56 protein-coding genes and 2 riboswitches (1 of these 58 cut by a window edge) are annotated in these 56,038 nt (G+C 71.5%); of the genes, 31 read left to right on the forward strand and 25 right to left on the reverse strand.

Annotated elements, in window-relative coordinates:
• Positions 1-32: 32 nt before the first annotated feature.
• From M8C13_RS16650 to M8C13_RS16665, 4 genes are all read right to left on the reverse strand, one after another.
• On the reverse strand, positions 33-4,316 hold the full coding sequence (locus tag M8C13_RS16650; protein WP_252481728.1) for a GH92 family glycosyl hydrolase: 4,284 nt from the start codon (positions 4,314-4,316) through the stop codon (positions 33-35).
• 198 nt (positions 4,317-4,514) lie between these two features.
• Positions 4,515-5,252: a class I SAM-dependent methyltransferase gene (locus M8C13_RS16655; RefSeq protein WP_252481517.1), complete on the reverse strand. Its 738-nt coding sequence runs from the start codon at positions 5,250-5,252 to the stop codon at positions 4,515-4,517.
• Positions 5,252-5,686 (reverse strand): PPOX class F420-dependent oxidoreductase, encoded by a 435-nt coding sequence (locus M8C13_RS16660; RefSeq protein ID WP_252481729.1) that lies wholly within the window; start codon positions 5,684-5,686, stop codon positions 5,252-5,254. Before M8C13_RS16660 ends, M8C13_RS16655 begins: the two co-directional genes overlap by 1 nt.
• 2 nt (positions 5,687-5,688) lie before the next feature.
• On the reverse strand, positions 5,689-6,795 hold the full coding sequence (locus M8C13_RS16665; protein WP_252481518.1) for a M12 family metallopeptidase: 1,107 nt from the start codon (positions 6,793-6,795) through the stop codon (positions 5,689-5,691).
• Between the two features lie 136 nt (positions 6,796-6,931).
• On the opposite strand from M8C13_RS16665, the gene M8C13_RS16670 reads away from it, so the two are divergent.
• Together M8C13_RS16670 and M8C13_RS16675 are read left to right on the forward strand one after the other, a co-directional pair.
• A complete protein-coding gene (locus tag M8C13_RS16670; RefSeq protein WP_252481519.1) occupies positions 6,932-7,582 on the forward strand; it encodes a TetR/AcrR family transcriptional regulator in 651 nt (216 codons plus the stop codon).
• Positions 7,583-7,723: 141 nt separating this feature from the next.
• Positions 7,724-7,957 carry a hypothetical protein gene (locus M8C13_RS16675; RefSeq protein ID WP_252481520.1) on the forward strand — a complete coding sequence of 78 codons (234 nt, stop codon included), beginning with the start codon at positions 7,724-7,726 and terminating at the stop codon, positions 7,955-7,957.
• On the opposite strand, the gene M8C13_RS16680 is transcribed toward M8C13_RS16675, so the two are convergent.
• From M8C13_RS16680 to M8C13_RS16690, 3 genes are all read right to left on the reverse strand, one after another.
• On the reverse strand, positions 7,942-9,567 hold the full coding sequence (locus M8C13_RS16680; protein WP_252481521.1) for a long-chain fatty acid--CoA ligase: 1,626 nt from the start codon (positions 9,565-9,567) through the stop codon (positions 7,942-7,944). The two genes, M8C13_RS16675 and M8C13_RS16680, sit on opposite strands and share 16 nt — an antisense overlap.
• A 12-nt stretch (positions 9,568-9,579) precedes the next feature.
• The gene (locus M8C13_RS16685; RefSeq protein WP_252481522.1) at positions 9,580-10,803 is read right to left on the reverse strand and encodes a lipase family protein; all 1,224 of its coding nucleotides are present in this window, start codon (positions 10,801-10,803) and stop codon (positions 9,580-9,582) included.
• Positions 10,804-11,146: 343 nt separating this feature from the next.
• Positions 11,147-11,743, reverse strand: coding sequence for a TetR/AcrR family transcriptional regulator (locus M8C13_RS16690; protein ID WP_252481523.1), 597 nt, complete (start codon positions 11,741-11,743; stop codon positions 11,147-11,149).
• 258 nt (positions 11,744-12,001) lie between these two features.
• Here M8C13_RS16690 and M8C13_RS16695 point away from each other — a divergent pair, with 258 nt between their 5' ends.
• The 5 genes from M8C13_RS16695 (at position 12,002) to M8C13_RS16715 (ending at position 15,759) form a co-directional block, all read left to right on the forward strand.
• Entirely contained in the window at positions 12,002-13,489 is a 1,488-nt protein-coding gene (locus tag M8C13_RS16695) for a family 43 glycosylhydrolase (RefSeq protein WP_252481524.1), read from the forward strand.
• Positions 13,486-14,085, forward strand: coding sequence for a hypothetical protein (locus tag M8C13_RS16700; protein WP_252481525.1), 600 nt, complete (start codon positions 13,486-13,488; stop codon positions 14,083-14,085). Before M8C13_RS16695 ends, M8C13_RS16700 begins: the two co-directional genes overlap by 4 nt.
• On the forward strand, positions 14,082-14,528 hold the full coding sequence (locus M8C13_RS16705) for a hypothetical protein (protein ID WP_252481526.1): 447 nt from the start codon (positions 14,082-14,084) through the stop codon (positions 14,526-14,528). Before M8C13_RS16700 ends, M8C13_RS16705 begins: the two co-directional genes overlap by 4 nt.
• A gap of 97 nt (positions 14,529-14,625) precedes the next feature.
• Positions 14,626-14,928, forward strand: coding sequence for a hypothetical protein (locus M8C13_RS16710; RefSeq protein ID WP_252481527.1), 303 nt, complete (start codon positions 14,626-14,628; stop codon positions 14,926-14,928).
• A gap of 42 nt (positions 14,929-14,970) precedes the next feature.
• A complete protein-coding gene (locus M8C13_RS16715) occupies positions 14,971-15,759 on the forward strand; it encodes an EI24 domain-containing protein (protein ID WP_252481528.1) in 789 nt (262 codons plus the stop codon).
• Here the strand turns inward: M8C13_RS16715 and M8C13_RS16720 are convergent.
• Genes M8C13_RS16720 through M8C13_RS16745 form a run of 4 tightly spaced genes read right to left on the reverse strand, consistent with a single transcriptional unit; the run spans position 15,756 to position 23,330 of the window.
• Positions 15,756-17,282 (reverse strand): methylmalonyl-CoA mutase family protein, encoded by a 1,527-nt coding sequence (locus tag M8C13_RS16720; protein ID WP_252481529.1) that lies wholly within the window; start codon positions 17,280-17,282, stop codon positions 15,756-15,758. The genes M8C13_RS16715 and M8C13_RS16720 overlap by 4 nt on opposite strands.
• Before the next feature lie 3 nt (positions 17,283-17,285).
• Positions 17,286-18,827 carry a class I adenylate-forming enzyme family protein gene (locus tag M8C13_RS16725; protein WP_252481530.1) on the reverse strand — a complete coding sequence of 514 codons (1,542 nt, stop codon included), beginning with the start codon at positions 18,825-18,827 and terminating at the stop codon, positions 17,286-17,288.
• 1 nt (position 18,828) lies between these two features.
• The gene (locus tag M8C13_RS45070) at positions 18,829-20,979 is read right to left on the reverse strand and encodes an acetate--CoA ligase family protein (protein ID WP_305883964.1); all 2,151 of its coding nucleotides are present in this window, start codon (positions 20,977-20,979) and stop codon (positions 18,829-18,831) included.
• Positions 20,979-23,330, reverse strand: coding sequence for a bifunctional salicylyl-CoA 5-hydroxylase/oxidoreductase (locus M8C13_RS16745; RefSeq protein ID WP_252481531.1), 2,352 nt, complete (start codon positions 23,328-23,330; stop codon positions 20,979-20,981). The genes M8C13_RS45070 and M8C13_RS16745 overlap by 1 nt, the downstream gene beginning before the upstream one ends.
• A gap of 56 nt (positions 23,331-23,386) precedes the next feature.
• Between M8C13_RS16745 and M8C13_RS16750 the strand changes: the two genes are divergently transcribed.
• The gene (locus M8C13_RS16750) at positions 23,387-24,148 is read left to right on the forward strand and encodes an SDR family NAD(P)-dependent oxidoreductase (protein ID WP_252481532.1); all 762 of its coding nucleotides are present in this window, start codon (positions 23,387-23,389) and stop codon (positions 24,146-24,148) included.
• Here the strand turns inward: M8C13_RS16750 and M8C13_RS16755 are convergent.
• Positions 24,135-24,518, reverse strand: coding sequence for a DUF952 domain-containing protein (locus M8C13_RS16755; RefSeq protein ID WP_252481533.1), 384 nt, complete (start codon positions 24,516-24,518; stop codon positions 24,135-24,137). The genes M8C13_RS16750 and M8C13_RS16755 overlap by 14 nt on opposite strands.
• A complete protein-coding gene (locus M8C13_RS16760; RefSeq protein WP_252481534.1) occupies positions 24,515-26,146 on the reverse strand; it encodes an AMP-binding protein in 1,632 nt (543 codons plus the stop codon). The genes M8C13_RS16755 and M8C13_RS16760 overlap by 4 nt, the downstream gene beginning before the upstream one ends.
• Positions 26,147-26,251: 105 nt before the next feature.
• Here M8C13_RS16760 and M8C13_RS16765 point away from each other — a divergent pair, with 105 nt between their 5' ends.
• A complete protein-coding gene (locus M8C13_RS16765) occupies positions 26,252-27,112 on the forward strand; it encodes a PaaX family transcriptional regulator C-terminal domain-containing protein (protein WP_252481535.1) in 861 nt (286 codons plus the stop codon).
• A 19-nt stretch (positions 27,113-27,131) separates the two neighbouring features.
• On the opposite strand, the gene M8C13_RS16770 is transcribed toward M8C13_RS16765, so the two are convergent.
• The 3 genes from M8C13_RS16770 to M8C13_RS16780 all read right to left on the reverse strand — a co-directional run bounded on the left by M8C13_RS16770 (position 27,132) and on the right by M8C13_RS16780 (position 29,318).
• Positions 27,132-27,674, reverse strand: a complete 543-nt coding sequence (locus tag M8C13_RS16770) for a DinB family protein (protein WP_252481536.1) — start codon at positions 27,672-27,674, stop codon at positions 27,132-27,134.
• A 493-nt stretch (positions 27,675-28,167) separates the two neighbouring features.
• Positions 28,168-28,566 (reverse strand): RidA family protein, encoded by a 399-nt coding sequence (locus tag M8C13_RS16775; protein WP_252481537.1) that lies wholly within the window; start codon positions 28,564-28,566, stop codon positions 28,168-28,170.
• Positions 28,563-29,318, reverse strand: coding sequence for an SDR family NAD(P)-dependent oxidoreductase (locus M8C13_RS16780; RefSeq protein WP_252481731.1), 756 nt, complete (start codon positions 29,316-29,318; stop codon positions 28,563-28,565). The genes M8C13_RS16775 and M8C13_RS16780 overlap by 4 nt, the downstream gene beginning before the upstream one ends.
• Before the next feature lie 47 nt (positions 29,319-29,365).
• On the opposite strand from M8C13_RS16780, the gene M8C13_RS16785 reads away from it, so the two are divergent.
• Together M8C13_RS16785 and M8C13_RS16790 are read left to right on the forward strand one after the other, a co-directional pair.
• A complete protein-coding gene (locus M8C13_RS16785) occupies positions 29,366-30,544 on the forward strand; it encodes a thiolase family protein (RefSeq protein ID WP_252481538.1) in 1,179 nt (392 codons plus the stop codon).
• Positions 30,545-30,555: 11 nt separating this feature from the next.
• Positions 30,556-31,353, forward strand: coding sequence for an enoyl-CoA hydratase-related protein (locus M8C13_RS16790; RefSeq protein ID WP_252481539.1), 798 nt, complete (start codon positions 30,556-30,558; stop codon positions 31,351-31,353).
• Here the strand turns inward: M8C13_RS16790 and M8C13_RS16795 are convergent.
• Entirely contained in the window at positions 31,337-31,900 is a 564-nt protein-coding gene (locus M8C13_RS16795) for a TetR/AcrR family transcriptional regulator C-terminal domain-containing protein (protein WP_308202812.1), read from the reverse strand. The two genes, M8C13_RS16790 and M8C13_RS16795, sit on opposite strands and share 17 nt — an antisense overlap.
• A gap of 53 nt (positions 31,901-31,953) precedes the next feature.
• Here M8C13_RS16795 and M8C13_RS16800 point away from each other — a divergent pair, with 53 nt between their 5' ends.
• On the forward strand, positions 31,954-32,349 hold the full coding sequence (locus M8C13_RS16800; protein ID WP_252481541.1) for a hypothetical protein: 396 nt from the start codon (positions 31,954-31,956) through the stop codon (positions 32,347-32,349).
• On the opposite strand, the gene M8C13_RS16805 is transcribed toward M8C13_RS16800, so the two are convergent.
• A complete protein-coding gene (locus M8C13_RS16805; protein WP_252481542.1) occupies positions 32,274-32,729 on the reverse strand; it encodes an Lrp/AsnC family transcriptional regulator in 456 nt (151 codons plus the stop codon). The two genes, M8C13_RS16800 and M8C13_RS16805, sit on opposite strands and share 76 nt — an antisense overlap.
• Positions 32,730-32,855: 126 nt before the next feature.
• Here M8C13_RS16805 and M8C13_RS16810 point away from each other — a divergent pair, with 126 nt between their 5' ends.
• The 3 genes from M8C13_RS16810 (at position 32,856) to M8C13_RS16820 (ending at position 35,556) form a co-directional block, all read left to right on the forward strand.
• Entirely contained in the window at positions 32,856-33,695 is an 840-nt protein-coding gene (locus M8C13_RS16810; RefSeq protein WP_252481543.1) for a tryptophan 2,3-dioxygenase, read from the forward strand.
• Positions 33,696-33,708: 13 nt separating this feature from the next.
• A complete protein-coding gene (gene kynU, locus M8C13_RS16815) occupies positions 33,709-34,878 on the forward strand; it encodes a kynureninase (RefSeq protein WP_252481544.1) in 1,170 nt (389 codons plus the stop codon).
• A gap of 63 nt (positions 34,879-34,941) precedes the next feature.
• Positions 34,942-35,556, forward strand: a complete 615-nt coding sequence (locus M8C13_RS16820) for a bifunctional 2-polyprenyl-6-hydroxyphenol methylase/3-demethylubiquinol 3-O-methyltransferase UbiG (protein ID WP_252481545.1) — start codon at positions 34,942-34,944, stop codon at positions 35,554-35,556.
• On the opposite strand, the gene M8C13_RS16825 is transcribed toward M8C13_RS16820, so the two are convergent.
• A complete protein-coding gene (locus tag M8C13_RS16825; RefSeq protein ID WP_252481546.1) occupies positions 35,546-36,355 on the reverse strand; it encodes a S9 family peptidase in 810 nt (269 codons plus the stop codon). The genes M8C13_RS16820 and M8C13_RS16825 overlap by 11 nt on opposite strands.
• A gap of 122 nt (positions 36,356-36,477) precedes the next feature.
• Here M8C13_RS16825 and M8C13_RS16830 point away from each other — a divergent pair, with 122 nt between their 5' ends.
• Entirely contained in the window at positions 36,478-36,744 is a 267-nt protein-coding gene (locus tag M8C13_RS16830; RefSeq protein WP_252481547.1) for a hypothetical protein, read from the forward strand.
• Positions 36,745-36,757: 13 nt separating this feature from the next.
• Positions 36,758-38,575 (forward strand): glutamine--fructose-6-phosphate transaminase (isomerizing), encoded by a 1,818-nt coding sequence (gene glmS, locus M8C13_RS16835; RefSeq protein ID WP_252481548.1) that lies wholly within the window; start codon positions 36,758-36,760, stop codon positions 38,573-38,575.
• A 4-nt stretch (positions 38,576-38,579) separates the two neighbouring features.
• On the opposite strand, the gene M8C13_RS16840 is transcribed toward glmS, so the two are convergent.
• Genes M8C13_RS16840 through M8C13_RS16850 form a run of 3 tightly spaced genes read right to left on the reverse strand, consistent with a single transcriptional unit; the run spans position 38,580 to position 42,228 of the window.
• Complete coding sequence (locus M8C13_RS16840; RefSeq protein ID WP_252481549.1) at positions 38,580-40,430, reverse strand: CheR family methyltransferase; 1,851 nt, start codon at positions 40,428-40,430, stop codon at positions 38,580-38,582.
• A 33-nt stretch (positions 40,431-40,463) separates the two neighbouring features.
• Entirely contained in the window at positions 40,464-41,219 is a 756-nt protein-coding gene (locus M8C13_RS16845; protein WP_252481550.1) for an STAS domain-containing protein, read from the reverse strand.
• Positions 41,220-41,223: 4 nt separating this feature from the next.
• The gene (locus tag M8C13_RS16850; RefSeq protein ID WP_252481551.1) at positions 41,224-42,228 is read right to left on the reverse strand and encodes a chemotaxis protein CheB; all 1,005 of its coding nucleotides are present in this window, start codon (positions 42,226-42,228) and stop codon (positions 41,224-41,226) included.
• Positions 42,229-42,290: 62 nt separating this feature from the next.
• Here M8C13_RS16850 and M8C13_RS16855 point away from each other — a divergent pair, with 62 nt between their 5' ends.
• Positions 42,291-42,635 (forward strand): STAS domain-containing protein, encoded by a 345-nt coding sequence (locus tag M8C13_RS16855; protein WP_252481552.1) that lies wholly within the window; start codon positions 42,291-42,293, stop codon positions 42,633-42,635.
• Here M8C13_RS16855 and M8C13_RS16860 read toward each other — a convergent pair.
• On the reverse strand, positions 42,632-43,039 hold the full coding sequence (locus M8C13_RS16860; RefSeq protein ID WP_252481553.1) for a hypothetical protein: 408 nt from the start codon (positions 43,037-43,039) through the stop codon (positions 42,632-42,634). The two genes, M8C13_RS16855 and M8C13_RS16860, sit on opposite strands and share 4 nt — an antisense overlap.
• A gap of 138 nt (positions 43,040-43,177) precedes the next feature.
• On the opposite strand from M8C13_RS16860, the gene M8C13_RS16865 reads away from it, so the two are divergent.
• The 13 genes from M8C13_RS16865 (at position 43,178) to gcvP (ending at position 54,231) form a co-directional block, all read left to right on the forward strand.
• Complete coding sequence (locus tag M8C13_RS16865; RefSeq protein WP_252481732.1) at positions 43,178-43,891, forward strand: DUF6319 family protein; 714 nt, start codon at positions 43,178-43,180, stop codon at positions 43,889-43,891.
• 276 nt (positions 43,892-44,167) lie between these two features.
• Positions 44,168-44,398, forward strand: coding sequence for a hypothetical protein (locus tag M8C13_RS16870; protein WP_252481554.1), 231 nt, complete (start codon positions 44,168-44,170; stop codon positions 44,396-44,398).
• A gap of 110 nt (positions 44,399-44,508) precedes the next feature.
• Positions 44,509-45,135, forward strand: coding sequence for a CDP-alcohol phosphatidyltransferase family protein (locus M8C13_RS16875; RefSeq protein WP_252481555.1), 627 nt, complete (start codon positions 44,509-44,511; stop codon positions 45,133-45,135).
• A complete protein-coding gene (locus M8C13_RS16880; protein WP_252481556.1) occupies positions 45,125-46,012 on the forward strand; it encodes a DUF881 domain-containing protein in 888 nt (295 codons plus the stop codon). The genes M8C13_RS16875 and M8C13_RS16880 overlap by 11 nt, the downstream gene beginning before the upstream one ends.
• Positions 46,009-46,341, forward strand: a complete 333-nt coding sequence (locus M8C13_RS16885) for a small basic family protein (protein ID WP_252481557.1) — start codon at positions 46,009-46,011, stop codon at positions 46,339-46,341. The genes M8C13_RS16880 and M8C13_RS16885 overlap by 4 nt, the downstream gene beginning before the upstream one ends.
• A gap of 1 nt (position 46,342) precedes the next feature.
• Positions 46,343-47,080, forward strand: coding sequence for a DUF881 domain-containing protein (locus tag M8C13_RS16890; protein ID WP_252481558.1), 738 nt, complete (start codon positions 46,343-46,345; stop codon positions 47,078-47,080).
• Between the two features lie 48 nt (positions 47,081-47,128).
• Complete coding sequence (gcvH, locus tag M8C13_RS16895) at positions 47,129-47,515, forward strand: glycine cleavage system protein GcvH (protein WP_252481559.1); 387 nt, start codon at positions 47,129-47,131, stop codon at positions 47,513-47,515.
• A gap of 116 nt (positions 47,516-47,631) precedes the next feature.
• Positions 47,632-48,087 (forward strand): glycogen accumulation regulator GarA, encoded by a 456-nt coding sequence (garA, locus tag M8C13_RS16900; protein WP_252481560.1) that lies wholly within the window; start codon positions 47,632-47,634, stop codon positions 48,085-48,087.
• A complete protein-coding gene (locus tag M8C13_RS16905) occupies positions 48,084-48,812 on the forward strand; it encodes a MerR family transcriptional regulator (protein WP_252481561.1) in 729 nt (242 codons plus the stop codon). The genes garA and M8C13_RS16905 overlap by 4 nt, the downstream gene beginning before the upstream one ends.
• A 162-nt stretch (positions 48,813-48,974) precedes the next feature.
• Positions 48,975-49,448 carry a bifunctional nuclease family protein gene (locus M8C13_RS16910; protein WP_252481562.1) on the forward strand — a complete coding sequence of 158 codons (474 nt, stop codon included), beginning with the start codon at positions 48,975-48,977 and terminating at the stop codon, positions 49,446-49,448.
• 408 nt (positions 49,449-49,856) lie between these two features.
• On the forward strand, positions 49,857-50,423 hold the full coding sequence (locus M8C13_RS16915; RefSeq protein WP_283664702.1) for a MerR family transcriptional regulator: 567 nt from the start codon (positions 49,857-49,859) through the stop codon (positions 50,421-50,423).
• A 118-nt stretch (positions 50,424-50,541) separates the two neighbouring features.
• Entirely contained in the window at positions 50,542-50,937 is a 396-nt protein-coding gene (locus M8C13_RS16920; protein WP_252481564.1) for a hypothetical protein, read from the forward strand.
• Positions 50,938-51,093: 156 nt separating this feature from the next.
• Positions 51,094-51,193: riboswitch (glycine riboswitch) on the forward strand.
• Positions 51,194-51,305: riboswitch (glycine riboswitch) on the forward strand.
• Between the two features lie 43 nt (positions 51,306-51,348).
• Entirely contained in the window at positions 51,349-54,231 is a 2,883-nt protein-coding gene (gcvP, locus tag M8C13_RS16925; RefSeq protein WP_252481565.1) for an aminomethyl-transferring glycine dehydrogenase, read from the forward strand.
• 182 nt (positions 54,232-54,413) lie between these two features.
• Here gcvP and M8C13_RS16930 read toward each other — a convergent pair whose 3' ends face one another.
• Positions 54,414-54,602, reverse strand: a complete 189-nt coding sequence (locus M8C13_RS16930) for a DUF397 domain-containing protein (RefSeq protein ID WP_252481566.1) — start codon at positions 54,600-54,602, stop codon at positions 54,414-54,416.
• Between the two features lie 73 nt (positions 54,603-54,675).
• On the reverse strand, positions 54,676-56,038 hold the 3' portion of the coding sequence (locus M8C13_RS16935; RefSeq protein ID WP_252481567.1) for a substrate-binding domain-containing protein. The gene runs 383 nt beyond the window's last position; the window shows 1,363 of its 1,746 coding nt (coding positions 384-1,746); the start codon falls outside the window, past its right edge — the gene reads right to left on this strand; its stop codon occupies positions 54,676-54,678.

Below are 56,038 nucleotides of genomic sequence, written 5' to 3' on the forward strand. Positions count from 1 at the left end.
GCCGTGGGAGGGGCCTTCCGGTGTTCAGCGCCTCACAGCTCCGAGCACTGGCCGGTCCGCGGACCCTCGCCGGTGTTGTCGAAGCCGTTGTCCACCGGCGCGGGGTTGTTGCTCGCACAGGTGATCGGCCCCTGGACCCCGCTGGCCGAGAGCACCGGAGCCTGCTCGGCGGTGTTGCCGACCAGGGTCACCGGGCCCTCGATCCGGGTGGTCTCGATGCTCAGCTCGCCGGTGGTGCCGGTGACGCTGAGCGGGCCGGAGACCTTGCTGCCGAACAGGATCACCGCACCCGCGCCGGTGGCGGTGAGCGGGCCGCTGATCGTGCTGCCGTAGGCGCGCAGGGTGGCGCCGGGGGCCACCGTCACCGGGCCGGTGACCTCGGCGTCCCGCAGTTCCGTGACGCCCCCGGTGACCGTCAGCGGCCCCTCGTGCTTACCGGTGATCTCCTTGTCCGCCTTGGCCGCGGGCTTGCCGAGGAACTCGACCTCGGCCACCGAGAAGCCCGCGGTCCCGGTCAGCTCCAGGCGGTACTGGCTGTACCGGCCGGGCTTGGCCACCTTGAACGCCTTGGTGTGCTGCCGCCACGCGAACTTCTCGTTCTTGCGCTCGTCCACCACGGCCCAGTTCTTGCCGTCGTAGGAGCCCTTGAGCACCCAGCCAGCCGGGTCACCGGCGGCCTTGCCGGAGGTGAGGGTGTAGAAGCTGACCGGCTCGGTCGGCGTCTTCGGCTGGAACTGCACCCAGCCACTGCCGTTGAACGCGGTCTCGGTCGCCGAACTGTTGTCCACCAACGCGTCCAGACCGGTCGAAGCGGTGCGAGTGCCCTCGGCGTCGCGCAGCGGGGCCGGGGGCGCGCTGCCCTCGGTGATCGACGGCGGGGCGGCGTCCTTTCCGGTGCCCCACTTCGAGGGCTTGTCGCCCAGGTCGAACTCCAGGGTGCCACCGCTGGCGATCAGCTCGTGCGGCAGGTGGGTCTTGCCGTAGTCGCGGCCGTTGACCTTCAGGCCCTGCACGTAGACGTTGCGCAGGCTGTTCTTCGGCGCCTTCACCACCAGCTTCCTGCCGTTCTCCAGGTTCACCGTGGCCTTGGTGAACAGCGGGGAACCGATGGCGTAGCTGGGGTTGCCCATCTGCAGCGGGTAGAAGCCGAGCGCGCTGAACAGCCACCAGGCGGACAGCTCGCCGTTGTCCTCGTCACCGCCGTAGCCCTGGCCGATGGTGGAGCCGGTGTACTGCCGGGACAGCACCTCGCGCACCTTCTCCTGCGTCTTCCACGGCTGGCCGACGTAGTCGTACATGTAGGTGATGTGGTGCGAGGGCTGGTTGCTGTGCCCGTACTGGCCCATCCGCACATCGCGGGCCTCGATCATCTCGTGGATGATGCCGCCGTAGGAGCCGGGGAACTCCGCGGTCTCCGGGGTGCTGAAGAACTCATCCAGCTTGGCCGCCAGCTTGTCCCGGCCGCCGTAGAGGTTGGCCAGGCCCTGACCGTCCTGCGGGGCGTGGAAGGCCATGTTCCAGCCGTTGGTCTCGGTGTAGTCGTGGCCCCACTCGCGCGGCTCGTACTTCGCCGGCTCGACCCGCCAGCTGCCGTCGGGCTTGCGGCCCTGGAAGAAGCCGACCCGGGAGTCGAACATGTTGACGTAGTTCTGCGCCCGGTTCAGGAAGTACTCGTGGTTCTCCTTGAACTCCTTGCGGCGCGGGTCGTTCGGCTTGGCCTCGTCGTAGAGCGTCTTGGCCAGCACCGCGATGCCGTAGTCGTTGATGTAGCCGTCCAGTGCCCAGGACATGCCCTCACCGGTGGCGGTGGAGGTGTAGCCCAGGAACACCGAGGTGTCCAGGCCCTTGCGGCCCACGCCGGGGTTCGGCGGGGCGACGGTGGCGTTCTTCACCGCGGCGTCGTAGGCGGCGCGCACGTCGAAGTTGGTCACGCCCTTGCGGTAGGCGTCGGCGAAGGCCACGTCCGAGCTGGTGCCCACCATCAGGTTCGCGTAGCCGGGGGAGGACCAGCGGGAGACCCAGCCGCCCTCCTTGTACTGCTGCACGAAGCCCTCGGCCAGCTCGCCGGCCTTCTTCGGCGTGAACAGCGAGTAGGCGGGCCAGGTGGTGCGGTAGGTGTCCCAGAACCCGTTGTTGACGTAGATCTTGCCGTCCACGATCTTCGCGCCGGTCTGGGTCGGCGTGTCCTGACCGGTGGGCGCGGCCACCGGCGAGGCGTGCTTGTACACCGGCTTGGTCGCGGTGCCGACGTTCTCGTGCCCGGAGTTCGGGTACAGGAACAGCCGGTAGAGGTTGGAGTACAGGGTGTGCAGCTGGTCCTGGGTGGCGCCCTCGACCTCGATCACCCGCAGCTGCCTGTCCCACTCGGCCTGCGCGCGTTCCTTCACCGAGTCGAAGGTGTCCGAAGTAGACACTTCAAGGGCCAGGTTCTTCTTGGCCTGCTCCACGCTCAGCAGCGAGGTGGCGATCCGCATGGTCACGGTCCGTTGGTCGGCCGGGGTGTCGAAGCGCAGGAACCCGGTGACGTTGTCCCGCCCGGCCCCGGTCAGCTTGCCGCCGGCGACCGCGGGACGGTCAAAGGTGGCGTGCACGAACAGGCGGGTGGCGCCGGTGGACAGGCCGCTCTTGATGTCGGAGAAGCCGGAGACCGTGCCGGTGGCCGGGTCCAGGGTGAGGCCGCCGTTGTTGTTGACGTTGTCGAAGAGCAGGCTGGAGGTGTCACCGGTGAAGGTGAACCGGAACAGCGCCGCGTGGTCGGTCGGTGCGATCTCGGTCTTCATCCCGTTCTCGAAGGTCACGCCGTAGTAGTGCGCCCGCGCGGTCTCGTTGACGTGCTTGAACGGCAGCGCCCGCGCGGCCCGGTCCAGCTTCGGCGTGCCCTCGGCCGAGGGCATCACCTGGAAGGTCTGCCGGTCGCCCATCCACGGGCTCGGCTGGTGGCTGGCGGTGAAGGCCTGCACCGTGGGCAGGTTCTGTGGGTTGTTGGCCTTGGCGTACTCGTAGAGCCAGCTGGTGGTGCCCGCGTTGGTCATCGGGGACCAGAAGTTGAAGCCGTGCGGCACCGCGGTGGCCGGGAAGTTGTTGCCCCGGGAGAACGAGCTGCTGGAGTTGGTGCCCCTGGTGGTGATCACGTGGTCCGACGGCCGGGAGGCGTTGATCTTCGGCGCGGCGCCGATCCGGATGTCGTCCACCCAGCCGGAGAAGCTGGCCGGACCGTTCGGGTTGTCGTAGGCGAGCAGGATCCGCTTGATCGTCTTGCCCGCGGCCACCTTGCCGATCACCGACTGCTGCAGGTTCCACTGGTTGGTGTAGAGCACCTTCGAGGCGCCCTGCCCGCGCGGGGACAGCTCGAACCCGTGCTGGTCGGTGGCCTTGAGGTCGCTGAGGTAGGTGCCGTCGGCGAAGGCCAGGTCGATCGCGGCGTGCGTGCTCGGGTAGTTCAGGTCGCCCGAGACGAACTCCGGGAAGATCAGGTATGACAGCTCGGTGTCCCGGCCGACCTGGATGTCGACGTCGAAGACCTTGTTGTAGGAGTAGCCGCGGCCCTTGGCCTCGTGCGTGCCCAGGTAGCGGAAGGCGCGTACGCCGGTGAACCCGCTGTTGTTGCGCACGTTGTAGCCACCGGCCGGACCCTTGCCCGGCACGGTGCGCATGTGCGGCGGGAACTCGCCGGTGCTCGGCCCGGCCAGTTGCAGCTCGGCCAGCTGGATGATCGGCGCGCCGTTGTTGGCGGTGATGTCCAGCCGGTAGTGCCGGTAGGCCGTGGTGTTGTCCAGGGTGAAGGTCTTGGTCTCGTGCCGCTTGGCGAAGGCCTGCCCGGTCCGACTGTCCACAGTGGTCCAGTTGGCGCCGTCGTCAGAGCCCTTGAGGGTCCAGTCCCGCGGGTCCCGCTCGGCCGCGTCGTTGGCCGAGGAGATCGCGTACTTATTGACCGGGATCGGCTCGGACAGGGTCAGCGAGACCCAGCCGGTGCGCTCGAAGGCCAGCCACTTCGAGGACAGGCTGCCGTCGAACAGGTTGTCCCTGACCTCGCCGCCTGCGGTGTTCTCCGCGCTGGCCGCGGTCGCGGTGATCTTGTCGTTGACGCTGCCCGGGATGCTCACCGAGTCCGCGCCGGTCACCCCGGCGGCCTTGGGCTTGCCGTCCGGCCCGGTCTCCGGCGTGTCGGTCCACGTCGGCTGGATGTCGCCCGCCTCGAACGAGGTGGCGAACGAGGTGCCCTCCACTGGCTGCCCCTGGTCTGTCTCCGGTGGCGCCGCCAGTGCGACCGGGGAACCGGCCAGGCTCAGCGCCACGATGCTCGCGCAGACCAGCATCATCGGTGATCGTGCCGCTCGCACTTTGGTTCTCACGCTTCGAGTCCTCCGCCTGGATGTCGGGGGGTGCGGACGGCTGTGCTGGACTCGACCCGGCACAACCGGACGAAAGCGAAACTTGGTTGTGACATCGATGTCAAGAAACTCGTCCGGTCTTGTCACCTCTCCGCCGGGTGAAGAGGCCGGACGGCTCAACCCTCAGCGGCTGTCCGCGACCACGATCAGCCGCCGCGACTCCGCGGTCAGCGGCTCGCCCGCCGGCCCGAACCCGGCGACCTGGGCAAAGCCGGCGGCGCGCAGCCAGTCGGCCAGCTCCGGGTAGGCGAAGAGCCGGATGAAGTAGCTGACCACCCGGTCCTGGCCGTTCCTGGACACGGTCCGCCGCCCCACCGACCGGGCGGCCAGGGCGTCCAGCCGGTGCTCGTCCAGCACCACGGTCCCGTCCGGCAGCTCCCGGCGCACCGACTCGCGGAAGTCGCGCAGCAGCCAGACCAGGTGCATGGTCTCCAGCGCGAACCGCCCGCCCGGCCGCAGCACCCGGCGCACCTCGGCGAGCACCCGCCGGTTGTCCGCGTCGGCGAAGTAGCCGAAGGAGCTGAACCAGTTGACCACCCGGTCGAACTCACCCGTCCAGGGCAGCTCACGCATGTCGCCGAGCACGTAGTCGACCTGGAGTCCGCTTCCGGCCGCCGCCGCCCTGGCCCGGTCCAGGAACACCGGGGTGATGTCCAGCCCGGTGACCCGGCAGCCGCGCCTGGCCAGCCGGTTGCTCAGGCGGCCGTGCCCGCAGGCCAGGTCCAGCACGGTCATGCCGGGGCGCAGGTCGAGCAGCCGCCAGAGCAGGTCGGCCTCGGCGTCGGCGCGGGCGTCCAGGTCCGCGCCGTAGAGGTCCAGGTAGTCCTGGTCGAACAGGCCGGTGGCGTCGAACTCGGGCATCAGGGACGCTCCAGCACTCCCGGCCGGAACGGTTCCACGCCGACCGTGCGGCGGACCTTGACCGGCTCGATCACCAGGATCACCCGCCGCTCACCCGGGATGCGCCACTCGAAGCGCTCGGTGCCCACGTACTTGCGCGCCAGCCGGTCCATCCCCGCCTCCGCGGTCTCGCCGGTCACGAACGCCACCACGGTGCCACGGATCTCCACCCGGTCGTACGGGTTTTCCGGCGAGGTCGCCGACAGCGAGACCCGGGGATCGCGCCGCAGGTTCTCCTCCTTGACCCGGCCCAGCGCGGTGTTCACCAGCACCCTGTCCCCGTCCGCCTCCGCCCACATCGGCGTGACCTGCGGCGATCCGTCCGCGTTCAGGGTGGCCAGGTGCCAGAACAGCGGCCTGGCCAGCCACTCCCGCACTTGCGGGCTCAGCTCCATGCTCACCAGTACATCAGCCCGACGCCGCCGAAGCTCCACGAGTAGTACAGCCGCAGCCGCACCAGATAACGCCTGCCCTGCAACAGCTTCGCCTCGATCAGCGCGTTCAGGTCGGTGCCGCTGTCGTCGTCACCGGCCAGGTACACCGGCTGCCCGTCGACCTCCTCGAAGAGCACCAGCACCGAGTCGCTGCCGCCGAAGGTGCCGATCTGGTACTTCGCGGTGGCCGGCGGGGTGATCACGAAGTCGGCCTGCTGGCCCGCGGTCAGCTCCAGCTGCACCGTCTTGAGGTGCTCCAGCGCGGCAGGCTCGCCGGTGGGCGCGGGGTACCACTTGCGCACGAACTCCTTGTCAACCGGGGAAAGCACGCCCGGTGGCCGGATGCCGCCCGCGTACTGGGCGGGCTGGCGGATCAGGCCGGGGCCGAAGCCGTAGTGCATGATCGAGTCCGGGTCCCAGGCCGAGCCGGTGACCTCGTCGGTGGCCAGCTTGCGCAGGATGTTGTGGAAGATGGTCTGCCGGTCCCAGAAGTTCGGCGGGCCGGACAGCGACTGGTAGACCTTCGCCTCGTCCCACTCGATGCCGGCGAACGGGTTCTGGTGCTCGTGCGGCATACCGATGGTGTGGCCGATCTCGTGCAGCGCGGTGGTCATGCCGTAGTCGTCGGCGGTGAGGTCCCAGCCGAAGTTCATCGTCCGGTCGTTCACCCCGGCGTGCAGCACCACGTCCCGGCCCACGTAGGACCAGGAGCCGTCGCCGTCCATGAACCCGATCCGCAGCTCCGACTGGGCGCGGTCGGGCACCTCCTCGAACCGCAGCCCGATGCCCAGCTCCTGCCAGGTGGCGAAGGCCCGCCGCACCACCTCGCGCTGCTCCTGCGCGCCCACCCAGGAGACGAACCTGGTGCTGCCGTCGCTGAGGCGCACCTGCTCGCCGTCGGTGTCCCGGTCGAAGAAGTAGTAGTGCAGCACGGTTCCGTTGGCCCACTTGGACCTGGTCCGCACGATCGCGCGCACCCGCTCCAGGTTCAGCCCCTCCGGCATCGAGGGCTCGGGCTGGGGACGCAGGCCGCAGTAGCGGAACTCGATGGCGTTGTCCTCTTCGGGCATGTCAGCGCCCTCCCTCGCGATCGCGGCCGTACCTCCATGGTCAGCGCGCGACCCGCGATCCGGTGCCCGCCATCGGAGTGAGCGGCGCGGAGCTTGGTCGGTACAGTGACCGGGCAGCCTCAGCCGGAGGAGGGTCATGGGCGCGGGACCGCTCGCCCGACGGGACTACGCCGGACGTTCGGCGGCCGACCGCCGCGCCGAGCGCAGGGAGCGCATGCTCGCCGCCGGGCTGGAACTCTTCGGCACCGAGGGCTACGCCGCCGCCTCCATCGAGCGGCTGTGCGCGCGGGCCGCGGTGTCCACCCGGAACTTCTACGAGGAGTTCGGCAGCCGGGAGGCCCTGCTGATGGCCTTGCACGACCGGGTCAACACGACCGCGATCGGCGCCGTGCGGGAAGCGTTTGCCGCGTTGCCCGAGGCCGGGCTGGTGGAGCGGGTCCGGCTGGCCGTGCGCACCTACCTCGACGTCACCGCGCAGGACCCCAGGCTGGCCAGGGTCGCCTACGTGGAGGTGGTCGGGGTCAGCGCCGAGGTGGAGCGGTACCGGGCCGGCTGGCGGGAGCGCTGGATCGAGCTGCTGGTGGCCGAGGCCGAGCGCGCGGTGGCCCGCGGCGAGGCCACCCGCCGGGACTTCCGGCTGACCGCGATCGCCTTGATGGGCGCGGTGAACGAGCTGGTGCACCACTGGTCGGTGCTCGGCGGCATTACTCCAATCGAGGACATCACTAGGGAAATCGCGCGTATTGCCACCGCATCCGTGGCGGACGGACTCTCCACTTCCGGATGAATTGCATGGCAAATTGCCGCGATGTTGTTGTGTGCGTTCGCAGATCCTGAATGCTCGTGCGTATGAAGCTGTGTCCTGAATGCCACGGATCCGGCACCATCCCCGATGCCGACTACTCGGCCTGTAGGAGGTGTGGCGGAGTTGGCGACATTCCCGGCCACCAGTGAGGGCCAGTGCAACCTCTGCCGGGGCACCGGCTACTTCGAGTGGACCCAGCCCGAACCGGGGCCGGGCGGATCGCTGGTGCTGCGGCAGTTGCGGCATCCGTGCGTGCACGGCTGCTCGGGCTGGTGGCGGCAGCCCGCGGCCGAGCGTGACCGGGTGGTCGAGGGCACGCTCGGCGCGGCCCTGCCAGGAGGTCAGGTCTCCCGGTAGAGCGCGTCCAGCTCGGCCGCGTACCGGTCCGCCACCACCGCGCGGCGCAGCTTCAGCGTCGGCGTCAGCTCGCCGGTCTCCACGCTGAAGTCGTTGCCCAGCAAGGCGAACCGGCGGATCCGCTCCGGCGGCGCATAGTTGGCGTTGGCCTGCTCGACCACCTGCTCGATCACCGCGCGCACCTTGGGGTGGGCCGCCAGCTCGGCGGGCTCGCCGGTGAGGTCCAGCTCGCGGGCCAGGTGCGGTAGCTCCTCCGGGTCCAGGGTGATCAGCGCGACCGGGTAGGGGCGGCGGTCGCCGTGCATGACCGCCTGGGAGATCCAGCGGCAGCCGCGCAGGTCGTTCTCCAGGTTCGCCGGCGTGAGGTTCTTGCCGCCCGCGGTGATGATGATGTCCTTCTTGCGCCCGGTGATCCGCAGGAACCCGTCCTCGTCCAGCGCGCCGAGGTCGCCGGTGTGCAGCCAGCCGTCGACCACGGTCTCCGCGGTGGCGGCCGGGTTGTTGTGGTAGCCGGGGAAGACGTTCTCGCCGCGGGCCAGCACCTCGCCGTCCTCGGCGATGCGCACCTCGATGCCGGGGAACGGCCGGCCCACGGTGCCGAACTTCCACGCCCCGGGGTGGTTGCCGCTGATCAGCGCGGTGGACTCGGTCATCCCGTACGCCTCGTACACCGGGATCCCGCAGTCGGCGAAGAACTCCAGCACCGCGGGCGCGATCGGCGCGGCCCCGGAGAGCCCCTCGCGCAGCCGCCCGCCGAGGGCCGCGCGCACCATCTCCGGCACCTGCTCCGGCGGCAGGCCGAGACCTTGCACGGTGCTGTGCACCTTCTCGAACAGCCTGGGCACCGAAGGCAGGATGGTCGGACGCAGCGCGGCCAGGTCGGGCAGCAGCTGCCGGATGTCGCCGCGGAAGAAGCCCAGTGTCGCGCCATGGCTCAGGGTCAGGAACTGCACGATGCGGGCGAACAGGTGCGCCTGCGGCAGGTACAGGAACATCACGTCCCCGGGCCCGACCCGCACCAGGGGGCCGATCGCGGTCAGCGAGGCCCGCCAGTTCCGCTCGGTGAGTAGGCAGCCCTTGGGCGGGCCGGTGGTGCCGGAGGTGTAGATGATCGTGTTCAGCTCGGGCTCGGCCGGGGCCGCGCGCACCCCTCGCGCGCGCAGCTCCGCCAGCGACACCGCGCCCGGCGTCTCGGTGAAGGCGACGATGTGCTGGAGCAGCGGGAGTTCCGGGCGGAGCGCGGCCACCCGGTCCACCTGCTCCGCGCTGCCGCAGAGCACCAGCTTCGCGCCGGAGTCGCCCAGCACCCAGGCGCATTCCGGCGCGGAGTTGGTCGGGTACACCGGCACCAGCACCGCGCCGACGCTGGCGATGGCCAGGTCGGCCACTGTCCATTCAGGACATGTCTCGGCCAGCACCGCGACCCGGTCGCCGGGCCCGATGCCGATACTGGTCAAGCCGTCCGCCGTGGCGCGGACCGCTCCCGCGAGCTCCGCGTAGGACATCTCCTGCCAGTCACCGTCCCGGTGGAACCGCAGGGCGGGCGCGTCGCCGTAGGTCGCGCCGGCCCAGACGGCCAGCTCGGCGATCGCGGGATAGGTCCGCGTCACGTCGGTCTCCCTTCAGCAGTTGCTCGGCGCGGGCCGGTTGGCGAACCGGTCGGCCAGCCAGGACACCGCGCCGGGCGCACCGGTCACGGCCAGGCTGATGTGCTCGCTGAGCAGGCTTTCCCGCAGCTGCACCCGCACGCCGCGGGAACACCAGCCGCGCACCAGCTGCTTGGCGTCGTTGATCGGCATGAACTCGTCGTTCACCGACTGGTAGACGTAGGCCGGGACCGCCGGGGTGCCGGTGCCCAACCTGTTGCGCTCCAACACCTTCTGGAACTGAGGCAGCTGGATCGGGTCGGGCACCTCGGTGAACTCGCTGATCCGGTGGAAGGCGTACGGCGGGGTCCACTGCGCGTGGCACATGTTCCGGACCTCGGCGAAAGCCTTGCGCCCCTTGGCGTTGAGCACCGACTCCAGCTTCATCTCCGGGTGCGAGTGGTCCAGCCCGATCGCCGCGGCCAGGAAGAAGCCGAAGAACGGGCCGCCGTCGATCTTGTACCCGACGTTGCCGATGTCCCTGGGCACTCCGCCGGCCGCCGCCCCGCGCACGTTGAGCTCCGGCGCGTACCCCGGTTGCAGCTCGGCCGCCCAGGAGGTGGCCAGGCCGCCTTCGGAGTAGCCCCAGATGCCGACCGGTCCCTTCGGATCCAGTCCCGCTTCCGAAAGTCGTTGTGCGGCACGGATTCCGTCCAGCACCGCGTGTCCGGTGGGGCGTCCGGCGGTGTAGGTGTGCGGGCCGGTGGTCGCCGAGCCCTCGTAGTCGCTGACCACCACCGCCCAGCCCTTGAGCAGGGCCATGGTCATCAGCGCCAGCTCGTACTCGATCCCGGCGCGGAACCAGAACGAGGGCGCGCAGTTGGAGGACAGGCCGTGGGTGCCGATGTTGTAGGCCACCAACGGTCGTGGCCCGTTCGTCCAGGGCGAGTGCGGCACCAGCACGGTGGCCACCACCGCGTTCGGCTGGCCCTGGTTGTCGGTGGAGCGGTGCAGCACCTGCCAGGCGCGGACCGGGAAGGGCAGCACCAGCGCCTTGGCCGTGATCGGGCGGGAGCGCAGGACGTCACCCGCGGCCACCGGCGGCAAGGGGGCCGGTGGGCGGTAGAAGGGGTCGGCGGAGGGGAGCGGGATTCCCGCGGTCGCGGCGGTTGCCGGAATGGCGGTGACCGTGGTGGCGAGGGTCAGGACGGTGGTGAACAGGGTGATCAGCAGCGCACGACGACGGGAACTACTGGACATGTTCGCCCCTTTTCTCCGGGCGTCTGATAAGGGCTGTTGCCAGATGAACGGACCGTACCTACTGGCGCGTTAACTGACAAGGGGCCTGACCGGATGTGCCGGAAAAGGGGCTTTTAGGCGGTTTTGTGAGGCAGGTCTGCCCAAAAAGCGACGCCGTTGTCGCATTCGATCAACAGGGCGGGCGCAGCGGGGCAGAAAGCGGGAGGTCGGCCGAGCCGGGCGAGGTGGAAAGTGGACGGTCGGCCGGGCGGTGCGCAAAGCGCGCCGCGTCAGGGTGTGGTGCCGGAATGGCGGCTTCCGTCGCGGGCGCGCGAAATCGAAATCGTCCCGCGGTCGTGCCCGGTCAGTCCTTGACCAACAGGCTGGTCAGGTGGCGGTGCAGGGTGGCGCGCAGGCGTTCCGGTGGCATCAGGTCCGGGGCGGTGACCGCGTGCAGCACCATGCCGTCCATCAGCATGTGCAGCCGGTCCACCTCGAGTCGCAGGTCGAGCCCGTCGGCGAGCAGGTCGTGGGCGGCGAGGTCGTCCAGCAGCCTGCGGCAGGTGCGGGACAGGTGCTCGTGACCGCCCCGGTTGATCCGGCGGGCCTCGTCGTCGACCAGGGTGCGGGACAGGAACGCCACCCAGACCTCGGCCACCGCGCGCATCTCGGCGTCCATCGGCAGCATGCGTTCCAGGGTCTCCTGCGCGGCGTCCCTGGGGTCCGGTGGCAGGGTGCGGCGGGTGGGGGCGCGGCGGAGCACCTCGGAGATCATCCGCATGGCGAAGGAGACCAGCTCGGCCTGGGTGGTGAAGTAGTACTGCACCGAGCTCGGCGACCAGCCGGCCTCGCGGGCCACGCTGCGCACCGAGGCGCCGTCGATGCCGTGCTGCCGGATCACCTGCCACAGCGCGCGGCCCAGTTCGCGGCGCCGCTGTTCGTGATCGACGACCTTGGGCACCGGCTGACCCCTCCTGTTGGTTACCGAACGAATACACCAGTGTCCGGTACCAGTGCGAGTGTACTGAATAAACTGTATGCCGAAACTGCCGGTCGGGCGCGTTGGCCGTGATCGAGAAGTTGCCGTGGCGTGGCAAGGCGAACCGGCCCCGATCGCTTACCGTGGACGCCAGAGCCACCGGATGGCCGCTACAGCCCCGCCGTCTGGCTACCTACCATGGTCCGACAGGCGGCACGCCCGACCAAAGGGGGGTTGGCGATGCGCACTCCACGTTCGCGCTTGATCGCGGCACTGGGAACCATCCTGCTGGCCCTCGGCCTCGCGCCGCTGCCCTCGGCGGGCGCGCAGGCGGACCAGGCCCCGACCCACGTGTCGTTGCGGGCCTTCAACATCCCGAACGGCTACATCCGGCACGCGCACTACCTGGGCCGGGTGGACGACATCTACCCGAACAGCCCGGAGTGGGCGCGCGCGGATGCCACCTGGACCGTGGTGCCCGGACTGGCCGGTGACTGCGTGTCCCTGGAGTCGCGCAACTACAAGCGGCACTACCTGCGGCACCAGAACGGCCGGGCCAAGCTGGCCGCCTTCGAGGACAACCGGGGTTTCCGCGAGGACGCCACCTTCTGCCAGGTGCCGGGGCTGGCCAGTAGCGGCGCGATCTCGCTGCGCGCCTTCCAGTTCGGCAACGCCTACCTGCGGCACGCCTTCGGCGAGCTGTACCTGGCCGACAACGACGGCAGCGCGCTGTTCAAGGCGGACGCGACCTTCGAGCGCGGCTCGCCACTGATCTCCGGCGTCTTCTACAACCCGCTGCTGGAGCCCGGCGCCGACCCGGCCATGGTGCGGCACAACGGGACCTACTACCTGTTGCAGGGCGACCAGTACAACAACCACGACCTGGTGATCCGCAAGTCCGCCTCGGTGGAGGGCCTGCGGGACGCGCCGCCGACCACGCTGTGGCGGCACCCGCCGTGCCCCGGCGCGGCCTGCACCGAGGTGTGGGCGCCGGAGCTGCAGCGGATCCGCGACCAGTGGTGGATCTTCTTCACCGGCGCCTCCGACGTCGGCAACGGCCGCAGCCACCGGATGTTCGCGCTGCGCGGGCGCACCGACGATCCTTCGGGTCCGTACGACTACCTGGGTGAGCAGCCGCTGCCGGACGGGCAGTGGGCCATCGACGGCGCGTGGTTCGAGAAGGACGGTCAGGGCTACTACACCTGGTCCGGCTGGGACCGCGACTACGGCAACGCCAACGAGGTCCAGCACATCTACGTGGCCAAGATGCACGATCCGATGACCCCGGCCGGGCCGCGGGTCAAGATCGCCTCGCCGACGCAGGGCTGGGAGACCAAGCCCAACCACGCCAACGTGCTGCTCAACGAAGGCCCGCAACCGATCTTCGGCCCGCGCGGCCAGCTGTTCATGTCCTTCTCCGCCAACGCCAGCTGGACCGACGACTACTGCCTTGGCCTGCTCACCCTCAACGGCGACCCGGTGGAGCCGAGCGCCTGGTCCAAGTCCGGCGGCTGCGTCTTCGCCGGCCAGGACACCTCGATCGCCCCTGGGCACAACGGGTTCCTCGAGGTGAACGGGAGCTGGTGGCTGACCTACCACGCCAGGCTCCAGGCGGGCACCGGGTGGCCGGGCCGCAGCATCTGGTTGCAGCCGCTGTCGTTCAACTCCGCGGGCCAGCCGGTCTTCGGCACCGCGGCCGGCGCGCACGACCCGGTGCCCCTGCCGTGACCGTGCTGTTCGACGCGGACGTCTCCGTGCACTACGGGCAGCTGTACCTGGTGAACCGGGACAGCCCCGACGGCCTGGACCTGGGCGAGCACTTCCGCGGCCAGGCCAACGGGCTGTGCGGGGCGGCGGCGCCGGAGTCGCTGTTCCTGATCACCGACCGGCACACCGGGACGGTGGCGCTGCGGATCGAGCTGCACGAGCGGGAGCCGCCGGTGGCCGCGGACTGGGCCGAGGTGGTCGAGGTCTCGGGCACGCTGACCGGCGAGCAGCCGGGGCTCAGCGAGTGGGGCGGGCGCTGGTACCCGCTGGCGCTGCCGCCGGGGGAGTACCGGGTGCGCTACTGCGGCGGCGAGGACCGGTACCTGCTCCAGTTCTGGCCGGGCGCCCCGGCCCCGGACGCGGTGCTCAGGGTGACCAAAGGCGCCTACTGGCACGAGTTCGCCCGCTCGTTGCCGCCGCCGCCCACGCCGGAGAGGTGGCCGCCGAGGAACTGCGGCGGACCGCCGAGGAGCGGGTCGCCGCTGCCCTGCGCGCACGCCGGGAGGAGCAGCGGCGGTGGGGCGGGGAGCCGCCCAGTGCCGCGCTGCTCGGGATGAAGGGCAACGCGCGCAAGGTGGTCCGCGAGCACCGGGCGGTGGCCGAGGCGATCGCGGCGGATCCGGCGGGGCAGCGCGCGCTGGCGGTGCGGCTGGCGCACCAGGCCTGCGCGGCCGCCGGGCTGGCCGAGATCGAGTGGATCGCCTCGGCGCTGGCGGCCCTGGCTCAGGGCGCGGAGCCGTTCCAGGACTGGCGGGCGGCCGGGCAACGCCTGCTCGCCGACCCGGCGGTGCCCACCACCGTGGTCCCCGGCGGGGAGACGCCCACCAGGCAGCAGACCGCCGCCTTCGCCGCCCTGCGTACCGCGGCCCTGCCCGACCCGCTGACCGCGGCCCTGGAGACCCTCGCCGCCACCCTCGGCACCCTCGGCCCCGATGAGTGCGCGGACCTGCTCGCCGAGCTCCGCCGAACCCCCTCCCAGGCCCCGCGTCAAGCCCGTTAGCCGGGATTTCACCTGACGGGGTCAAGCCTCCGACCTGCGGCGACGTGACCGGCAGCCCAGCCGAAGCGGCCGGGGCGGCGTGGCCTATGTTCTGCCCATGAGCACCGAGACCGCGCCGCGGTACATCCGGCTGAACGTTGAGCTGATCGTGGAGCTCACCGACGAGGGTGAGCTGAAGGCGGCTGCGCTGGAGCAGCTGAAGGCCGACACCGAGGTGTCGGAGGAGGCCAGGGCGGAGGCCATCGCCGCGCTGGAGTCCGACCCGGCGGACGCCCTGTCGTACTTCATCGACCCCTTCGCCGTGGTCAACGAGGCCCCGGGCATCGAGCTGGTCGAGGTCGGCTGGGACGGCGAGGTCGCCGAGTACGACCCCGAGGCCGAAGAGGACGAAGAGGCCTGACTCGCGCCCTGGCTGGATGTGGCGACCCCTACGATGACCGGTATGTCACATCCAGCCCAGGTTGCCACCACCGGCGCCCGCGGCATCCTCACCGGCCTCGGCTTCTTCGGCCGCGGCGTGGGTATCGCCTTCCGCAACCCGAAGCTGCTGCTCCTGGGCGCCATCCCGGCGGTGCTGACCACGGCGCTGATGCTCGGCGGCCTGATCACCCTCGGCTACTGGGCCGGTGACCTGGCCACCTGGTTCACCCCGTTCGCGGACAACTGGTCGGAATGGCTGCGCAAGGCCACCAGGTTCGTCGCCGGGCTGGCCGTGGTGCTGGGCGCGATCGCGGTCAGCGTGGTCGCCTTCACCGCGATCACCCTGGTCGTCGGCGGCCCGTTCTACGAGCACATCTCCGAGACCGTCGAGGACAGCCTCGGCGGCGTCCCGGACGCGGAGAAGGCCTCCTTCGGCCGCATGCTGTTCCTGGGCATCCGCGACTCGATCCTGCTGGTCGCGGTGGCCGTGCTGCTGAACCTGCCGCTGCTGTTCGCCGGGTTCATCCCGGTGGTGGGCCAGACCGTCATCCCGGTCATCGTGGCTTGTGTGGGCGGCTGGATCCTGGCGCTGGAGCTGTCCGCGGTGCCGTTCACCCGCCGCGGCCTGACCCTCAAGCAGCGCCACCGCATCCTGCGCCGGCACCGGGGCATGGTGCTGGGGCTGGGCGTGCCGGCCTACCTGCTGTGCGCGATCCCGTTCGTGTCCATCCTGGCCATGCCGATCGCGTTCATCAGCGCCACCCTGCTGGCCCGCGAGGCGCTGTCCCGCCGCCAGGACTCGGGACACTAGAACGCGGTGGTGGGCGTCCAGCGGCCGTGCACCTCGCGCAACCGGTCCACGATCTCGCCCACGGTCGCGTAGGCCTCCACCGCCGTCACGCAGGCGGGGACCACGTTCGCCCCGGCCTTGGCGGCGGCGCTCAGCTCGTCCAGGGCCCGCTCGACCGCCTCGGCATCGCGTTCGGCGCGGACCCGGCGCACCGCCGCGACCTGTTCGGCCTCCGCGCCGGGATCCACCGCGAACACCTCCAGGGGCTCGGCGGCGGAGGGGAACAGGTTCACCCCGACCACGGGGCGCTCGCCGCTTTCCACCTCCACCGCGTGCCGGTAGGCGGCGTCGGAGAGCTCGCGCTGGAACCAGCCCGAGCCGATGCAGGCCAGCGCGCCGCCCCTGGTCTCGATCTCGCCCATCAGCGCCCAGATCCGCTGTTCCAGCTCGTCGGTCAGCGACTCCACCGCGAAGGACCCGGCCAGCGGGTCGACCGTCTCGGTCAGGCCGGTCTCGAAGGCCACCACCTGCTGGGTGCGCAGGGCCAGCGTCGCGGCGGCCTCGGTGGGCACGCCCAGGGCCTCGTCGTAGGCGCACACGTGCAGGGTCTGCACCCCGGCCAGTGCGGCCGCGGTGGCCTCGACGGTGGTGCGGGCGACGTTGTTCAGCGGCTGCTGCGCGGTCAGTGACGATCCCGCGGTGAAGGCGAAGATCCGCAGCTGGTGCGAGCGCGGGTCCTGGGCCCCGTAGACGTCCCGGGTCAGCCGGGCCCACACCCGCCGCGCCGCGCGGAACTTGGCCACCTCGCGCAGCAGGTCGATGTTGCTGGAGAGGAAGGTGAACAGCGAGGGGGCCACCGCGTCCACGCTGAGCCCGCGCCGCACGCACTCGTCCAGGTAGGCGCGCGCGTTGGCGAAGGTGAAGGCGATCTCCTGCACTGCGTCCGCACCGGCCTCGCGGATGTGGTAGCCGCTCATCGCCAGCGGCACCCAGCGCGCGGCGTGCCGGGACAGGTGTTCGATCACGTCCACCGCGAGCCGCAAGGAGGCTTCGGGCGGGAAGATCTGGGTGCCGCGCGCGATGAACTCCTTGAGCACGTCGTTCTGGATGAACAGCCCGAACGAGCTCGGGTCGACCCCGCGTCGTTTGGCCAGGGCCAGGAACATCGCGGCCCACACGTAGCCGATGGAGTTGGCGGTGGTGCGCACCTGGCTGATGCGTTCCAGGGGGATCCCGTCCATCAGCGTCTCGACGTCGGCCAGCGAGTCGATGGCCACGCCGACCCGGCCGACCTCGCCAGCCGCGAGGGGGTGGTCGGAGTCCAGGCCGAGCTGGGTGGGCAGGTCCAGGGCCACGCTGAACCCGGTGACGCCCGCGGTCAGCAGCTGCTGGAACCGGCGGTTGCTGGCCGCGGGCGTGCCGAAACCGGCGTACTGGCCCATGATCCACGGCTTGGGCTCGGCGGAAACCCCTCTGGTGTAAGGGAACTCGCCGGGTCGCTCGGCGCCCTCCGGCGCGTAGTCCGGGCGCAGGCGCTCCACCACGGCTCAGCCCTCCCGCTCGGTGAGCGTGCGCCGCAGCACCTGTTTGGCGATCTTCCCGGTGGAGTTCAGCGGGAAGCTGGTGACGCGGTGCAGCTCCTTGGGTTTCTTGTAGGCGGCCAGCCGGTCCCGGCAGTGCGCCAGCAGCGCGGCCTCGTCCACTGACGCTCCACTGTGGACGGTGTAGGCGGCGACCACGCGCTGCCCCCAGTCCGGATCGGCCATGCCGACCACCGCGACCTCGTGCACGCCGGGCACTTCGGCCAGCACGTCCTCCACCTCGCGCGGGTAGATGTTGTACCCACCGGAGATGATCATGTCGCCCTTGCGGTCCACCAGCCACAGCCGTTCGGTCTCATCCAGCCGCCCGAGGTCGCCGGTGTGCAGCCAGCCCTCCCGGACGCTCTTGCCGAGGTCGGTGCGCCGCCCGGACTGCCAGTACCCGCGCATCACGTGCTCGCCCCTGGTGACCACCTCGCCGATCTCGCCCGGTGGCAGGTCGCGCCCGTCCTCGTCGACCACCCGCACCTCCACCCCGAACGCGGGCCGCCCGGCCGAGGTCAGCAGGTCCGGCTGCCTGCCGAGGCCGGCGGCGTGGTCGGCGGCGTCGAGCACGGTGACCGGCGGGATGGCCTCCACCAGGCCGTAGTACTGCACCAGGTTCGGCGTGATCCGGTCGTGCGCCTGCCGGATCTGCTCCGGCGGCATCGGCGCACCGGCGTAGCCGAGCATCTTCAGGCCGCGCATGGTCTTCCGGTCGCACTCGGGCAGGGCGAGCAGGCGGGCGATCATCGTGGGCACCAGCGCGGTGTGCGTGACCCCGCGCCGGGACACCGCCTCCAGCACCGCGGCCGGGTCCCACTGCGGCAGGATCAGCTGCGCCGCGCCGGAGACCAGGAAGGGCAGCACGAACAGGCCGCTGGTGTGCGTGATCGGCCCGGCGTGCAGGTAGGTGTCCGCGCCGCCGGGGATCTCGCCGAGCACGTCCGCGGTCATGTTCACCACGCTGGCCAGCCGGTTCCGGTGCGTGCGCTGCGCGCCCTTGGGCCGACCGGTGGTTCCCGAGGAATAGTTCAACGACACCAAGGCATCCGCGTCGGCCACGGTGGACGGCCAGCTCCCGGACGCTCCGGCGATCAGCTTCTCGTAGCCCAGTCCCGGCCCGTCGCCGATCACCACCACCCGCCCGGCCAGCCCGTCCCGCAGCGCCTCGGTGGACTCGGCGAAGCGGGCGTCGTAGATCAGCGCGGCGGCCCCGCAGTCCTCGGCGATGTGCTCCCAGTCCCTGGGGTGCAGCCGGTAGTTCAGCGCCACCCGCACCAGCCCGGCGGCGGCCAGCGCCAGATCCGTTTCCACGTAGGTGTTCTGGTTGGTCTGGAGGTCCAGCACCCGGTCACCCGCGGACAGGCCGAGTCCGCGCAACCCGTTGGCCAGCCGCGCCACCCGGTCCCCGAGCTGGGCGAAGCTCTGCCGCCCCTGCGGCCCGTCCAGCGCCGTCCGCGCGCCGAACCGCCGCGCGGCCCTGGCCACCACCCGTCCGACATCCACCTCAGTCAGCTCCTTCGGCCAGGTACACCGCGTCCAGCACCCGCACCCCGCGCGGCAGCACCGCCACCGGGTTGAGATCCACCTGCCCGCCCCAGCCCGCGACCAGCGCCGCCACCCGCACGACCAGGTCCACCAGAGCGTCCACATCGGACGGAGCCCGCCCGCGCACCCCGTGCAGCAGCGCGGCTCCCCGCAACTCGCCGAGCATCCGCCGCACCTCGGCCGCGTCCACCGGCAGCGGCGCGAGCACCACGTCGTCGAACACCTCAGCGAAGATCCCGCCCAGCCCCAACGCGAGCATCGGCCCACACGGCCCCGGCGCGACGCCCACCAGCATCTCCACCGCCCCGGTCACGAACTCCTCGACCAGCACCGTCCCGCCGAGCCCGGCCAGGCGCTGGTACTCGGCGGCCGCGGTCTCGGGCGTGACGTCCAGGACGACGCCACCGGCCTCGGTCTTGTGCACCAGGTCGGGCACCACGGCTTTGAGGACCGCGCGCCCGCCGACCTCGTGCACGGCGGCGACGGCGTCCTCGGCGGAGGTCGCCAGACGGCCGGTCGGGACGGGGATGCCGTGGGCGCGGAGCAGGGCTTTGAACTCGGCTTCGCTGGTGCCGCTGGGAGGGGACGGGCCGCCGCCGGGGGCAGGATTTTCGCGCCGAGCAGCCGCGGCGACCGTGGCTGGTTCGGTGGGGGCTGCCGAGACGGTGGCTGGTTCGGTCCCGGCTGCCGCGGCCATCGCCGGTTCGGTCCGGGGCGCCGCGACCCTGGTCGGTTCCGCCCCGGCCGTCACCACCACCGCCGCCGCTGCCGCCACCGCGCGCCCCGGCGTCGTGTAGACCGGAATCCCCGCCCGCCGCAGCTCCGCACCGGCCCCCGGCGCCAGGTGCTCGGCCCCGGTCCGCGCGACCAGCACCACCTTCCCGGTCGCCCGCCGCACCCGCGCCAGCCCGTCCGCGATCCCGGCCACATCCGACCCGGTCAGCACGCAGAAACACGCCAGCACCACGTCCACCGCCGGATCCGCGGCCACCACGTCCAGGCACCGCTGGAACAGCTCCGGCCGGGCCATCACCGCCGCCGTCACATCCACCGGGTTGTCCACCGACCCGTACGCCGGCACGACCTCCGCCAGCTCCGCGGTCGTGCGCGCGCTCAGCTCGGCCAGCCGCAACCCGCGCTGCGCCAAGGCATCCGCGGCCAGGATGCCCGAGCCGCCCGAGGTCGTCACCACCGCCACCCGGTCACCACTGGCGCGGGTCCCGGCGGCGAATGCCTCGCCCACGTCCAGTAGTTCGTCCACATCGGACACCCGGACGATCCCGTACCGGCGCAGCACCGCGTCGGTCACCCGGTCGTCGGTGGCCAGCGCCCCGGTGTGCGAGGCCACCGCCCGCGCGCCCGCCGCTGAGCTACCGGCTTTGAGCAGCGCCACCGGTTTGCCCGACTTGGCCAAGCGGCGCAACGAGTCCACGTCGGCCAGTGACTCGACATAGCCCAGCAGGCCGGTGCACTCCGGTTCCTCGGCCAGGGTGGCCAGCACCTCCAGCGCGGTCAGCTCGGCCTCGTTGCCGGTGCTCACCGCCCAGCCCAGGCCGAGCCCGCGCTCGAAGGCCAGGCTCACCGCGCCAAACCCCAGCGCCCCGCTCTGGCTCACCAGGGCCAGCGACCCCGGCACCAGTCGCGTGGTCGGGGCATCGAACAGTGGGCTGAACGAGGTGACCTGCCCCGTCGCGACTCCGACCGACCCGATGCAGTTCGGTCCCAAGATCCGCAGGCCACCGGCTTTCGCCTGCGCCACCAGGGTTTCCTGACGGCGAGCACCTTCCTCGCCGGTCTCGGCGAAGCCGGAGGAGCACACGATCGCCGCCTGGACCCCGGCGGCCAGGCAGTCCTCGATCGCGGCGGGCACCCGGTCCGCGGCCACCAGGATCATCGCCAGGTCGACCGGGCCGGGGCAGGCGGCGACCGTGGGGTAGGCGGGCAGGCCGAACAGCTCGGTGTGCTTCGGGTGCACGGGCAGGATGCGGCCCTGGTAGCCGTAGCGGCGCAGGAACTGCACCGGGCGGCCGCCCAGCGCGCCGGGCCGTTCGCTGGCGCCGACCACGGCGACCGAGCGGGCCGACCACAGCGCGGACAGCGGGTTGCGCATCACGGGCCGTCCGGGGTCCAGCGGGCGTGCTGGGTGCCCTGCGGGCCTTCGCGCACCAGGTCCAGGCGGGGTCGCGGGCCGTCGCTCCGGCCGGTCTGCGGCCTGCGGCGGCCGGCCCGGAACGGCAGCGGCCAGTCCGCGGCAGGCCCGACGTAGTCCTGTTCGGCTGCCGCGTGCAGTGTCCACTGTGGATCGTAGAGGTGCACGCGGCCCAGCGCGCACAGGTCGGCGCGGCCGGCCAGCAGGATCGAGTTGACGTCGTCGGCGGAGGAGATCGCGCCGACCGCGATCACCGCGATGCCATGCTTGCGGCCGACCTCGTTGCGGATGCGGTCGGCGAACGGGGTCTGGAAGCTGCGGCCGTAGGCGGGTTGCTCGGTGGAGACGACCTGGCCGGTGGAGACGTCGATGCCGGCCGCGCCGTGCCGGGCGAAGGCGTCCGCGATGAGCAGCGCCTCCTCGATGTCCACGCCGCCGTCGGCCCAGTCGGTGGCCGAGATGCGCACCGTCATCGGCCGTTCCACCGGCCAGGCCGCGCGCACCGCGTCGAAGACTTCGAGGGGGAAGCGCAGCCGGTTCTCCAGACTGCCGCCGTAGTCGTCGGTGCGCTGGTTGGTCAGCGGGGACAGGAAGGAGGAGAGCAGGTAGCCGTGCGCGCAGTGCAGTTCCAGCAGGTCAAAACCGGCTCTGGCGGCCGAGCGGGCGGCGTCGGCGAACTGTTCCCTGATCAGCATCAGCTCGGCGCGGTCCAGCTCGCGCGGCACCTGGTTGCCGGGCGCGTACGGCAGCGCGGAAGGACCGCAGACCGGCCAGTTGCCCTCGGGCAGCGGCTGGTCCATCCCCTCCCACATCAGCCTGGTGGAGCCCTTGCGGCCAGAGTGTCCTATTTGGACGCCGATCCGGGCGGTGCTGTTGGCGTGCACGAAGTCCACCACCCGCCGCCACCCGGCCTCGTGCTCCGGGCGGTACAAGCCAGCGCAGCCGGGCGTGATCCGGCCGGAGGCGGAGACGCACACCATCTCGGTCATCACCAGCCCGGCGCCGCCGAGTGCCTTGCCGCCCAGGTGCACCAGGTGGAAGTCGTTCGGGGTGCCGTCGACCGCGGAGTAGGTGTCCATGGGGGAGACCACGATCCGGTTCTTCAGCGCCAGCCCGCCGAGCCGGAACGGCTGGAACATCGGCGGCCGGACCTCGCCGCCGCCGGCGAACCAGGCGTCCGCCCCGGCCACGAACTCCGGGTCGCGCAGCCGCAGGTTGTCGTAGGTGACCCGGCGGCTGCGGGTGAGGATGTTGAAGGCGAACTGGGCCGGCTCCTGGTGGGTGTAGCAGCCCAGGTTCTCGAACCACTCCAGGCTGGCCTGCGCGGCCCGCTGGGTGGAGAGCACCACCGGCCGCCGCTCCGCCTCGTAGGCGGTCAGCGCCGAGTCCACTGTGGACTCCTCGTGCAGGCAGGCGGCCAGCGCGAGCGCGTCCTCCATGGCCAGCTTGGTGCCGGAGCCGATGGAGAAGTGCGCGGTGTGCGCGGCGTCGCCGAGCAGCACGATGTTGCCGTTGCGCCAGGTCTGGTTGCGCACGGTGCCGAAGGTGACCCAGCGGGAGTTGTTGGCGTAGAGCTCGTGCCCGTCCAGCACGTGCGCGAACATCTCGCGCAGCTGGGCGATCGAGCCCTCGTCGCTCTCCCCTGGCGCCAGGCCCTCGCGGTGGTGCTCGGCGAAACCGGCCCGCTGCCACACGTCCTCGTGCATCTCCACGATGAACGTGCTGCCCTTGGCGTCATAGGGATAGCCGTGGATCTGCATCACCCCGTGCGGGGTGTCCTCCACGTGGAACAGGAAGGCGGGGAACACCAGGTCGGTGCCCAGCCACATGTACCGGCAGCGCCGGGACTCCACGGTCGGCTGGAACACCTCGGCGTAGCGGGCGCGCACCGCGGAGTTCACCCCGTCCGCGGCGATCACCAGATCGTGCGTGGCGGCCAGCTCGGCCACATCCGGCGCGGGGGTGGACAGGTGCAGGCGCACGCCGACCTCGGCGCAGCGCTGGTGCAGCACCTGCAACAGCCGACGGCGGCTCATCGCGGCGAACCCGTGCCCGCCAGAGGTGATCACCTGGCCGCGGTAGTGCACGTCGATGTCGTCCCAGCGCGCGAACTCCCGCTGCATGGCCTGGTGGATCACCGGGTCGGCGTGCTCGATGCCGCCGAGGGTCTCATCGGAGAACACCACGCCGAAGCCGAAGGTGTCATCGGCGGCGTTGCGCTCCCACACGGTGATGTCGTGCTGTCCTAGCTGACGGGCGAGCGCGGCGAAGTAGAGCCCGCCTGGCCCACCACCGATAACCGCGATTCGCACCCGGCCAGGGTATGCTGCAATCCTGACGACCGTCAACAGAACGAAATGAGGCCGGGATGCGTTTCGCTCATCGGACGGTGGTGGTGACCGGCGGCGCCGGTGGGCTGGGCCGCGCGGTGTGCGCGGGGTTCGCCGCCGAGGGCGCCGCGGTCGCGGTGCTGGACCTGGCCGGTGCGGACGAGGTCGCGGCCGAGCTGACCGCGGGCGGCGCGGTGGCCGCCGGGTTCACCGTGGACGTCCGCGAGCGGGACCAGGTGGCCGGGGCGATGGCCGCGGTGCACCGGGAGCTGGACGGCCCGCACGTGCTCGTCGCGCTGGCCGGCGGCTCCCTCGGCACGCCACGGGACCTGGCCGACATCGAGCCTGCGCACCTGGACCTGGTGGTCGACGTGAACCTCAAGGGCACCTTCTACTGCTGCCAGGCCGCGCTGCCCTACCTCGCCGCGGCGGGCGACGGCGCGATCGTCACCACCTCCTCCATCGGCGGCCGCCAGCCCAGCCCGGTCACCGGCGTGCCCTACGCCGCCAGCAAGGCCGCCCTGGTCGGCCTGACCAAGCGGCTGGCCAAGGAGGCCGGTCCGGACGGCGTGCGGGTGAACGCGATCGCGCCCGGCCTGTTCCTCACCGACCGGTTGCAGGGCATGTTCGACAACCTCAGCCAGGCCGAGCGTGATGAGGTGCTGGACGCGATCCCGTTGCGCCGCATGCCAGAGCTGCGCGAGGCGGTGGACCCGATCCTGTTCCTGGCCTCGGCGCAGGCCTCCTACATCACCGGGGTGGTGCTGGACGTCAACGGCGGCCGGTTCATGCCTCTGTGAGGTTGCGCGTCACCGGCCAGCGGCGCAGGGCGGCGGGGAGCTCGAAGCCGTGTGGCTGCTCGGGGAAGTCGTGCACCGCGACCACCGCGCTGACCGGGATGGTGCCGAAGACGTGCGGGAACCACGGCGCGGCCGGGTTGTCCGGATCGCTGGAGGCGCGTTCCCACACCAGGTCCACGTCCAGCAGGTCCGGGTCGATCACCAGCAGCACCAGGTCGTCCCGGCCGCGGAAGAGCCGGTTCGCCGGCAGGTGCACCAGACCGAAGTCCGAGCAGTGCACAAAACCCTCGGCGGCGTACCCGGCCGGCTCGTGGCGGCCGGTTTCCTGAGCGGTGGCCCACTCGGCGCGGGAGCAGATGTGCAGGATCACCCGCCGATGATCCCAGAGTCCTGGGCGGCACGTTCGCGGAGCCGGAAACGTTGCAGCTTGCCGGTGGTGGTGCGGGGCAGCTCGGGCAGGAACTCGATCACCCTGGGGTACTTGTACGGCGCGATCACGCTCTTCACGAACTCCTGCAGCTCGGCGACCTTGGCCGCGTCCCCGGTCACGCCGGGGGTGAGCACCACGTAGGCGTGCACCACCATGCCGCGCTGCTCATCCGGCGCGCCGACCACCCCGCACTCCACCACCTCGGCGTGGCTGAGCAGCGCGTTCTCCACCTCCGGCCCGGCGATGTTGTAGCCGGAGGAGATGATCATGTCGTCGGTGCGGGCCTGGTACCAGAAGTAGCCGTCGGCATCGCGCAGGTAGGCGTCGCCGGTGAGGTTCCAGCCGTCCTGGACGTAGCTGAGCTGCCGCTCGTCGTCGAGGTAGCGGCAGCCGGTCGGCCCGCGCACGGCCAGCCGTCCGACCTCGCCGTCGGGCAGCGGCTTGCCGTCCTCATCCAGGATCTCCGCGCGGAAGCCGGGCACGGGTTTGCCGGTGGCGCCGGGCCGGATCTGCTCGTCGGCGGCGGAGATGAAGATGTGCAGCAGTTCGGTCGCGCCGATGCCCTCGATGATCCGCAGCCCGGTGCTGCGCTGGAACTCGTGCCACACCGCGCTGGGCAGCGCCTCCCCGGCCGAGACGCACCGCCGCAGCCCGCGTAATCGGTCCGCGTGCCCGGCGGCCAGGATGGCCCGGTAGGCGGTGGGCGCGGTGAACAGCACGGTCACCCCGTGCTCGCGCACCGCCTCGGCGAGCTGGGCGGGGGTGGCCCGTTCTAGCAGCAGGGTGGCCGCGCCGACGTGCAGCGGGAAGACCACCAGGCCGCCGAGGCCGAAGGTGAAGCCCAGCGGGGGAGTGCCGGTGAAGACGTCCTCGGCGGTGGGACGCAGCACGTGCCGGGCGAAGGTGTCGGAGTTGGCCAGCACGTCCCGGTGGAAGTGCAGGGTGGCCTTGGGGCGGCCGGTGGTGCCCGAGGTGAAGGCCAGCAGCGCCACATCGTCCGCCGCGGTCGGCACCGGCTCGAAGTCCACGGGCTTGGCCGCCGCCCGCGCGGTGAGGTCGTCCGGGCTGTCGCCGCCGTAGCTGACCGCCGGGATGTCCGCCTCCGCCAGCGCGTCCAGGAACCGGTTGTCGCACAGCGCGATCGCCGGCTTGGCGATCTCGGCGAGGGTGCGCAGTTCGCCCGCGCGCAGCAGCGGCATGGTGGTCACCGCGACCCCGCCCGCGCGCAGCACCGCGAACCAGCAGGCCACCAGCCACGGGTTGTTGGGGCCGCGCAGCAGCACCCGGTTGCCCGGCACCAGTCCCAGGTCCTCCACCAGCACCCTGGCCACCTGGTTCGCCCGGTCCCGCAGCTGCCCGTAGGTCCAGGTCTCGCCGCCGGGGGTGAGCAGGCACGGCCGGTCCGCGCCATGCCGGGCGATGGTGTCCTCCAGCAGGGCGACCGCGCAGTTCAGGCGGTCCGGGTAGACCAGCTCGGTCAGGGTGAACTCCAGCTCCGGCCACTGTTCGCGCGGCGGCAGGTGGTCGCGGCAGAACGTGTCGACGTGTGCTGAGCGGGACAGATCCACTGGCACGCACCTCGTCTCGGCGTCGGCGGGCTGCCCGGCCAGTATTCACCGTTCATGACGACAGTCAATAGGCCGACATACGCATCGACACGATATCGTTTGCTGGTGACCACCCTGGTTGACCTGTCCGAAGTGGACGGGGGAGCGGCGGACGCGCAGTCCGCGCAACCCCGGCAGCTGATCGTCACCGTGTACGGCCTGTACGCCCGCGAGGTCGGCGGCTGGCTGTCGGTGGCCGCCCTGATCCGCCTGCTGGGCGAGCTGGGCGTGGACGAACCGGCGGTCCGCTCCTCCATCTCCCGCCTCAAGCGCCGCGGCATCCTGGACGCCTCCCGGGTCGGCGGCGCGGCCGGTTACGCCCTCTCCGAGCAGGCCAGACTCATCCTCCGCGAGGGCGACCACCGCATCTTCGAGCGCCCCCGCCCCACCCTGGCCGACGGCTGGGTGCTGGCGGTCTTCTCCGTCCCGGAGTCCGAACGCCAGAAGCGCCACACCCTGCGCTCCCAGCTCACCCGCCTGGGCTTCGGCAACACCGCCCCCGGTGTCTGGATCGCCCCCGCCCACCTGCAAGCGGAGACCGCCGAGGTCCTCACCCGCCTCGGCCTGTCCGCCTACGTCGACCTCTTCCGCGCCGACCACCTGGGCTTCGCCACCCTGCGGGACAAGGTCGCCACCTGGTGGGACCTCCCCGCCCTGCAAGCCCTCTACACCGAGTTCCTCACCGCCCACGGCCCCCTGGCCGCCCGCTGGCGCCGCCGCCGCACAGTCCCGCCGGCCGAGGCCTTCACTGACTACGTCCGCCTGCTCACCGCCTGGCGCCGCCTCCCCTACCTGGATCCGGGCCTGCCCGCCGAACTCCTCCCCACCGACTGGCCCGGCACCGAGGCAGCCGACCTGTTCGCCACCCTGCAAGCCAAACTGGCCCCAGCAGCCCACGAACACGCCCAGTCCCGCCTCAGCCGCTGACCGCCCACGAGGCCCGCGCTCAGTGCCCGGTCACGCCATCCGTCCGCTCCCGTAACAGGTCCGCGTGCCCGCAGTGCCGCGCATACTCCGCGATCATGTGCACCAGCACCCGCCGCAAGACCAACGGCCGCCCGGTAGCCAGGTGCACCCCGGTGTCGTCCAACGCATGCGCCGCCACGATCTCCCGGGACACCGCCACCTCCGCCCGCCACTGCGCGAACGCCTCGTCCACATCCCCGTCCAGGCAATCGAAGTCCTGACTGGGCTCCTCATCCGAGTAGTGCAGGTGCGGCACCTCCCGCCCCGCGAACTGCATCTGGAACCACCACCGCTCCGCTCCCGCCAGGTGTCGCAGAATCCCGTGCAGGGTCAGCGACGAGGGCGGAATCTGGGCGTGCGAAAGGGCTTCCGGTCGGACGCCCCGGCATTTCAGCTCGAAGGTGGCGCGGTGCCAGTCGAGATAGGCGGTGAGGATCTCGCGTTCGGAACCGTCGAGTGGGAGTGGGGCGCGGGGGTCGTCGGGCCAGTTGGGGGAGACGTGCGCGGGCTGGGTGAGTGCCATGCCCAGGAGCGTGCCACGCCCCACTGACACCGGCCGCCCAGCGAACTCGCGTCCGCGACGCGACCGAAACGCAGGGGCAAGGCCCGCAAACGCTGTCTCAACGGCGACCATCGGGCGAGGCGCGGGCACGCACGTCCCAACAGCGACCGCAGGGCAAAGCCCGCGAACCCATGCCCCAACCGCGACCGCACGGGCGAAGCCCGGCGAACCAGCAGCCGGTGTGGCTTTTCAAACGTCCACCGAGTCTTGAGGTTCCCCATGCCCGTCAACCTGGAGACATCGCACCACATCCCAGCGAGCAGACGCTCACAGCAACCGCCGTCAACCCCAAGCAGCGCAACGGCGGCTGCTCGCTGGGATGTGGTTCGATTTCGGAAGGTTGACGGGCATGGGGAACCTCAAGACCAAGCCTGCGTCCTTTGCCTTTCCCCCATGCTTTGATCTCTGCCCGTCCGGCGAGGACGCCTGTAGCTCTTGACCTTCGTCCTTGCCCCTACGGCAAAACAGCAACCCCTTGCAGCTCAACCACAGCCTCCCGATCCCACAACCGAGAAACCCCAACCGCCGCCATCGCCGGATAACTCCCACCCACCAGCTCGCGCCACACCACCCCGATCTCCTTGGCGCGCCGCTTGTAGTCATCAACATCCGTCAAATAAACCGTCAACGAAGCCAACTGATCCGCCGACCCACCCGCAGCCCGCAACGCCACCAACAGATTCCCCAAGGCCTGCCTGAACTGCCCCACCACGTCCCCGCCAACAACTTTCCCGTCAGCATCCAACGCGGTCTGCCCAGCCAGATGCACGATCCGGCTCCCAGTAGTCACCACCGCATGGCTGAACCCCGACGGCTTGGCAAGCTCGACCGGATTGACGCGTTCCTGGCTCACGACTGCACCGTCCCACCGTCGATGTTCAAGCCCTGCCCGGTAAATCCCGCACTCGCCACACAAAAAGCCACCGCATCCGCAATCTCATCCGGCGTGATCATCCGCCCGATCGGCTGTTTCGCCGCCAACTGCGCCCGGACCTCATCCTCCGGCCGCCCGGTCCGCGCCGCCACCGCCGCCACCGTCCGATCCGTCATCGGCGTATCCACGTAAGCGGGACAGATCGCGTTCACCGTAACCCCGGTCTTCGCCAACTCCGCCGCCGCCGACCGAACCAACCCCAGCACCCCGTGCTTCGCCGCCGTATAAGCAGCGATGTGCGACTCACCCTGCTTCGCCGCGGTACTCGCGATCGCGATCAACCGCCCCCACCCCGCCGACCGCATCGCGGGAACGGCCCGCCGAAAACACTGGAACGGCGCGGTCAGGTTCAAAGCGAGAGTGGTCGACCACTCACTGTCCGAGATCCGGTGCAACGGCGCGGCGGTGCCCGACCCGGCGTTCGCCACCAGGATCTCCACCGGTGACCAGGCCGCCTCCACCGCGTCGAACAGCGAGTCCGCCGCGCCCGGCTCGGTGAGGTCCGCGGGCAGCACCAGTGACTCCCCGGGCAGCGACGCCGCCACCGCCCGCAGTTCAGCCTCGTTGCGCGCGGTCAGCGCCACCCGGTGCCCGTCAGCCGACAACCGCCGGGCCACGGCCGTGCCGATGCCCCGGCCGGCCCCGGTGACCAGGGCGATACGTGCGATCACCGGCAAAGCTTGTCAAACGTTGGTGACGACCGTCAAGATAGCGACATATGGACGCCTATCTGCTCGATGCCGTGCGCACCCCGTTCGGCCGCCACCGCGGCGGGCTGGCCGGTGTCCGGGTCGACGACCTGGCCGCCCTGCCCATCGCCGAGCTGCTCCGCCGCAACCCGGGCCTGGAACCGGCGCTGGTGGACGAGGTGGTCTACGGCAACACCAACGGCGCGGGCGAGGAGAACCGCAACATCGGGCGGATGGCCGCGCTGCTGGCCGGACTGCCGGTGACCGTGCCCGGCGTGACCGTCAACCGGCTCTGCGCCTCGGGCGGCGAAGCGATGGTGCAGGCCGCGCGACTGCTCGCCGTGGGCGCGGGCCGGGTGGTGATCGCCGGGGGTGTGGAGGGCATGTCCCGGGCCCCGTTCGTGGTGCCGCGCCCGGACGAAGTGCTGCCGCAGCGGATGGAGATGGTGTCCACCGCGCTGGGCTGGCGGCTGGTCAACCCCAGGTTCCCCGCCGAGTGGACCGCGAGCCTGGGCGCCTGCGCCGAACAGGTCGCCGCGGAGCTCGGCATCGGCCGCGCGGCCCAGGACGACTGGGCACTGCGCTCGCACCAGCTGGCCGCCACCGCCTGGGACCAGGGCTGGCACGACTGGGTCCTGCCGGTGGCGGACGTGACCAGGGACGAGGCGCTGCGACCGGACACCTCGGCCGCCGCGCTCGCCCGGCTGCGCCCGGCCTTCAGCGCCGAGGGCGCGGTCACCGCGGGCAACTCCTCCCCGCTCTCCGACGGCGCGCTGGCCACCCTGATGGGCACCCGCGAGGCCGCCGCCGAGCTCGGACTGACCCCGCTGGCCCGGATCAGGGACAGCGCCGTCGCGGCCACCGACCCGCACCGCTTCGCCGTTGCCCCGGTCCCGGCCATCCTCACCCTGCTGCGCCGCAACGCCTTGTCCGCCAAGGACATCGCCCGCTGGGAGATCAACGAGGCGTTCGCCGCCATGGTGCTGTCCACAATGGACCAACTGGCGGCGGAGGGCTGTCCGCTGGAGGCTGGGCTGGTCAACCCGGACGGCGGCGCGATCGCCCTGGGCCACCCGCTGGGCGCCTCGATGCCGCGCGCGATCGTGGACTGCGCGCGTGGCCTGCGGCGACGTGGCGGCGGCCTGGGCGTGGTCGCGGCCTGCATCGGAGTCGGGCAGGGCATGGCCGTGCTCGTCGAGACGGACTGAGAGGACGAGTCGTGCGCATCGAGGACTTCACCGACGTCGGCTACACCGTGGAAGAGGACAACCACGCGGTGATCACCATCAACCGGCCGGAGCGGATGAACTCCTTCCGCGGCCGCACGGTGGACGAGCTGATCGCGGCGTTCAAGCACGCCTGGGCGGACAAGCGGGTGGCCGCGATCATCCTCACCGGCGCGGGGGAGAAGGCCTTCTGTGCCGGCGGCGATGTCAAGGAACGCGCCGAGACCGGTAGTTACGGTGAGACCGAGTGGGGCACCTTCGAGATCGAGCGGCTGCACCGGATCATCCGGGACGTGCCCAAGCCGGTGATCGCCGCGGTCAACGGCGTCGCGGTCGGCGGCGGCCACGTGCTGCACGTGCTCTGCGACCTGACCGTGGCCGCCGAGCACGCCCGCTTCGGCCAGTCCGGGCCCAGGGTCGGCTCCTTCGACGCCGGGTTCGGCTCGGCCTACCTGGCCAGGGTGGTGGGGGAGAAGCGGGCCCGGCAGATCTGGTTCCTGCTGGACCTCTTCGACGCGCACACCGCCGAGCGCTGGAACCTGGTCAACCAGGTGGTCCCGGCCGCCGAGCTGCTGGACACCGCCCGCGCCTGGGCGCGCAAGATCGGCTCCTACTCACCGACCGCGCTGCGCTTCCTCAAGCACTCCTTCAACGCCGACACCGACCACATCGGCGGCCTCTCGCACCTGGCCTTCGACGGGCTTGAGCTGTTCACCGAGACGCCGGAGGGCAGGGAGGGCGCGGCCGCGTTCGCGGAGAAGCGGGCCCCGGACTTCAAGCCGTACCGCTGAGCCGCGCGGCCAGCCCGTCCAGCAGCACCTGCACGCCCAGCTCGAACAGCGCCTCCCCGGTCAGCTCCCGATAGGCCGGGGCCACCCGTGCCAGGTGCGGAAAGCCTTCCGGCGGGCTGAGTCCGGCGCGCGGGGCCGTGCCCGTCCTGCGGTCGTCCTCGGCGGCGGAGGCGAGCACGTGGTCGGCCAGCAGCACCGAGATCGCGGCCGTGTCGGTGGGGGAGAAGCCGGCGTCCAGCAGGATCCGGGTGGTGGTCTCGATGTGCCCCAGCCGGTGCGGGCCGCGCGGCGGCCGGGCGCGCAGCAGCTGCGCGGCATCGCGGTGTGATCGCAACAGCGCGCGGAACTGGCGCAGTCCGGTGGCCAGCTGCTCCCGCCAGGGCAGCGACTCGTCGATGTCGAAGGCCTCCGCGCAGATCGCCTCGGCCACCAGGTCAAGCAGCTCGTCCTTGTTGCGCACGTGCCAGTACAGCGTCGGCGACTGGACGCCCAGCTCGGCGGCCAGCTTCCGGGTGCTCAGCCCGGCCAGGCCGTGCTCGTCCAGCAGCCGCCGCCGCGAGCGCGATCATCGGCTCGCTGGCCTACGTCGCGCTCACCCTGGTGCACGGCTTCCTGCCCGGCACCGCGCACGAGCTGGCCGGACACGTGCTCGGCCGGGACTGGCGGGCCATCCACCTGGGCACGATCCTGGCCCTGCTGCTGTGGGTGTTCGCCTTCACCGCGGTCGGCTCGCTGATCACCACCGGTCCCGGCGCGCTGCTGGCCCGCTTCGCCCAGCTCGCCGAGGCCAGTGCGCATGGCGGGCACGCCGACCGGGCGCAGGCGATGGCCGGGCTGGACCTGCTGTTCCGGGCCGTGGTCGGCTCCACCACCATGCTGGTGCAGCTGTGGGTGCTGGGACTGGGGATCGCCTGGTGGCGTCAGTCGCTCGGCTCGGTCACCGGCCGCCAGTCCACCGGGGTGGACAGGACCATCGCGCTGGAGGTCTCGCCGTAGGTGGCCAGCCGCTCCAGCAGGCGTTCCAGGGCCCGGATGGAGGCGGCGGCGACCTTGACCACCGAGCAGATGTCGCCGGTCAGCCGCACCACCTCCAGCACCTCGGGGCAGTCGTCGAGCAGCTCGGGGTGCACGGTGATGCAGCGCGCGCCGTAGCACTTCATCCGCACCAGCGCGATCACCGGCCGCCCGGCCGCGGTCGGGTCCACCCGCGCGTGGTACCCGGCGATCACGCCGAGCTGCTCCAGCCTGCGCACCCGCTGCGCCACCGTGGGTGGCGAGACGTGCACCCGGCGCGACAGTTCGTTGTAGGACAGGCGCGCGTCCGCCTGCAGCGCCTCCAGCAGCGCCCAGTCCACCTTGTCCAGCTCCGAGTTCACGAACGTGAGCCTAAGCGCAGCAACCGGTTTCGAACGCAAGGCACGGCCGCTGGATTCGATCCCGCCGCCCATTCCGGTTTGCCGGGGACAGCGATGGAATGGAGGTCTGCCACGAAGGGAGGAACCATGACCGAAACCGGCGGCTGTCCGATCATGGCCGAGCCGAAGCTGGACTTCGGCGGCACCACCCCGTACGAAGACTATGTGCACGCATCGGTGCTGCATTCCTTGCAGCAGCGCTGGTCCAGCGACCCCGGCGAGATGTCCTTCCTGGTCATCACGCAGATCATGGAGCTCTACTTCGGACTGCTGTGCTTCGAGTGGCGGCAGGCGCAGACCGAGATGCGCGCCGACGACCTGGACTCCACGGTGCGCACCCTGCACCGCAGCGTGCTGCACGTGCAGGGCCTCAACGCGGCCTGGCGCTCCATCGCCAGGATGACGCCGGAGGAGTTCAACGCCTTCCGCGCCAACCTGGGTGAGGGCTCCGGGTTCCAGTCCGGGATGTACCGGCACGTGGAGTTCCTGCTCGGGGAGAAGTCCGCCTCGTTGATCGTGCCGCACCGCGCGGTGCCCGCGATGCACGCCGAACTGGAGGCGGCGCTGGCCAAGCCCAGCCTCTACGACGACGCGCTGGCCCTGCTGCACCGGCGCGGCTACGCGGTGCCGCGTTCGGCCCTGGAACGCGACTTCACCCAGCCGTACCAACCGGATCCCGAGGTGGAGAAGGTCTGGACGCTGATCTACTCCGACCGCGCCGAGCACCACGACGAGCAGCGACTGGGCGAGGTGCTCACCGACATCGCCGAGGAGTTCGCCCGCTGGCGCTACGACCACCTGCTGGCCACCCGCCGCGCGATGGGCGCCAAGGTCGGCACCGGCGGCTCGGCCGGGGTGGCCTGGCTGGAGAAACGCGTGCAGCGCACCGTCTTCCCCGAGCTGTGGACCGCGCGCAGCTACGTCTGAGGCTGGAGGAAACATGAGTTTGGCCGACACGGCACGGAAACTGGACGCGCTGGACCCGATCGCGCACTGCCGGGACGAGTTCGACCTGGACCCGGAAGTGGTCTACCTCAACGGGAACTCCCTCGGCGCGCTGCCCAGCGCGGTCGCGCCGCGGCTGGCCGAGGTGGTCAACGAGCAGTGGGGCCGCAGGCTGATCCGCGGCTGGGGCGAGGGCTGGTGGCGCGCGCCGGAACGCATCGGCGACCGGATCGCGCCGCTGGTGGGCAGCGCGCCCGGTCAGGTGGTGGTCGGCGACTCCACCAGCGTCAACCTGTTCAAGGCCCTGGTGGCCGCGATCCGGCTCAACCCCGGCCGCCCGGAACTGCTGGTGGACGCCGCGACCTTCCCCACCGACGGCTACATCGCCGAGTCGGTGGCCCGCCTCACCGGGGTGGAGATCAGGCAGGTCCCGATGCCCGAGGCGGCGGAGGCGGTCAGCGAGCGCACCGCGGTGCTGCTGGCCAACCACGTCGACTTCCGCTCCGGCGTGCTGCACGACATGGGCGCGATCACCGAGGCCGCACACCGGGTCGGCGCGCTGGTGGTCTGGGACCTGTGCCACAGCGTGGGCGCGCTGCCGGTGGAGCTGGACGCGCACCAGGTCGACCTGGCGGTGGGCTGCACCTACAAGTTCCTCAACGGCGGGCCGGGCGCGCCCGCGTTCCTCTATGTGCCGCAACGACTCCAGGCCGGTTTTGACCAGCCGCTGTCGGGCTGGTGCGGGCACGCGGACCCGTTCGCGATGGCCGCGGGTTACACCCCGGACGCCGGCGTCACCCGCGGCCGCACCGGCACCCCGGACATCCTGTCCATGCTGGCCCTGGACGCCGCACTCGACGTCTGGGACAAGACCAGCATCGCCGAGGTGCGCACGAAGGGCTTGCGGCTCACCGACTTCTTCCTGTCCTGTGTGGACGAACTGCTCGGCGACCGGGTCACCGTGCGCACCCCGCGCACCGAGAACCGGGGCAACCACATCGCGCTGTCGGTGCCCGAGGCCGGTCAGGTGATGAAGGAGCTGATCTCCCGCGAGGTGATCGGCGACTACCGGCCGCCGGACGTGCTGCGCTTCGGCTTCGCCCCGCTCTACGTCCGCTACACCGACGCGCTCACCGCGGTCCAGGTCATCGCCGACGTGCTCTGAGGGACTTGCCGCTTCGGCAACGAAATTTGCCGCCAGTGTCGGGGTGGGCGCAGGGTGGGTGGCATGGACGAGAAGTACTGGGACACGCTCTACCGCGAGCGGGAGCAGGTGTTCAGCGGCGCGGCCAACGGCGTGCTGGTGACCGAGATCGAGGGTCAGCCGCCGGGCCGCGCCCTGGACGTGGGCGCCGGCGAGGGCGGCGACGCGCTCTGGCTGGCCGAGCAGGGCTGGCAGGTCACCGCCGCCGACATCTCCTCGGTCGCGCTGGCCAAGGTGGCCGCCGCCGCGCAGGCCAGGGGCTGGTCGGTGGACACCCTGCACCTGGACCTGGCAGGAGCCGCCCCGCCGCCTGCCGCCTTCGACCTGGTCACCGCGAGCTTCCTGCCGCTGTTCAAGGCCAACGGCACCGCCCCGCTGCGCGCGCTGGCCGAGGCAGTGGCCCCCGGCGGCACGCTGCTGGTGACCAACCACCACTTCGACGAGGTCGGCGACCACGAGGGCCACGACGGACGGGCGGTGCGGATGGCCGACTTCTACCGGCCGGCCGACTTCCGGCCGCTGCTGGACGAGGGCTGGCAGGTGGTGGTCGATGAGCTCCGGCCGCGCCCGGAACCGCTGCCCGCGGACGCGCGGCACACCAAGGACCTGGTGTTCAAGGCGGTCCGCCTCAGGTGGTGAGGTCGGCGAGGGCCTTGAGCACCGAGGGCCAGGCCGCCGACTCCGGGTCGATCACGCCGTAGTGGCCCTCGCCGGGCAGTTCCCGCAGCTCAGTGGGATCGCCGGAGGCGACCGCGGTGGCCGCGTAGGAGCGGCTGACCTCCGGCGGCACCCACGGGTCGGCCAGGCCGTGCAGCAGGATGCCGCGCACCCCGGTGGGCACCAGCCGGGTCGGGTCGGCCGCGGCGTAACGCTCCCAGTGGGCGTCCGGCTGACCGCCGAGCAACCCGGCCACCGCCCCGTCACCCAGGTTCTCCTCGTTGGCCAGCACCAGGTCCAGCACCCCGGCCAGGGACAGCACACCCCGGATCGCCGGGCGGCGCGGCAGGTGCCACGGGTTGTGCGCGGGCAGCCGGTGCCTGCTGGCCGCCCACATCGCCAGGTGCCCGCCCGCGGAATGACCGAGCAGAACCACCCGAACGGGATCGGCCGACGCGCCGAGCAGGCCGGGCAGCGCGTCGATCGCGGCCGCCACGTCGTCCAGGGTGCCGGGCCAGCCACCCTCGGCCTGACCCACCCGGTGGTACTCGATCGTGGCCACCAGGTAGCCCTCGTCGGCCAGCGCGGCGCACATCGGCCCGGTGTGCGTGCGGTCGTACTCGGCGAGCCAGAAACCGCCGTGCACCACCACGATCACCGGGTGCGGGCCCTCGGCCACCGGGTACCGGAGGTCGATCACCCGGTCCGGTCCGGGGCCGTAGCGCAGCACCCGGTCGGGGGCGGGCGCGGGGCGGGTCAGCACGTCACGCGAGTCGGCCACGCGGCGACGCTAACACCGCCGGTCAAGGGAGTATGGGAGGCTGGCTTGCCCGAATTCGGGCAGGGAAGTTGCTCGCCCGGCCCCGCGCCGGGCAGTCTCAGGCCTCGGAGGTACCTGTGGGCATGGCGGCGCTGCCGGAGGAGCTGGTGCGGCACGTGGCCGCCAGCACCGGCCTGCCCGCCGCGGTCGCGGCCAGGGTGGTCAGTGACGTCATCGGGTACTACGCCGAGCCGGTCGAGGACTACGTCCGGCGGCGGCACCGGGAGCTGAGGCGGCGGAACCGGCGCAACGACGACATCTGGTCGATCGTGGCGGCGGAGCTGGCCGCGCGCCCGGTGGCGGCGCCGCGGCTGTCCGCCCGGCAGCTTCGCCGGATGGTCTACGGATAGGGAGAAATCGCGCATGTGCGGACTTGTCGGGTACGTCGGGCATCGGGACGCCGCCGAGGTGCTGCTGGAGGGCCTGCACCGGCTGGAGTACCGGGGTTATGACTCCACCGGGCTGGCCGTGCTGAGCAAGAACAAGGCCAAGGTGGTCAAGGCCGCGGTGCGGGTGGCCGAGCTGCGTGAGCTGGTGGGGGACAAGCTCAGCGGCGGCATCGGCATCGCGCACACCCGCTGGGCCACCCACGGCGAGCCCACCGACGCCAACGCGCACCCGCACACCGACACCACCGGCCGGATCTCGGTGGTGCACAACGGCATCATCGAGAACGCCGAGGTGCTGCGGGCCAAGCTGGCCGCCGAGGGCGTGGAGTTCAGCTCCGAGACCGACACCGAGGTCCTCGCGCACCTGATCGCGCGCAGCCAGGCCGAGCGGCTGGAGGACGCGGTCCGCGAGGTGCTCTCCGATGTGGAGGGAACCTACGGGATCGTGGTGCTGGACACCAGGTTCCCGCAGGAGCTGGTGGTGGCCAGGCAGGGCTCCCCGGTGGTGCTGGGCATCGGCAACGACGAGATGTTCATCGCCTCCGACGTGGCCGCGCTGGTCCGCTTCACCCAGCAGGTGGTCTACCTCGACGACGGCGAGCTGGCCACCGTGCGCGCCGGGGAGTACCGCACCAGCCGCCTGGACCGCTCCGCCGTGGCCAAGACGCCCACCACGCTGGCCATGAGCGTGGAGGACTACGACCGCGGAGGCCACGAGACCTTCCTGCACAAGGAGATCCACGAGCAGCCGGCCGCACTCGACCGGGCCCTGCGCGGCCGCCTGGACGAGCGGTTCTCCACCGCCCGCCTCGGCGGGGTCGGCCTGGACGCCCGCGAGGTGCGCTCGATCCGCCGGGTCAAGTTCCTCGGCAGCGGATCCTCCTACTACGCGGGCCAGATCGGCGCCACCCTGGTCGAGGAGCTGGCCCGGATCCCCGCCGACGCCGAGCCCTCCTCCGAGTTCCGCTACCGCAACCCGGTGATCGACCCCGACACCCTCTACATCGCGGTCAGCCAGTCCGGCGAGACCGCCGACACGCTGGCCGCGGTGGCCGAGCTCAAGCGCAAGGGCGGCCGCCTGCTCGGCGTGGTCAACGTGGTCGGCAGCGCCATCGCCCGCGAGTGCGGCAGCGGCCTGTTCCTGCACGCCGGGCCCGAGGTCTCGGTCGCGGCCACCAAGTCCTTCACCAACATGGCCGCCTCCTTCGCCCTGCTCGCCCTGCACCTGGGCCGGGTCCGCGACCTGAGCCTGGCCGACGGCAAGCGCCTGGTCGAGGGCCTGCGCAGGCTGCCGGACCAGCTCAGCGAGATCCTGGCCGCCGAGGACGCGGTGCGCACCGTCGCGCACAAGTACGCGCAAGCGCGGCACATGTTCTTCGTCGGCCGGGTGCGCGGCTACCCGGTGGCCCGCGAGGGCGCGCAGAAGCTCAAGGAGATCTCCTACATCCACGCCGAGGCCTACCAGTCGGCCGAGCTCAAGCACGGCCCGCTGGCGCTGATCAACCCGGAGATGCCCTCGGTGGTGGTCATCCCGGCCGATGAGACCTTCGGCAAGAACCTGGCCACCATCGAGGAGATCAAGGCCCGCGGCGGCCCGGTGATCGCGGTGACCAACACCGAGCTGCCCGCGGGCCTGGCCGACGACGTGCTGTTCGTGCCGCGCAACGAGGTGCAGCTGGACCCGGTGCTGCTGGGCATCCCGCTGCAGCTCTTCGCCCACCACATCGCGGAGAAGCTGGGCCGCGACATCGACCGGCCGCGCAACCTGGCCAAGAGCTTGACCGTGGAGTGAGGCCTCAGCTGGTGGGGCCGGGCTCCTCCGGCTCCATCAGCAGGATCACCCCGGTGGTCTCCGCGCCGGGGGCGCGCAGCGCCGAGCACAGCACCCGCACGGTGATGGCGCGCCCCCGGCGGTTGACCGCGGCCAGCTCCAGCTCCTGGCTGTCCCCGCCGGTGAGGATCTGCTTGATGGTCGGGCGGATCTGGTCCACCGGCAGGCCGATGTCCAGGTTCAGGAAGTGCTGCCCGACGGTCTCCTCCGTGCGCAGCCCCCACAGGTCCTCGGCCCGCCGGTTCCACACCTGCACGTGCAGGTCCCGGTTGAGCACGGCGACCCCGGAGCGCAGGCTGGTCAGGATGGCGGCCAGGAAACCGTTGGCCGCGTCCAGCTCGCCGGAGCGCTCCCGCAGCTCGTCATTGATCGACTGGAGCTCGTCGTTGGTCGACTGGAGCTCCTCGTTCATGGTCTCCAGCTCTTCGTTGGTGGACTGGAGCTCCTCGTTCGTCGTCTCCAGCTCCTCCACCGTGGACTGGAGTTCCTCGTTCGTGGTCTCCAGCTCCTCGTTGGTCGACTGGAGCTCCTCGTAGGCGGTCTCCAGCTGCCGGTTGGCGTGCTCCAGCTCGTCCTGCAACCGACGGGCCGAGGTCACGTCGTGGAAGACCAGTGTGACCCCGAGCAGTCCGGACTCGCTGTCCACCAAAGGGTTCACCTGGATCTCCAGGTAGAACAGCTCACCGGCGGCGCGGTGGTACTCCACGTCGGCGACCAGCACCGTGCGCCGGTCCAGCTGCGCCTGCTCGATGTAGCGCCGCAGCTCCACCGGACGGTAGGAGATCTCCAGGTCCCGGAAGGGCCGCCCCATGTCCTTGGCGGTGACGCCGAACAGCTTCTCCGCGGCCCGGTTGGTCACCGCGACCAGGCCGTCGGAGTTGACCACGATCTGCGCCACCGGGCTGTTCGCCAGTGCCTCGTCCCGCAGCAGGTCCAGGCCGGTCAGCTCGGCCCTGGGCGGCGGCGGTGGCAGCTCGGCGTACATGGTGCTGTTCACCGGCAGGTGCCGGGGGACCTTGCGGAAGACCCGTCGCTTCAGGTCGATCGGGGTGAACAGGGTGCTGTGGCTGAGCAGCATCTCGGCCTTGCCGAGGAAGAGCACCCCGGTCTCGGCGAGGGCGAAGTGCAGCCGGGCCAGGATCCGGGCCTGGGCCTCGGCGTTGAAGTACATCAGCGTGTTGCGGCAGAGCAGCAGGTCGATCCGGGAGATCGGCGCGTCCTGCACCAGGTCGTTGCGGCCGAAGATGACCGAGCGGCGCAGGTCCTTGCCGAAGGTGTACCGGTTGCCCACGGGCTCGAAGTAGCGCTCCAGCAGCTCCGGCGGCACGTCGCGGACTTCCCGGTCGGTGTAGGCGGCGTGCCGGGCCTGGGCAAGGCCCTCCTCGTCCACGTCGGTGGCGTAGATCTTCACCCGCCGCCGGAACTCCTCGGGACCGAGCAGTTCGGAGAGCACCATGGCCAGGGTGTAGGCCTCCTCGCCGGAGGCGCAGCCCGCGCTCCACACCCGGATCGGACTGTCCGGGTCCTTGGCCGCGATCAGCTCCGGCAGCACCTCGGCACGCAGGTAGTCCCAGGCGTCGGTGTCCCGGAAGAAGGTGGTGACGTTGATCAGGATGGTGTTGAACAGCGTGGTGAACTCCTCGGGGTGCACCTGGAGCTGGTCCAGGTACTCCGCGTAGTCCTCCAGCCGCAGCTGCGCCATCCGCCGCTGCACCCTGCGCACCAGACTGGACCGCTTGTACCCGGTGAAGTCGAAGCCCCTGGCTTCCTTCAGGTAGACCAGGAGTGCCTCGAACTGCGGGTCGGTCTCGGTCACGTGTGCCCTTCCGGTGCGCCTGCCGCGCCGCGGCTACCGCCCGTTCCGACCGGCACCCGGCTGCCGTGTACGCAGCGTAGCCCACACCACCTTGCCGTCCACCGCGGAGAGATGTCCCCACGCCGTGGCCAGTTTGGAGATCAACACCAGCCCCTGGCCACCGGCCCGTTCCGGCCGCCTGGCCAGCACCGGCGGCGCGGCGCTGCCGTCCCGCACGGACAGGCACAGGTAGGCCCCGCGCATCGCCACGGTCAGCTGGAACCGGGTGCCCGCGTGGCAGACCGCGTTGGCCACCAGCTCGTTGACCACCATGACCGCGTCCTCGGAGACATCCTCCACCTGCCAGGCCGCGCAGGCGTCGGCCACCACCAGGCGCGCCTGGTGGCAGGCGGCGGCCTCCGGCGGGTACCAGTCGCGCAGCACCGTCGGCGACGGTCCCTTGGCCAGCGTGGCCAGCGCCTCGGCCGGGCCCGGGAAGACCTGGAGGTGCCGGGCCATCCCGATCCGCGCCATCGGCTCGTACATCGACGGCGGCACCGAGCACAGCGCCACCGGCACCGCGGGCCACTCCGCGGCCCTGCGGGTCAGCGCCTGGAACACGGTCAGCGCCACCTCATCGCCCAGCTGGAGCGCGCTCAGCTCCAGCAGCACCCCGGCGGGCTGCTCGGCCAGGCATTTGGCCACCGTCGCGCGCAGCGCGGGCGCGCTGCCGATCCGCAGCACCCCGCGCGGCCGCACCACGGTCACCGGGTGATCCTGGTCTACCTGGCAGGTCAGCTCGCCGTTCATCGGCTCAGCCCTCTCCTGGATCCGGCGGTCCGGTCGCGATCCGGTTGATCAGGTCGCGCACCAGTCTGCCCGCGGCCTTGGCCTCGGCGGCGTTGTCGCCGAAGCGGCGCGCCGCCCAGTCGTTGCCCCGTTCGGCGGCCGACTGGGCCATCCGGTGGCCCAGCGCACTCTTCTCCTCCAGCGCGCGCAACGCCACCCACAGCGCGTTCTCCATCGCCACGCCCTGCTCGGCCATCAACGTCTCTGGAGACCAGGCGTGTCCGACCCGGCAGCGAAACCTGGGCACCGGATCGCCGGGCAGGTCGAACAGCGCGCCGTGGCAGGACGGGCAGGCCAGCCCGGCGGGCACCGCGCCCAGCTCGTCGGTGGTCATGGGCGAGAACTCGGCCATCTCGGTCTCCGCGGTGAGCAGGTCGTCCACGGTGCCGGCCGCCGAGGGCTCCGAGGTCGCGGCGAGCTTGCCGATCAGCTCGCCGATCTCGGCCGCGGACAACACGTGGTCGACGTCGTTGTGTTCCTTCGCGCTGTTCGGCATCGAGGCGTGCACCGCCTCGGCCGGGTCCTGCACCACCGCCAGCCCGCCGACCGCCTTGATCGAGGCCAGCCCCGCGGTGCCGTCATCCCGCGCCCCGGAGAGCACCACCCCGACCGTCCTGGGCCCGTACGCCCTGGCCACCGAGCGGAACAGCGGGTCAACCGCGGGCCGGTGGCCGTTCTCAGCAGGGCCGCGGGAGAGCTGGATCCGCCCGTCGGTGAGCAGCAGGTGGTGGTTGGCCGGCGCGACGTAGATGTGGCCGTGCCGGGCCGGGTCGCCGTGCACGGCGTGGTGGGCGGGCAGCGGTCCGCACCGGCTCAGGATCCGGGGCAGCGCGCTGGGCGCGTTGCGCGGCACGTGCAGCACCACTAGTACTACCGCGGGCAGGCCCGGGGGGAGGGCGCCGACCACGGCGCACAACGCCTCGACCCCACCCGCGGAGGCCCCGATGGCCACCACGTCCCGGCGGGTCATGGTTGCGAACTACCCACGATGGGCTGGGTCGAACCGACATCGGCCCGATGGCCGTTTCCCGGATGGCTGGATCGGGAAACATGCAGGGCATGGCGGCGGCGGCCTCGAAGATCGAAGTCGACGTGGTGCGCGTGGGCGCGACCACCACGGTCTTCGTCCGCGGTGACATCGACCTGGCGGCCGCGCCGGAGCTGGGCCGCGCGCTGGCCGGCAACGCGGGCACCGGCACCGAACTGGTGGTCGACCTCCGCCAGGTGGCCTTCCTGGACTGCGCGACCCTGCGCGTGCTGCTGACCGCCCAGCGCACCCAGCACGCGCTCGGCGGCACCCTGCGCTGCACCGGCGCGCGCGGGCTGGTGCGCAAGGTCTTCCAGCTGACCGGCGCGGCCCGCCAGCTGGGCTGCTAGGCCGGGGCGGAGGCCGGCGCGGGCTCAGCCGGTGCGGACGCCGCCGGCGCGGGCGCGGCCTCGGCGCGGGCCCCGAAGCGGTCCACCGTCCAGCGGATCACGTTGTCCTTCAGCTCCACCCGCAGCACCACCGGATCGGCCGAGGCGCCCAGCTTCGCCAGCTGCTGCACCAGGTGCTTGCGCAGCTCGTCCACCACCGGGAAGGGCAGCGCGGAGGTCAGGGTGCGGGTCAGCGCGGAGCCGTCGGGGGCGGTGGCGGCCAGGTCGGCGCGCAGGGTGACCTCGCCGGGAGCGTCCTTGCCGACCGGGTAACCGCCGAGGGCGTACACGGTCAGTCCCACCACCTGGGCGGCCCGGACCAGGTTTCCGTCGGCGTCGGCCAGCCACACGTTCTGCTGCGTCATGCCCCCGATCATGCCTGCCGACGGCCGCCCGCGGCGCTTCGGACCCTCCCGATATGTTTTGTCGGGGGTGTGCGGCAAGCTTTCTCGCGCTGGCCAAGATCATCAAGATCAAACCCCCTGCGAGGAGAAGAGTTGTCGATGCCCCAGGCGTTGTCGGAGCAGGATCTGGAGCACGTCCGCGGTGAGCTCGCCGAGGGCAGGCTTCCGATCGTGTGGTTCACCTCCTCGGCCGTTGGCGTCGAGGAAGGTCGTTCCGGCAAGGTGCTGGCCCTGGGTGATGAGTCGGAGGGCGACTTCATCCAGGTCCGGCCGACCGGGTCGATGGACGTGCTGTCCTTCTCACCGAGCGAAGTCACCATCGTCAAGCCGTCCCGCAAGCGGACGGCGCCCCCAACCGAGGAGGTTCCCGTGACCACGGCCGAGGCCGAGTCCCCCAACGAGGCGCCCGCGTCCCCCGCGCCGGCGCCCGCGGCCGAGTCCGCGGCACCGGCCGCCCCCGCGGCCGAGTCCGCCACGCCCGCCGCCGCCGAGAAGCCCGTCGAGAAGCCGAAGCCGACCAAGCCCGCGGCCAAGAAGGCCGCTGCCGCCGGGGCGGCCGAGCTGACCGTCACCCTCACCGCCACCGCCGACGGCGAGTGGAGCGTCGAGGTGGTCAGCGGCAAGAAGAAGGTCAAGCCCGCACCGGTCGCCGCGGCGAACGTGGCGAACCTGGCCGCCGAGCTGCCGGAGGAGGCGGCCGAGGCCGTCCAGGCCGTCATCGACGCCGCCCGTGAGCGGCACCGTCAGCGCGTCGAACAGCTCCAGGCGGAGCTGGAAGCCGCCAAGCAGGCACTGGAGGAGCTGGCCGGCTGAGGCCCGCTCAACCGTTCACCGACGGAGCCGTGCGCACTGCGCGCGGCTCCGCCGCTTTTTTCGATCAGCAGTTCTACCTGCGGAAATACGGTTCAGGGCAGTTCAACTCTTTAGTCGGGACGAAGTGTGTCCGACAGCTCACCGACGCCGTGGCGCCGGTCACCGCTACCCAGCCGGATTCGGCCCTAAACCTGTCGCGGGCACCACATCATTGGTTCATCGCCGCCAACGCTCAACCGCGGCGAGCCGAACTACCTGATGGAGGTGCCGCCCACCATGAGCGCACAGACGGTCTCCGCGACCATCGACGATCCGGCGAGTACGACGCGCCGGTCCAGCCTGCCCACCGCGCCGTGCAGCGTGGTGTGGAGCGGCGGACACGCGTACGTCCTGGAGCAGGGCTTCGGCCGCTCCCGCTGGGCAGGCGTCGATGACCGGGGCCGCGCGCAGTTGCTGACGAATGCGGACTTGCAGCGTCAGGGGTGGAGCACCCGCCGCGACATCTGAGTCGCGGCGCCCTCGCCACCCGTCTGATCCCCTCGGGCCACCCCACATCGACCCCGAACCGGTGTGGCACCCTGAGCAGCGCGGATCAGACGGGTGGCTGGAGGGGACGAGTGAGCAGCACCAGGCAGGAACCGGCCGAGGCCGAGCTGCCGGACCGGGTGTGGACCGTTCCGAACATCCTGAGCTTCCTCCGGCTCGCCGGAGTCCCGCTGTTCCTGTGGCTGTTGCTGGGCCCGAAAGCGGACATCCTCGCGCTGATCGTGCTCGTCGTCGCCGGTCTCTCCGACTGGCTGGACGGCAAGCTGGCCCGCTGGCTCAACCAGTCCAGCCGCCTCGGCGCCCTGCTCGACCCGGCGGCCGACCGGCTCTACATCCTGGCCACCCTGATCGCCTTCCTGATCCGCGACATCGTGCCCTGGTGGGTGGTCGCGGTGCTGGTCGGCCGGGAGATCGTGCTCGGCATCGCGGTGCTCGTGCTGGGCCGCCTGGGCTACGGGCCGTTCCCGGTGCACTACGTCGGCAAGGCGGCCACCTTCTGCCTGATGTACGCCTTCCCGCTGCTGCTGCTCACCGACGGCACCTACACCGGCGCGGAGTGGTTCCGGCCGCTGGCCTACGCCTTCACCATCTGGGGCGGCGCCATGTACGTGTGGGCGGCGGTGCTCTACCTGATCCAGCTCGGCGGCGCGCTGCGCGCGGGCAGCCCGGCCCGGCTCGCCCAGGCCAGTGGCGGCTGACCCGAAACCGGGCGAGCTGGGCATCCTCGGCCAGCTGCTCGGCGACCACCTGGACGCGGGCTACGACGAGGCCCACCGCCGCCGTGACGGCGAACCCCCCAAGCGGCGCGGCCACAAGCTCTGGCTGGTCACCGGCGCGCTGGTGGCCGGGCTGCTGATGGGCGTGGCCGCCTCCGACGCCACCCAGCGCGCGCCCGGCGCGGACCAGACCCGGCGCAGCCTGGCCGACGACGTGGCCGCGGCCAGGGCCGAGACCGAGGAGCTGAGCCGCCGCGCCGCCGTGCTGGCCGCCGCGCTGGACCAGGCCCGCGGCAAGGCCCTCGACGGCGACGAGGCCGGCCGGGCCGAGCTGGAACGGCTCAACGCGCTCACCGAGGCCGCGGGCGCGATCGCGGTGCGCGGGCCGGGGCTGGCCATCACCGTGCGCGACCCGATCGCCCGCGGCGAGCAGAACTACCAGAACGTGCTGGACCGCGACCTGCAGGTGCTGGTCAACGCGCTGTGGTCGAGCGGGGCCGAGGCGGTCGCGGTCGGCGGGGTCCGGCTCCAGCCCAGGGCCACCATCCGGCAGGCCGGCGGCGCGATGCTGGTGGACAACCGGCCGATCACCCAGCCCTATGTGCTGGAGGCGATCGGCCCGCCTGCCGAGATGCGCGAGGCGTTCTCGCACACCGAGGCCCACCGCCGCTTCCTCGCCTTCGCCGCCGACTACGGCACGGTGTTCACCGTGGAGAACCGGGACGAGCTGCGCCTGCCCGCCGCCGGCGTCACCGAGGGCCGCCTGGCCGCCACCCTCACCCCGGCCCCGCCCCCGGCCACGACCTCGTCGACCAAGAGCACACCGCCGCCCACGAGCACACCGGGAGGAAAACGGTGATCGCCCTGTTCGCCCTCGCGATGGGGGTCCTGCTCGGCCTCTGGCTGGACCCCACGGTGCCCGAATGGGCCCAGCCCTACCTGCCGATCGCCGTGGTGGCCGCGCTGGACGCGCTCTTCGGCGGCATCAGGGCCAGACTGGACGGCAAGTTCGACGCCAAGGTCTTCGTGGTCTCCTTCGTCTCCAACGTGGTCATCGCCGCGCTGATCGTGTGGCTGGGCGACGAGCTGGGCGTGGGCGCGCAGCTGTCCACCGCGGTGGTGGTGGTCTTCGGCATCCGGATCTTCGGCAACGCCGCGGCCATCCGTCGACACCTGTTCAAGGCCTGAGATGACCGGCAACGGGCTGCCCAAGCGCACCGGCGCGAAGCACCGGCTGATCAAGATCAGGGACAACCGCTGGGTCACCGGGTCGACCATGGTGGTGCTGTGCGTGGTGCTCGGCGTCGCGCTGGTCGCCCAGGTGCGGCGCACCCAGACCGGCGAGGGCCTGGCCGAGGCCCGCCCGCAGGACCTGGTGGTGCTGCTGGACGGGCTGCAGGAGCGCGAGGCCGCGCTGCGCAAGGAGATCGCCGAGTCCGAGGCCACCCTGCGCAAGCTCCAGGAGGGCGGCACCGCCTCGGCGGCCGCGCTGGAGGAGGCCAGGCGCAGGGCCACCGCGCTGGCCGTGCTCACCGGCACGGTGCCGGTGACCGGACCCGGACTCCGGGTGGAGATCGGCGACAACGCGGGCAAGCTGGGGCCGGAGGTGCTGCTGGACGTGATCCAGGAACTGCGCAACGCCGGCGCCGAGGCGCTGCAGGCCGGTCCGGTCCGGGTGGGCGTGGACACCGCGCTGACCGGCGCGGACGGCCTGATCCGGATCGACGGGACCACGCTGACCCTGCCCTACGTGATCACGGCCATCGGCGATCCCCCTACTCTTGCCGCGGCACTGAACATCCCCGGCGGGGTGGTGGACACAGTGGAACGCAAGGGCGGCTCGACACGCATCCAGCAACAGGACCGCGTGGAGATCACCGCGTTGCGGGCGGAACGCAAGCAGAAATACGCTCGACCAGCCGGTTGACACAAGGGTTGGTCGGCACGTCGCACCGGCACGGAAGGGGAACACTCGGTGAATGTGCCCGAGCAGTTGAAGTACACGGACGACCACGAGTGGGTGCAGGTCACCGGCGATGGCGTGGTGCGGGTCGGCATCACCGACTACGCGCAGAACGCACTGGGCGACGTGGTGTTCGTGCAGCCGCCCGCCGTGGGTGACACGGTCGCGGCCGGTGACAGCATCGGCGAGGTCGAGTCGACCAAGAGCGTCTCCGACATCTACGCGCCGGTCAGTGGCGAGGTCACCGCGGTCAACGAGGCCGTGGTCACCGCGCCGGAGACGATCAACACCGATCCCTTCGGCGAGGGCTGGCTGTTCGAGGTGCGCCTGGCCGACGCCGCCGCGCTGGAGGAGCTGCTGGACGCGGCCGCCTACACCGAGAAGATCAGCGAAGCGTGATCTCGATCTTTCGCCGGCTCTTCGGCAAGCGCAGGAGCCGCTCAGGGAACGAACAGACCAACACGGTACGTTGGCAGGACACTTCGCAAGATCCATCGGGCACGAGGAGCACTCAGGTGAGCACGCACGACGGGCCCGGCGTTCCGCCGGAGCGTCCCGCAGAGTCCACTTCGGTCTTCCGGGCCGACTTCCTCGCCGAGGTCGAGGGCACCGAGACCGCGGCCCCAGAGCCGGCCATCTCCGGTGTCGACGCGCTGCCGGCCGGGTCCGCCCTGCTGGTGGTCAAGCGCGGCCCGAACGCGGGCTCGCGCTTCCTGCTCGACCGCGACACCACCAGCTCGGGCCGTCACCCCGACAGCGACATCTTCCTCGACGACGTCACCGTCTCCCGGCGGCACGCCGAGTTCCGCCGTGAGGGCGGGGAGTTCGTCGTGGTCGACGTCGGCAGCCTGAACGGCACCTACGTCAACCGGGCCCCGGTGGACACCGCGGTGCTGGCCAACGGGGACGAGGTCCAGATCGGCAAGTTCCGTCTGGTCTTCCTGACCGGCCCCGGCGCACCGGCTCAGTGACGGCGGCCGGGCGGCCCCAGCATGGTGGCCTCAGCATCGGCACGGTGCTCTCGCAGCTCCGGGCCGAGTTCCCCGAGGTGACCATCTCCAAGATCCGGTTCCTGGAGTCGGAAGGCTTGGTCCGCCCGGCGCGTACCCCGTCGGGGTACCGCCAGTTCTCGCCGGTCGACGTCGAACGCCTCCGTTTCGTGCTCGCCGCGCAGCGGGACCACTACCTGCCGCTCAAGGTGATCAAGGAGCAGCTGGAGGCATTCGACCGCGGTGACGTGCCCGCGGGCGCCTCCCCGCGTCCGCCGCGCACCCTGGTCGCGGTGGACGGCCTGCCCGACGCCGAGGCGTTCTCGCCCGGCGGGGAGGTCCGGCTGACCCGCGAGGAGCTGCTGGAGCGCACCGGCATCGATGGCGCGACCCTGGTCGAGCTGGAGCGCTACGGCCTGGTCAGGGCCGGGGCAGCCGGGTTCTACGACTCCGACACCGCCGCGCTGGTGCGCACCGTGCGCGCGATGACCGAGTTCGGCATCGAACCCAGGCACCTGCGCGCGTTTCGTTCCTCCGCCGACCGGGAAGTAGGGCTGGTGGAGCAAATCGCTGCTCCACTCGCCAGGCAGCGTGACCGCGATGCCAGGGCGAGGGCGGATGAGGTGGTCAGGGAGCTGGCCGCGCTGTCCGTGACGCTGCACACGTTGCTGGTCAAGATCGGCCTGCGGGGCGTGACCGGCGGGTGACTTCCGCGCAGGTCGCGGCCGAAACGTGATGTTCGTGCCCGCGATGACATGGGCTGGAGCAGGCAACCGTGTCCTGCGGCGGGTAGCGTCGGAGGAGTCGGTACGCGATCCTCGTAGTGGCGGGGATATTGCGGTCCAACGCACTGGAGGAGGCGAGTTCCGATGAGCGAGATGCGCGTCGTCGGTGTGCGGGTGGAGCTGCCCGCGAACCAGCCGATCCTGCTGCTGCGTGAAACCGAAGGTGACCGCTATCTGCCGATCTGGATCGGCTCGGTGGAGGCGACCGCGATCGCGCTGGAGCAGCAGGGGGTGCGGCCCTCCCGGCCGCTGACCCACGACCTGCTCAAGGACGTGATCGGGGCACTGGGGCGGCAGCTCGAACAGGTCCGGATCACCGACCTGCAGGAGGGCACGTTCTTCGCGGAGCTGGTCTTCGACGGGGATGTGCGGGTCTCGGCCCGGCCGAGCGACTCGGTGGCGCTCGCGCTGCGGGTCGGCGTGCCCATCCACGCCGAGGAGGCGGTGCTCGCCGAGGCGGGCCTGGTCATCCCGGACGAGCAGGAGGACGAGGTGGAGAAGTTCCGCGAGTTCCTGGACTCCGTGTCACCGGAGGACTTCCGCGGGGCGGACACCTAGAGACAACGCATACTTTCCACTCGGGCCCCTGGACCGCCGTCACCGGCAGTCCAGGGGCCCGAGTCGTTCGGTGATCAACCGCTCTCCGCCGTCACACCATCGTGTGGTCAAGCTGTGATCTTGTGGCGGTTGTGCTGGGATGCCGGACCGGTCGTCACCGTCCGACCAGGTGACGACGCGGGTATCGGTTCAGAAGAGTGAATGCCACCGAGGCGCTGAGCGGGACGGTGGTCCCTTCCCCGCGCGTCGCGTTGACCCGGGGGATGGCCCGTCTTACCGTCGGTGGCGAGTCAATCGCGCCGGGGCAGAACCAGTTTCCCGGCCGCCTGCTCAGGACCGACACGCCGGTGGGGACACGGGCGTGCGGTCGCCGTTGCCGACCGGAGGGTCGGCCGAGGGGAGGCACGCGTGGTCGAGGAAGCGCCAAGTCATCGAGGCGCGCCCGAGCAGGGTGCTTTGTTCCCTGACATGTCGTTGCCGGACGAGCTGGTCGGCTACCGGGGCCCGGCGGCCTGTCAGATCGCCGGCATCACCTATCGCCAGCTGGACTACTGGGCCCGCACCGGACTGGTCTCGCCGACCATAAGGAGTGCCCACGGCTCCGGCAGCCAGCGCCTGTACTCCTTCAAGGACATCCTGGTCCTGAAGGTGGTCAAGCGGCTGCTCGACACCGGCGTCTCGCTGCAGAACATCCGGGTCGCGGTGGACCACCTGCGCCGCAGGGGCGTGCGCGACCTGGCCCGGATCACGCTGTTCAGCGACGGCACCACGGTCTACGAGTGCACCTCCCCCGAGGAGGTGGTCGACCTGCTGCAGGGCGGTCAGGGCGTGTTCGGCATCGCGGTCAGCGGGGCGATGCGCGAGATCAGCGGCACCATCCACGAGTTCCCGGCCGAGCGGGCCGACGGCGTGGAGCTGCTGCCCGGCGAGGACGACGAGCTGGCCCGCAAGCGCCGCGACCGGCAGACCGGCTGAGCCAGTTCTGCCGCTGGTTCGGTTCTGGCTGAAACCCCTCGGAGCGGCCGTTGGCCGCTGCTTAAGCTCCCGCTGACGGCTGCCCAGGGAGCAGCCGCCCGCACTTGGGGGTTACACCATGACTCGACGTCTGCTGACCGTGGCCGCGCTGGCCCTGGCCGCTTTCGGCGTCTCCGCCCCGCTGGCCCAGGCCGCGCCCGCGCCGATCAGCTTCGGGCACGAGCAGGGCAAGTTCACCGGCACCAAGGACACCGTGTGCAACCCGATCATCGGTTGCACCTACAAGCTGGAGGGCACGCTCAGCACCGCGGGCGCGGCCGAGGACTGCTACCAGGTCCAGTGGACCGCGGGCACCGCCTGGGGCGCGGTCAACGTGCCGCCTGCCTGCGGCGCCGGCGAGCACCGGGTGGCCCGCGGCTTCCCGTGGCCGGGCGCCCGCCCGACCGCGTTCCGGCTGTGCCTGGTCAGCGCGGACGGCACGGTGCGTTCCTGCGGCACGCAGCAGGCTTCCTGACCCGCGCCGCCACCGCGCGCACGCCGGCCGGCTGCGCGCGGTGGCGGCCCGGCCACGCCCTGTGTCCGTCCACGACCACGGCCGGTGACCTGGTGTTCTCAGGCACGTCGGAAACTTCCGGTTAACTCAGGCGGGGTAGGATTCGCGCGTAGTCGTGATCCCCACGCGGGAGAGCCCGGACCGGAGCCATCGGTCCGGCGCCGAAGGAGCAACTCCTCCCCGGAACCTCTCAGGCCAAGCGGACCGTGTGGGCAGACACCTCTGGAAAGCGGTCCGCGTTCGCGTGGACCCGCCGACGGTGCAAGTCCGGTGCCCAGTGCCGGGTGAAGCTCTCAGGCGCCCGGAAACCGGGTACGGACAGAGGGGGAGGGCAGTTCCGCATGCCCACCCCTAGGCGCCGGAGGCGAGAGCATGACCCAGCCGAACCCCGATCGCATCCCCTTGGCCGCGCTGGAGCACGGCACTCCCTTCGCCGACCGGCACGTCGGTCCGCGGCCGGCTGAGCTGGCCCGGATGCTCGACGTCGTCGGGGTCGGCTCGCTGGAGGAGCTGGCCCAGCGGGCGGTGCCCCAGGTGATCCGCGAGGGCGAGCTGGCCCTCGCGCTGCCCGCGCCGGCCACCGAGTTCGAGGCGCTGGCCGAGCTGCGCGCGCTGGCCGGCCGGAACACGCTGCGCACCCCGATGATCGGCCTCGGCTACTACGGCACCATCACCCCGCCGGTGATCAAGCGGAACGTGCTGGAGAGCCCGGCCTGGTACACCGCCTACACCCCGTACCAGCCGGAGATCTCGCAGGGCCGCCTGGAGGCGCTGCTCAACTTCCAGACCATGGTCGCCGACCTGACCGGCCTGGACACCGCGAACGCCTCCATGCTGGACGAGGGCACCGCGGCCGCCGAGGCGATGACGCTGGTGCGCCGGGCGGGCAAGTCCAAGTCGCCGCGGTTCGTGGTGGACGCCGACAGCCTGCCGCAGACCATCGCGGTGATCGAGACCCGGGCCGAGCCGCTGGGCATCGAGATCGTGCTGGCCGACCTGGCGCAGGGCCTGCCCGAGGGCGAGTTCTTCGGTGTGCTGCTGTCCTACCCGGGCGCGGGCGGCGCGGTTCGCGACTACCGGGCGCTGGTCGAGCAGGCGCACGAGCGCGGCGCCCAGGTCGCGGTGGCCGCCGACCTGCTCGCGCTGACCCTGCTGACCCCGCCGGGGGAGTGGGGCGCGGACGTGGTGGTGGGCACCACGCAGCGTTTCGGCGTGCCGATGGGCTTCGGCGGCCCGCACGCCGGGTTCATGGCGGTGCGCTCCGGCCTGGAGCGGCAGCTGCCCGGCCGCCTGGTCGGGGTGAGCGTGGACGCCGACGGCAACCCGGCCTACCGGCTCGCGCTGCAGACCCGGGAGCAGCACATCCGCCGGGAGAAGGCGACCAGCAACATCTGCACCGCCCAGGTGCTGCTCGCGGTGATCGCCGCGATGTACGCGGTCTACCACGGCCCCGACGGCCTGCGCGCCATCGCCACCAGGGTGCACCGCCTGGCCGCGGTGCTCGCCGCCGGCCTGCGCGCCGGTGGCGTGGACCTCCAGCACGACCGCTTCTTCGACACCGTGCTCGCGCACGTGCCGGGCCGCGCCGCCGAGATCGTGGCCAACGCCCGCGCCCTGGGCGTCAACCTGCGCTTCGCCGACAACGACCACGTCGGCATCGCCTGCGACGAGACCACCACCCGCGAGCACCTCGCCCTGGTGTGGCAGGCCTTCGGCGTCACCGGCGAGGTCGACGCGCTGGACGCGGAGACCGCGGACGCGCTGCCCGCCGAGCTGGTCCGCACCTCCGACTACCTGACCCACCCGGTGTTCCACACCCACCGCTCGGAGACCGCGCTGCTGCGCTACCTGCGTGGCCTCTCCGACAAGGACGTGGCCCTGGACCGCAGCATGATCCCGCTGGGCTCCTGCACGATGAAGCTGAACGCCACCACGGAGATGGAGTCCATCACCTGGCCGGAGTTCGCCAACCTGCACCCCTTCGCCCCCGCCGCCGACGCCGCGGGCCTGCTGTCCCTGGTGCACGACCTGGAGGCATGGCTGGCCGAGGTCACCGGCTACGACGCGGTCAGCGTGCAGCCCAACGCGGGCAGCCAGGGCGAGTTCGCCGGCCTGCTGGCCATCCGCGCCTACCACCGCAGCCGCGGTGAGCAGGCCCGCGACGTCTGCCTGATCCCGTCCTCGGCGCACGGCACCAACGCCGCCAGCGCGGTGATGGCAGGCATGCGGGTGATCGTGGTCCGCTGCGACGACAAGGGCAACATCGACCTGGGCCACCTGCGCGAGACCGTGGACGCCCACCGCGACGACCTGGCCGCCATCATGATCACCTACCCGTCCACGCACGGCGTGTACGAGGAGACGGTGGCCGAGGTGTGCGCCCTGGTGCACGAGGCGGGCGGTCAGGTCTACGTCGACGGCGCGAACCTCAACGCCCTGGTCGGCCTGGCCCGCCCCGGCAAGTTCGGCAGCGACGTCTCGCATCTGAACCTGCACAAGACCTTCTGCATCCCGCACGGCGGCGGCGGCCCCGGCGTCGGCCCGATCGGCGTCCGCGAGCACCTCGCGCCGTTCCTGCCCAACCACCCGCTCCAGCCCACCGCCGGCCCGGCCACCGGCGTCGGCCCGATCAGCGCCGCCCCGTGGGGCAGCGCCTCGATCCTGCCCATCTCCTGGGCCTACGTCCGGATGATGGGCCCCGACGGCCTGCGCCGCGCCACCCTGACCGCCGTCGCCGCGGCGAACTACGTGGCCCGCAAGCTCGACGAGCACTTCCCGGTCCTCTACACCGGCGAGGGCGGCTTCGTCGCCCACGAGTGCATCCTGGACCTGCGCCCCATCACCAAGGCCACCGGCGTCACCGTCGACGACGTGGCCAAGCGCCTGGCCGACTACGGCCTGCACGCCCCCACCATGTCCTTCCCGGTGGCGGGCACCCTCATGGTCGAACCCACCGAGAGCGAGGACCTGGCCGAGCTGGACCGCTTCTGCCAGGCCATGATCGCCATCCGCAAGGAGATCGACAAGGTCGGCGCCGGCGAGTGGCCGGTGGAGGACAACCCCCTCCGCAACGCCCCGCACACCGCCGAAAGCCTCACCGGCGACTGGAACCACCCCTACACCCGCGCCGAGGCCGCCTTCCCGGTCAAGACCGACCGCCCGAAGATCTGGCCCCCGGTCCGCCGCATCGACGGCGCCAAGGGCGACCGCAACCTGGTCTGCTCCTGTCCCCCCATCAGCGCCTTCGAGAGCTGACGACAAAGCAAACACCCAGAGCGCCCCGGGCCGAGAAGGTCCGGGGCGCTTGCCTTTCATCCCCGCCGCCCGCAACCAAGCCCCGACGTGACCCGCGAACAGCGAGCCCGCAACACACCCCGATTGCTTGGCCCTGCATCAATTCCAGCCCCGCGCGGAACCGTCCACAATGGACGCGAAAGCTAGTCGCCCAGCCCGCGCAAAAACTCCGCGAACGCCCCGGCCGTGAACGACAACCGGGGCCCGTCCGGATTCTTGGAGTCGCGTACCGCCACCGCGTCCGGGGCGAAGGCGACCTCAACGCAGTTCTCCCCGTTGCCGCTGCTGTAGCTGCTCTTGCGCCACGGAGACGCAGGGCGGTCAGGTGTCATACCCACTCCATTCGTGGCCGGAGGTGCCTGAAGCCCGCGCGGCCACCGTCGCTTCGACAGTTCCTCGGCGGAGTCAGCCCGCGGACAGCAGCTGCCCCAGTGCCGGGTCGATGGCCGCGCCGTCCTCGGCGACGGACACCGAGCCGCCCGTGGACTGGGCGATCTTGGTGAGTGGGGCGCGTTCCGGGTCGGGGCCGATCGTGATGAAGCTGATCGCGACCTTCTTGTTCGGGTTCCGCACCTTGTCCAGCTCGGCCTGCAACTGCTGCAGGTTCAGACCGCCGTCGTTGGGGCCGTCGGTGAGCACCACGATCCGGTTCGTCCGCCCTTGCTCGTAATTCTCCACAGCGGAGCGGTAAACCACAGCCAGGCTTGAGTACAGCTGCGTGGCGCTGACCGGCTTCAAGCTGTCGACGGCGGTGCGCAAGGCGTTCCGTTGCTGCTCAATCCCCTTGGTGGGCACCAGTTGCCGGTAGGGCTTCTTCCCGTCCAGCGACCGGGAGAACTCCCACATACCCATAGAACCGGACACGGACCGGTCGACCTGCCCGCGCAGCGCGGCTTTCAGCCAGTCCATCCGCGACTTGCCACCACCGCCGTCGGCGCTCATCGAGCCGGAGACGTCCACCAGCACGGTCACCGTCTGGCCGTTGTCCACCGAGCTCGCCCAGGACGCGGCCAGCTGCTGGGTGGTGTTCTCATCCGCGGGGGCCAGCAGCTCGTCGTTGGCCAGCCAGGTGATGCCGGGGGAGGTGCGCGGGCGGTCGTTGGTGCTGCGCACCCGGACCCCGGACTCCTGGGCGAGCACCTTCTCCTGGTTGGGCTCGCGCAGGTAGTCGCTGAACTTCTGGGCCGCGCGCACCTGCGCGTCGTTGATCCACTCCCCGGACAGCGGCAGCAGCGGGAAGTCCGCGGCGGGCGCGGGGCCCGCGGCCGGGATGCCGTAGAGCGGGCGTTCCGGTTTGGGGCCGCCGTCCTTGCCCAGGTTGCGGCGGAACAGGTCGATCTCCAGCACCGGCACCGCGTCGTAGCGCGAGGTGGCCAGGTCGGGGGTCTTGCTCAGCTCGACCAGCGCGTCCTGGGTGGTCGCGGGCACGTTGGCGACCTTGGCCTTGGCCACCTGGTTCAGCGTGGCGCGCACCGCGGGCTGGTTGAGCATGTCCATGGTGACCGGGCCGCGTTCCTTCTTGCCCGCCCAGGCCAGCGCGCACTGCAGGGCCAGCGCGCTGGCCGGGTTGCGCACCAGGTCCGGCACGCCCATGGTGAACCGGCCCCAGTCGCTGACGCCGAAGCGCTTCCAGCCGTCGGGGGCGGAGAGCAGCTCGGGGATCTCGCTCCAGCGGAAGCCCCGGCCGGAGCGCAGGGGCTGCGCCGCGGCCTCGGGCACCGCGAGCACCACGGGGGAGTTGCCGATGGACTCCGCGGCCGCGCCCAGC

It is taken from the genome of Crossiella sp. SN42 (genome assembly GCF_023897065.1).
Lineage (GTDB): Bacteria > Actinomycetota > Actinomycetes > Mycobacteriales > Pseudonocardiaceae > Crossiella.

Bases quoted from the DNA above. Each gene is read 5' to 3' on its own strand.
- M8C13_RS16850 (WP_252481551.1), bottom strand. From the start codon at position 42,228: ATGACCCGCCGGGACGTGGTGGCCATCGGGGCCTCCGCGGGTGGGGTC.
- M8C13_RS16665 (WP_252481518.1), bottom strand. From the start codon at position 6,795: ATGCCCGAAGAGGACAACGCCATCGAGTTCCGCTACTGCGGCCTGCGT.
- M8C13_RS16890 (WP_252481558.1), top strand. From the start codon at position 46,343: ATGACCGGCAACGGGCTGCCCAAGCGCACCGGCGCGAAGCACCGGCTG.
- M8C13_RS16870 (WP_252481554.1), top strand. From the start codon at position 44,168: ATGAGCGCACAGACGGTCTCCGCGACCATCGACGATCCGGCGAGTACG.
- kynU (WP_252481544.1), top strand. From the start codon at position 33,709: ATGAGTTTGGCCGACACGGCACGGAAACTGGACGCGCTGGACCCGATC.
- M8C13_RS16655 (WP_252481517.1), bottom strand. From the start codon at position 5,252: ATGCCCGAGTTCGACGCCACCGGCCTGTTCGACCAGGACTACCTGGAC.
- M8C13_RS16920 (WP_252481564.1), top strand. From the start codon at position 50,542: ATGACTCGACGTCTGCTGACCGTGGCCGCGCTGGCCCTGGCCGCTTTC.
- M8C13_RS45070 (WP_305883964.1), bottom strand. From the start codon at position 20,979: ATGCGCAACCCGCTGTCCGCGCTGTGGTCGGCCCGCTCGGTCGCCGTG.
- M8C13_RS16860 (WP_252481553.1), bottom strand. From the start codon at position 43,039: ATGACGCAGCAGAACGTGTGGCTGGCCGACGCCGACGGAAACCTGGTC.
- M8C13_RS16715 (WP_252481528.1), top strand. From the start codon at position 14,971: ATGTCACATCCAGCCCAGGTTGCCACCACCGGCGCCCGCGGCATCCTC.
- M8C13_RS16930 (WP_252481566.1), bottom strand. From the start codon at position 54,602: ATGACACCTGACCGCCCTGCGTCTCCGTGGCGCAAGAGCAGCTACAGC.
- M8C13_RS16685 (WP_252481522.1), bottom strand. From the start codon at position 10,803: ATGTCCAGTAGTTCCCGTCGTCGTGCGCTGCTGATCACCCTGTTCACC.
- M8C13_RS16670 (WP_252481519.1), top strand. From the start codon at position 6,932: ATGGGCGCGGGACCGCTCGCCCGACGGGACTACGCCGGACGTTCGGCG.
- M8C13_RS16865 (WP_252481732.1), top strand. From the start codon at position 43,178: ATGCCCCAGGCGTTGTCGGAGCAGGATCTGGAGCACGTCCGCGGTGAG.
- M8C13_RS16830 (WP_252481547.1), top strand. From the start codon at position 36,478: ATGGCGGCGCTGCCGGAGGAGCTGGTGCGGCACGTGGCCGCCAGCACC.
- M8C13_RS16770 (WP_252481536.1), bottom strand. From the start codon at position 27,674: ATGGCACTCACCCAGCCCGCGCACGTCTCCCCCAACTGGCCCGACGAC.
- M8C13_RS16650 (WP_252481728.1), bottom strand. From the start codon at position 4,316: ATGCTGGTCTGCGCGAGCATCGTGGCGCTGAGCCTGGCCGGTTCCCCG.
- M8C13_RS16855 (WP_252481552.1), top strand. From the start codon at position 42,291: ATGGCTGGATCGGGAAACATGCAGGGCATGGCGGCGGCGGCCTCGAAG.
- M8C13_RS16810 (WP_252481543.1), top strand. From the start codon at position 32,856: ATGACCGAAACCGGCGGCTGTCCGATCATGGCCGAGCCGAAGCTGGAC.
- M8C13_RS16785 (WP_252481538.1), top strand. From the start codon at position 29,366: ATGGACGCCTATCTGCTCGATGCCGTGCGCACCCCGTTCGGCCGCCAC.
- M8C13_RS16660 (WP_252481729.1), bottom strand. From the start codon at position 5,686: ATGGAGCTGAGCCCGCAAGTGCGGGAGTGGCTGGCCAGGCCGCTGTTC.
- M8C13_RS16705 (WP_252481526.1), top strand. From the start codon at position 14,082: ATGAAGGGCAACGCGCGCAAGGTGGTCCGCGAGCACCGGGCGGTGGCC.
- M8C13_RS16910 (WP_252481562.1), top strand. From the start codon at position 48,975: ATGAGCGAGATGCGCGTCGTCGGTGTGCGGGTGGAGCTGCCCGCGAAC.
- M8C13_RS16750 (WP_252481532.1), top strand. From the start codon at position 23,387: ATGCGTTTCGCTCATCGGACGGTGGTGGTGACCGGCGGCGCCGGTGGG.
- M8C13_RS16710 (WP_252481527.1), top strand. From the start codon at position 14,626: ATGAGCACCGAGACCGCGCCGCGGTACATCCGGCTGAACGTTGAGCTG.
- M8C13_RS16845 (WP_252481550.1), bottom strand. From the start codon at position 41,219: ATGAACGGCGAGCTGACCTGCCAGGTAGACCAGGATCACCCGGTGACC.
- M8C13_RS16695 (WP_252481524.1), top strand. From the start codon at position 12,002: ATGCGCACTCCACGTTCGCGCTTGATCGCGGCACTGGGAACCATCCTG.
- gcvP (WP_252481565.1), top strand. From the start codon at position 51,349: ATGACCCAGCCGAACCCCGATCGCATCCCCTTGGCCGCGCTGGAGCAC.
- M8C13_RS16820 (WP_252481545.1), top strand. From the start codon at position 34,942: ATGGACGAGAAGTACTGGGACACGCTCTACCGCGAGCGGGAGCAGGTG.
- glmS (WP_252481548.1), top strand. From the start codon at position 36,758: ATGTGCGGACTTGTCGGGTACGTCGGGCATCGGGACGCCGCCGAGGTG.